We start from the raw sequence: 46,044 nt of genomic DNA, 5'->3' as shown, positions 1-46,044 counted from the left end.
GACTTCGGCGAGGCGAACGTACGGACCCGCGTGCGTGGAGTGCTGAGCGGGGAATGGGGGTTCCTTCTGCCTCGCACGCGGACCCGGCGAAGCCAACTGGAATGGCCAGGCGGCAGCCCCCGGGACCATCACACTGCTGCCTCCCGGCGAGGAACTGGACGGGCGCACCAGCTCGGATTTCGTATGGCTCACGGCCGCCATTCCGCCCGCGGTCTGGGAACACTGCGTGAGCTTGGCTGGAGCGAAGGACCGAGGCCCCCGAGGCCTGACAGTCTGCCAACTCCGGCCTGACGTGTTGGCCCATTTGGAAAGCCGCCTGCGGGAGATCCAGCGCGGTCTGCAGGAAGAGGCATCGGCCATGCCTCCCACCGGGAAGCGCTTCTTCAACGCTGCGGAGGAAACCGCGAGCTTCGTCGCCGGTGCTTTCACCACGGCCTGCGAACTCGCCGTCGGCACCCAAGCGCCCAAGGACTCCCTGCGCAACCGCGCCCGCTTGACTCGCCGGGCCCAGGCATGGCTGCAGGAGCACATGGGTGATGCGGTGCAGGTGCCTGACCTGTGCGAAGCCCTGCACGTCAGCCGCCGCGAGCTGGAGTATGCCTTCCGCTCCGTTCTCGACCAAAGCCCGCGTGATTACCTAGAAGCGCTGCGACTGAATGCGATCCGCCGCGCCCTACTGCGGGCCAATGCGAATAATGCCACGGTCATCGACATCGCCTATGCCCACGGCGTGAATCACCTCAGCCGCTTCGCGGCGAACTACCGGAAGCTCTTCGGGGAGAAGCCCGCTGAGTCCCTGAAAGGCCGATAGGTTATCCGGCGGCAATGACCTCGACCAAGGCGAAGATCCGTGGCGTGACCGCAGGGTCATAGGTTTGCTCGATTACCACTAGATCCCATTCCGCATCGATCACCTTCACGCTCGGCTCCGCTTACGCTTAAAAACCGTGTCAGTACTCAAGCCGGTAGAAGCCACGCCGCAAACCCGGGGCTGGATTGTCGGACGGTGTGTGTTGAAAGTCGCCCATTCCCAAGGCGTCGGCCGTCACGTCGCCCACCCCAACCCACGCCTCGCCCAGACCGGGTGCAAATTTGAGGGGATAGACTGTGAAGGGCGCACCGAGAACGGCGAGCCAGACCGAGCCACCTTCCAGGCGTGAGATTTGCAACTCCGGAGAAATCCCGATGCTGCCATATTCAAAGGCGCCAATGTCCGCGCCATCGCCGCCAGGGGCGTTGGCTCCTGGCAGGTCAAGCGGCTGCATCAAGCCGCGTTGATCGACAAAGGAGGCATTCGAATGGCCTTTGTCGACGGCCACACTGTTAGAGAGCAACGCGTGGGTCTTCGTCGGGCCGCCGTTGTCCAGCAGTGGACCCAGATTCAATGCCGCGGGGGTGACGCCGATTTGATCGGACGACAGCGCCGGGGCGGCAACCGCGCCGGCGGCATTGCCGATGAGGTTGAAGCCGTCCGAGGTGAGCGGCCCGTTCACATCCGGCCCGCTCGGGGAGGTGTTCAGGGCGATGAGCGTGCTCTTGGCCCGGACGATGCCGCCGTTGACGCCGCGAATGCCGCCGCCGATGTCTCCGGAGTTTCCAGTGACGGTGCTATTGGTGAGAGTGACCGAACCCACGTTGGTGATGATGCCGCCGGCGCTGTCGCTATTGCCGCCGGGACCGATGGCCGAGTTCCCGGAGATCGTACTGTGGTCGATCATGACCACTCCGCCGGAATTGAACATAGCGCCGCCGCTGCCGGCGAAAACCGCGTTGCTCACGGAGTTTCCCGAGAGGGTGCTGTGGCTGATCGTCACAATGCCGAAGTCGTTGTGAATGCCACCGCCGTTCTGGGCGGTGTTTCCGGACAAGGTGACGCCGCCGAGCACCAAGCTTGCCACGTTGGCGATTCCACCGCCGTTGCCGTTGGGGACTTTGCCATCAGCGATCGTGAGGCCGGTGATCGTAACGGTGATGCTGGCCGGCGAGATGTTGAAGATGCGGAAATTCCCGGCCGCCGCGCCGCGCTGCACACTCAAGAGATTGGCACCGGGACCGTTGATGGTCAGATTTTTGGTGATCGGCAACTCGCCACTGGTGAGCGTGATCGCACCCCGGACATTCGGTGCAAAGGTGATGATGCTATTCGGGCAGGCATTGGCGATCACGGTGCGCAGCGAGCCCGGACCGCTGTCATTGGTATTGAGGACGAGCGGGGGCGGGTCAACCGAGGTGACCAGCAACACGATCCCGGCCTGACTCGCGACCGACTGCACGGTGAAACCGCAACTGATGATGCTGGAGAAATTCCCGGACTCCGAGTTGCTGGTGATGATGGCAAAAGTATCCCCCACGGTCGGCCTGAACTTGTTGATCAAGGTCACCTTCAAGATGCCGCCGATGGTCGCCTGCCCGGTCACCGCCAATTGGTCATAGCCGCTGCCCGGCGTATAGCCGCCCAACTCGATTTCCAACACGCCGCCGCTCACCTGGGTGTAGTCGCCATTAAAGCTGAGCTTTCCCGCGCTGCTTCCTGGCACCACGGTCCCGCCGCTGTTGACCGTCACCGTGCCGACGGTGCCGGTCCCGGTGAGCCTGCCGCCGCTGTTGACGCTGGTCGCACTGGTGATACTGCCATTGACCAGGAGGGTGCCAGCGTTGATCGCAGTCGCTCCTGAGTAGGTGTTGTTTCCGGTGAGCTTGAGAGTGCCGCTGCCTCCGGTGCTGGATTTGCTGATCCCTCCGGTGCCTGAGATGTTGCCGCTGAGCGTCAAATCAAAGCCCGAGCTTTGCACCACAAGGCCGCCGCTGCCGAGTGAGAAGCCTTTGGTGAAAGTGGTGTTGGCGACGGGCTGAATGGATCCGCCGAGGAAGGTGAGCGGGCCGTTGAGCGTGGGATTCACACCGAGCCGGAGAACGCCGGTGTTGTAAACCGTGATGGCCGCGGCACCCACCACGCCGCCATTCTCGATTTGAAGCGTGCCCGGCCCGCCCGGAGCCGCGCCATTTCCGCCGACGTAGAGATTGATCGCCGTGGTCCAACTCGAGCCGGCACCGCTGACCACCGCGCTGCCCGAGCTGTTCGTCGAGAATCCGAGGTAGCCGTTTCCCGCACTGGCCACCACACCGCCTGCAGTGATTTCGAGCGAGCCGATACCCGAGTTCCCCGACCATACCGAGCCCTCACAATCCCACCGCGAATTTGCGCCGGTCACGGTGACCGATCCGGTAACGCCCGCATTCTGACCGATGAATCCCCGGCGCGTCAGCGCCAGGCCGCCGCCCTCAATGAGCATCCGCCCCGCGGTCGTGTCGCCGATGGAGATGTCACCAAGGGTGCCGCCGGCCAACGGTGCCTGATCGGCGAAGGCAATCTTGAGGCCTGCGGTGGTGGACGAGCCGTTGTTTACCGTGACCAAGCCGCCGCTGAAAACCTTCAGCGAATCGGCATACACGTGGGCGCCAGCGGTGATATTCAGGTAGGCGGACCCGCCGTTGAGGAAGCTCTGCCCGCCGACATCGAATTCGCCGCTATTTTCCCAACCGCTTCCACTTCCGGTCACGGTCACGGTTCCGGACCCACCCGGCGAAGTGCCGATAGCCGCGTAAGCCGACAGGATCCCGGCACCATTGGAAATCGTGAGCGAGGCGGTCCCGGCATCGCCGATCAGGATGTTCGTCATGAGGACCAATGAACCTGCGCCGTTCACGTTCACGGTGCCGTGAGTCAGGGAATTGGACCCGGCGATGAGATACGAATCCACCCCGCCCCAGAAGTCGGCGCTATTCTCAAGGGTCAAGGTGCCTGTCTGCCCCGCGGCGTCGCCGACGTAGGTCTCGATCACCTTGCTCAATCTTCCCCCGTTGGTGATCAACAGAGTGGAATTCCCCGCGGCACCTCCGATGTGGAGTTCCTTCGTTTCGGCATAATACGTCGTCACCAAGGCGGTGACTCCGTTCCCGATGTAGGCGAACGATGTTGCGTCCGGCACGCCGTTGTTCCAATTGCCGGCGATGGACCATTCCCCCAGCCCGCCGTTGGTCCAAGTGGTCGCGCCCGCGGCTGCGCTCGGTTCGGGTTTCAAAAGCGCAAGCAGCGCCACGAGAAGGGCTCCCGAAATTCGCCAGCGTCTAGCCGGGCTCGACTCCATCAGGGGTCCACCACACACCCCGGCGACGAGCCGGGCTCGGGGCCTGCTGAGAATTTCGCAAAGCCGATGGGGTCTGGCCATGGCGGCAAGGGAGGCGACGCTTCATCAAGATGAGGCAAATGGGAAGCCGAACATCCGATCCAAGTAGTGACTTGTATCAGAGCATGCGGCGCTGTCGCCTTGTTTTCTCCCCAATCTTCCTTAAGGGGGGCGGCAGTATCAGAGCCGATTAAAGAGTTCCCGGATAAATTGCGCGGGGTTACCCAAGGGTAAGCGCGCTCACCCTAGGCCATCAACCTGCCGCCCCTTTGGGACTGTAGAGGAAGACGCGGGCGCTATGAAGGCGAGCGTCGATGAGGCACGTGGGCCCTATCAGAACTTCCAATCGCCCTTGTCCAACTCGCAGACACAAGCGACAAGCAGATCGATCGACGCCTGCAGGTCCTTCTTGTGCACGGTCTCGATGGTCTGGTGGATGTGGCGCGTGGGCACGGAGACGGCACCGGCGATCGAGCCGCCGGGGACCATGCGCTGCAGGCCCGCGGTATCGGTGCCGCCGGCGGCGAGGATCTCCGGCTGCCACTTGATCTTGTGCGCATCCGCCGTCTTCTTCATGAAGGCGACCATGCGGTAGTCGCAGATCACGGAGCTATCCATGATCTTGATGCCCGCGCCTTCGCCCAAGGCGGTGCAACGCTCCTGTGGCGTGGAGCCGGGAACGTCATAGGCAATCGTGGTATCGAGGCCGAAGCCGAAGTCCGGCTTGATATCGAGAGCCGAAACATTCGCACCACGCAGGCCGACTTCTTCCTGCACGGTGAAGACGGCGTAAAAGTCGTAGGCGGGCTTCTTCTTGCTCTTCTGCAAGGCACGCAGGGCCTCGATGAGCAGGAAGACGCAGACCCTGTTGTCGAGCGACTTCACGTTCACGCATTCGCCCAGCTCTAACAGCGGGCTCCAGCGCGTGACCGGATTGCCGACTTCGATGAACTTCTCGACCTCCTTCTTGGGCAGGCCGGTATCGATGAAGTAGTCGGTGATCTTGGCCGGCTTGTTGCGATCTTCCGGCTGCATGATGTGGGTGGGCTTCGAGCCCATCACACCGAGGAGGTCTTTCTTGCCGTGGACGATGACGCGCTGGGAAGTCAGCGTCTTGGGATCAAAGCCACCGAGCGGGTTGAAGCGGATGAAACCCTTGTCATCGATGTAGGTGACGATGAAGCCAATCTCGTCCATGTGCGCCGCAGCCATCGCGCGCTTGGCGGAGGACTTGCCCTTCTTGAAGGCGATGACGTTGCCCATGTTGTCGACGCGGATCTCGTCGGCCAGGCCTTGGATTTCCTTGAGGACAAGTTCGCGGATGATCTTTTCGAATCCCGGGGCGCCGGGGGCTTCACAGACACGAGAGAGGAGAGCAACGTCGATAGCCATGGTCCGGACGCTAGGAGGACGGCCCGCGGGCTGGAAACCGGAAAACGCAGGATCAGTGCGATTTTGCCGCTTCCGCCGCAGCTGCCGCCAGCTCCGGGAAAGCGAAGGTAGTCCGCACAGTCCTGTGGGCGGATTTCACCGGGGGCACTCGGAGATGTCGGCAGCCGGGGTAGCTTCGTCCGCTCAGAGGACTGAGCGGACTACTTCGCCAACTTTGGGAAGGCGGCGGCCAGATCAAGCGGATCACCGGTTTCCTTCTGAATCTCCAGCAGGCGCTGGAAAAGCGGCCCGGCGAGGGCATCGCCCTCCGGGGTTCCGGCCAGATCGTGCATCTCGTCGGGATCGGCCTTCAGATCGAAAATCCGGACCACGTCGGCCTTCGGATAGAGAAGGAGCTTCTTGCCATCCTTGCTGACCATCCGCTGCAGGTCGCGGTAAGCGCCGATCACCGCGTCCCGGCGGATCCCCTTCCCTTCCCAGTGCGGCCGCAGGTCCTGGAAGCCGACTTCCGCCGACACCGTGGCACCGGCGAGCTTCAGCGCCGTGGGCATCGCATCCTGGAGGTAGATCGGAGCATCCGTGCGCATGCCCGCAGGCACCCCGGGACCGGCGACGATGAAGGGCACGCGGACGCTGGAGTCGTAGAGATTCTGCTTCCCCATCAGGCCGTGCTCACCGCAGGAGAGCCCGTGGTCCGCGGTGAAGAAAATGTAGGTGTTCTTGGCCGCCGGGCTCTGGTCGAGGGCATCGAGGATCCGGCCGATCTGGGCGTCGAGGTAGGTGATCGCGGCGTAGTATTCGCGGCGATGCGTCTGCACCGCGAAGGGAGTGCGCGGAAAGGGGGCCAGATTCTCGTCCCGCAGCCCCTTGTCCGCTCCCATGGCGGCCCGGTAGGGATAGAGCGGCAGGAAATTCGCCGGCACTTTGATCCGCGAGAGCGGGTATTTGGCCAAGGTCTCCAAGGGCGACTGCCGCGGGTCGTGGGGCGCATTGAAGGCCAGATACATGAACCAAGGGCGCGGGTCAGCATCGCCGAGGAAGGTCGAAAAATCATCCGCGACCACCGAGCTCCAGTGCTCGCCGCCGGTCCACATGCCGCCTTCCTCCGGATCGCTGGCGTTCCAGGTGTCCGGCTTGCCCTCCACCGGACGGAAGTAGGCATTCTGCCGGTCCGGGGCCATGCCGCCGGGCCGGAAGTGGCGGACCTGCTGGAAGACGCCCTCGTGGCTGACCTCGAGGTGCCACTTGCCGGAGAAGCAGGTGCGGTAGCCCTGCGCCGCCATGAGCTGCGGCCAGAGGCGGCCCTGGGCCACAAAATCCTCCTTCAGCTTGGCCTCGGCTTCCTTCGCCTTCCACAGCGGGCGGCCGGTCATGAGCATGGTCCGGCTGGCCACGCAGATGGCACCGTGCCAGCCGCCGGGATTGTAGGCGTGGGTAAAGCTGCAGCCGCGGGCCGCGAGGCGATCGAGATTCGGGGTATCGATGTCCTCCCCGGAGAGGGCATGGACGGCCTTCCAGGTCATGTCATCCGCAAAGAGGTAGAGCACGTTGGGCTTCTCCGCCGCCGGGAGGACGGCCGGGGAGAGAAGGAAGGCGAGCAGGCAGAAAAGGCGGATCACGAGCCCGGATACTTCCCCGCCCGAGGCGAGTTGTCAGTCCCCTGTCCCCGAAAAAGGCGACTATCGGGTCTCCAGAAGCCTTTTTCTGCCAAAAGCATGACAGCATTTGCACGCAAATGACTACCCACAGGTTTTTGAAACGCGGTTGACTCTTGGCCCCGTAAGAGCAGCCCGTTACACCCTGAATCATGCCTGCTGAGCACCTGCCTTTCCGCCTTGATGGACGCGTCGCCTGGATCACCGGATCCAGCCGCGGCCTCGGCCGGATCATCGCCGAGACCCTGGCCGCCGCCGGGGCCAAGACGGTGGTCAATAGCTTCGCGAACAAAGCCGCTGGCGAAGCGGTCGTCGCGGGCATCCTGGCAGCAGGTGGCGAGGCGATGCTGGTCTCCGGCGACGCGATGGACGAAGCCGAGGTGAACCGGATGGCCGGGGAGATCGAGGCGCGCTTCGGGCCAGTCGATATCGTGGTGGCCAATGCCACGCCGCACCAGCCGATGAAGAAGCTGGAGGACTACACCTGGGAAGAGCACGAATCCATGCTCCAAGCCTTCGTGAAGAGCCCCTTCCTGCTGGCCAAGCGGCTGGTGCCCTCCATGAAGGAGCGCTCCCGTGGCCGGATCATCAATATCACCAGCGAGGTCTACCACCTGGGCATGCCGGAATTCAGCGCCTACGTGGCGGCGAAGGGCGGGCAGATCGGCTGGAGCCGCTCGATGGCCAATGAGCTGGCTCCCTTCGGCATCACCGTGAATACCGTGGCCCCCGGCTGGATCCCGGTGGAACGCCACGACGAGGTCGCAGAGGAGCACAAGGCCAGCTACCTGGCCACCGTGCCGCTGGGCCGCTGGGGAACCCCGGCCGATATCGCCCACGCGGTGAACTATTTCGCCTCCTGCGAGGCCTCTTTCCTCACCGGCCAGACCCTGATCGTGAACGGCGGCCGCACCGTCTGGTAAATCTCTAACAAGTGCGGATTTTCCCTTGCCAAATTCGGAGGCTCCCCCTAGTTCTCCGTCCCGCCGAAACAAAGGGCAGGTTCCGGAGCGGTCAAACGGGGCAGACTGTAAATCTGCTGGCTTACGCCTTCAAAGGTTCGAATCCTTTCCTGCCCACCATCTCTCCCCGGGAGAGATGAGTGCGACGAAGAAAAAGCGTCCCCGCCAAGGGACGCTTTTTTCGTGTCTGCTTCTTGCTTCCCGAGTGAGCCACGGCTCGCGCGGGCCGGGTCGATCACTCCTCGAAGGCGCTGGAGACAGGGCGGCCCCAGAATCCCTCCGGAAGTGGCACTCCCAGCAGCCAGAGCGCGGTGGCAGCGGTATCGTACTGGACCACGGGAGCGGTGATGGTCTTGCCGGGCTTCACGCCCTTGCCCCAAGCGATCCAAGGAATGGTGACGTCTTCCGGGGATGAGCTGCCATGGGTGCCACGGGTGATGCCGTTAGAATCCTTGATGTCGTGGCAGCCGTGGTCGGCGGTGAGGATGAAGACGCTGCTGTCCGCGATGCCGGCATTGGCCACGGCGTCGCGGAGAACCTTGAGGGCCTTGTCGGTATCGGCGTAGGCCTGCATTTTCTGCGGGGAATCGATGCCAAATTCGTGGCCTTTCACATCAGGGTCGCCGAAGTGGATAAAGCAGAGGCCCGGCTTGAGAGTGCCGACCTGCTCCGCAAAGTGGCGGGCGACGCTGCCGCAGGTTTCATCGTCCTTCGGATAGACGAAAAGGTCGACGGTCCCCGGAAGATTGAGGTGCTGGAACTTCTCCTTCGCCACAAACATCGCGGTGGAGATGCCCTTTTCCTTGGCCAGGCTGAAGATGGTGGGGACTTTCACTTGGCCGCGCTCGGGCATGTAGCTGTTCCAGTCGATCTGGTGCTTCTGGATGCCCACACCGGTGAGCATGGAGGTATGCGAGGGCAGGGTCAGGCTCGGCACGATGGTGTAAGCCTCCCACGTATGGGCACCTTGGGCGGCCATTTCCTTGTAAACTGGCATGTCGGCCTTGGCGATTCCCGCGGGCGAGGCCTGGTCGAAGCTGACGATGAAGACGTGGTCCGCACGGCTGCCAGCCTGGGCAAGCTGGGCACAGCCGAGGGCAAAGATGGCAAAAGCGGACCGAAAGAGTGAGCGGCTCATGCGGGAATGCTAAGAGAAACAAGGTGGAGGCCGTCAACGGTGCCAACGTGTGTGATTGAACTGTCACGCGCCGTTTGGAGAATCACCACAATGAACCCTAGCCCAGGACCCAAGGCGGCGTTTGACCGCTTGCAGCAGCTGATGACGCCCTCCCCGGTGCCGTCGATTTCGACCGAGCTCCTCACCAGCGCCGACGGCGAGCTCAACTGCGAACTGCGGGATTTCCTCTTCGATCCACCGTCCGATCCCACCCTGCTGGCGGGCAAGCGCATCGCCATCTGCTGCACCAATGGGGTGGAGGAAGTGGAGATCGTGGGGGCGCAGCGCTGGCTGGCCGAGCACGGCGCGACGGTGCATGTCGTATCGCCCCGCATCGGCGAGTTTCATCCCACCCTGGGGCTACGCTTCCCGCCGATGGCTGCGACGCATGTGCTGGCGATCCGGCTGATGGAGAATGCCGGCTGGATCCAAATCGACCGCTACACGGATGAAGTCCAGGCGACCGACTACGATGCCGTGATCCTGCCGGGCGGCTGCTGGAATCCCGATGCTCTGCGAATGGACGAACCTGCACGCGCCTTGGTTCGTGCCATGCACGAATCCGGCAAGCCGACCTGCGCCATCTGCCACGGACAGTGGGTGATGGTGAGCGCTGGCATTCTCAAAGGCAAACGTGCGACCGCGGTGTGGAATATCCACGTGGACCTCGCGAACGCCGGCGCAACGGTGCTCGACGAGCCCTGCGTGGTGGACGGCAACTTGATCACCGCACGCTTCCCCTACGATCTCCCGCGCATGGTCCAAGCGCTGGTGAGGCAGTTGCTGCCCACCACCTGAAATACGGCGGCAGAGAAAGAGGACTCCGCCCCTAAACACGTGTTCCGCAGCGCCTCAAGGACGATGCGGAACCGGTGATCAGCCACGATCTTTTTTTAAGATCCGGTCGCAGCTTCACCCGAGAAGCCGCGACCGGATTTTCTTATCCCGAATTCACAAGCGGCGGGGTTTCCCGACCTCGCCGGCGGTGATGTCTTCAGGATTATTCGGTGGTCGTAACCGAAGCATTCATCTGGATCGTCCGGTCAAGGACGAACGAAACATAGTTCAGGCGCTCAAGGCCGAAGGGAGTCTTGGTCAAGATCTCCATCGTCCAGGTGCCATCGTCGGTGAAAGCCGCATCGTAGTCGACCAGGGTCAGGACCCGGCTCTGAGGCACGGTGTCGTTGATCACGATCGAGGAGCCCGGAACGATGGTTCCCGACTTACCAAGCTGGGGCGAACCCTTGTAAACTTGGGCGTACGTGTGGCTATCCGGATAGAGGTCGTTGAAGGTGAGGGTCACCGAAGGCAGCTTGAAGCGAACCAATTGACCCGGCGTCATGCCGGCAATCGTGGCGTCCGCCACCGGCCAGATCTGGATGAACTGTGAGCTCAACTGCAACTCAGGCGCCTGGTAGTCCTCCAGCGAGAACACCGAGAAGCGCTCTTCACCGCGGACCTTTGCGCGGTTGGTGCCCGGCACGGAATTGATCGCGAAGCTGTAGGTGTGGCCACCATTGGTCGTGATCGGATCGTTCATCAGGAGGGTGGCCTGGGTACGATTTAAGCCGAGCCCGGTACCCGTCGCCCCGTACGATTGCACGTGGCGCAGGAAGTTCACCATCGTCGCCGCTGCCGGAGCATTCGGATCGTTGGTCTTGAGGCCATCCACGGCGACCGAAACGGTATAGGGCCGGTCTGCCCGCGTCCGCGGGATCACCGCATACGGATCTTCCGAGGTGATGGTCACGTTCGCCATCGGCACGTAAGCTCCAACGTAGCGGGATTCCAACAGGTAGCTCGCCGCCGTGACATTGTTCACAGTCCACAGCTCGAATTGCGCGCCGCCCGGGTTAATGGCCAGCGGCGACAAGCCCTCGCCGACCGTGTTCACCGGCATGTCCCAGACCACACCTGTCGGCAGCTGCTTCTGGCGGATGAAGTTTGCGTAGTTCGTGGACTGCGCGTGCAGGAGTGGGCAGGCTGCCAGAGCGATGCCAATGAAGAGAGGGAAGGTTTTCATGGTTTCTTCTGGGAGGCGGTTGCGGTGTTGGAGGCGGTCTTGGAGTCGGCAGCGGCTTTGGGGTCGGCCTTCGGATCGGCAGGCGGAGGAGTCTTGAGCGGCAGCACCGAGATCGGGCCGGTTTTGTAGGTGGCGACCACGAGGCTGGTGCTCTTGGTCACTTGTTTTTCGACTTCTTCCGCCAAGGCTTGGTTACCCTCGGCCTGAATCCGGCTGACTTCCACAGTGGTGATCCAAGCGCGATTGACGGCGAAGAAGTCACCCCAAGTCATCAGGGTTGCACCCGGGGTGAACTTGAGCCGATCCGCCAGGTTGGCGGGGATATGCAGGATCGCCCGCTTCGGGACCAAGGTGGAGCGCCCGTTGAAGGACAAGAAATCAGACGTGGCGGTGATGTCCTCGGAAGGGGCCTCCTTCGAAGGATCGGGAGCTTCCTTTGCCCGGACCACGGCGGTAGGATACTGCTTTGCAGCTTGGGCATGCATCTCGGCGATCTGGTCGCCGGTCAGGCTATCCCGCATCTCCGTTTGTTCGGCGCGGACTTGGCCGGCAATCGAACCCGCGGCCAAGCAGGCCAGGGAGAGTAAGTGGCAAGTTCTCATGGCGGGCCTGATTAGCGGATTTCGTCGTCAACGCCGCCCGAAGGATCGACTGCGCCGTTCGGACCACCCTTGCCTTGGCCGGGGTTGGAAGAGTCCACGCCGTCGAGGTTATTGCCGTGGCCATTGTTCGGATGGTTGCGGCTGAAGGTTAGCAACACCGCCTGGTCCTGATAGTCGAAGCAGGGCTGGCTGTGATTGGTCTGGCCCAGTTCAAAGAGAACCAGAACGCTCAAGGGCCCGATCTTCGCGCGGTTCGTGGTGTCGAAGTATGGCTTGAGATAGCTGGCCATGTTGGAGGCCGAGAAACTCGATCCCACCGGAAGAAGGTCACCGTTGACCAGGGAGACCACCTGCAGGTTGGCGCTCTTCGTGGTGTAGAAGTTGCTCCAGCCGCTGCCTTGGACAAAGCGACCACCCAGATCCAGCCGCTGCCCCGCGCGAAGCTTCTTGATGTAGAGCTTTTGCGAGGAATTGACCGCCGCCTGGGTGCCGTAGAAGAGCTGGACGAAGGTGCTTCCATCCACGCTCAGGCGCAGATCGGTAGCAGGCGGCGTGTAATTGGGCGTGTTCGAGCAGGTCGTGGGGCCGGTGCCGATGATCTGCACGGTGACATAGACATCCTGCGACGGGATGATGGTGCCCGGCGGATTGACCACTGCCGCAGTATCGGTGCCGGTCGTGTTGTTGCCGTTCCCGTTGCCGTTTCCGCCCAGACTGCCGATCACCTTCGAGGGGTGCATCATGCTCCAGGTGAGCGTCGGGTGGGTGCCGGTCTGGACCAGGGTTGGGAAGGCGGTCAGGGTTCCCACGGGAATCAGCGGGTCACTGACTTGTCCGTGAGCGAGCCCCGCCATCGATAGCGGGGCTACTATGGCCGCAGCGATGGCGGCGAGTCGGGTGGTTTTCATGGCTGGTGTGTTTGGGTGTGAGTGGGACTTGAAGCGGCCCGGGCTCCTTAGCGGTGCTTTCGCCCGAAGGGACGGGCGGAGCGGGCGAAGCCCTGGGTCAGGGCGGAGGAGAGCGGGACAATGCTCTCCTTGAGGACAGGTGCAGAAACACCTCCACAACCTGCCGCATCACCGCGCTGGCCAAGATCGGCACCATCGGGGGACGTGCCCCGCAAGATGGACGGGGGCACGAATGGGCCGAAGCGCGCGCAGGGCGCGGACAGACCGGTAGCGACGGCTGCCGGACAGGCAGCCAGACGGCTGGTTTTCATGGCTGGTTGTGGGTGAACACCAAGCCCGTACGCTTTTCCTGATCCCGCGACCGTGGGACAAGCCGCGAGGTAGGATCCATTGAGCTGGCTACCGGAGGTGGGACTCCTGTGGCTCCTCTCGAGAACCAGTCACATGACCGGGTCTCAGGACAGCATCAGAACTTTTGTGCAGGGGTGACGATTTCTCGTCCGGGTGCGCAAAACTGCTAGAGAAGAGCCAAGCAACTTGCGAGGGCGCGCAGCGCCCATCCCGCAAGCGCTTGAAGAAGGGCTCCAATTCTCCCTATCCTTTGAAAATCAACATATTACTGGCCGGTCTCCTCATCCTGGCCGCCGAAGCGGCACCGCCGCAAATGGCGACAGGGGTCCCGGCTTTCCTGGATACCAACGGCGACGGAAAGATTTCCGATGCCGAAAAACAGGCCTTCAACCAGTCCCGGGCCCAAGGCCGGGACAAGGACGCGAACCCCAATTCGGCCAACAGCGCCGTCAACTGGGACACCAATGGCGACGGCACGGTGGATGATACCGAGCGCTTGGCGGCGGTAGCGACCCTCAAGAGCCGCATGAAAGTCAGGCTGGCCTACCTGTTTCTGGATCTGGCTGGCGACGACGAGCGGCTCAATTTGGAGGAGTTCTCGTCCCTGCCGCAATTCAAGGCCGCCTCGCCCCAGCCGGCGGCAAACCTCTTCAAGCGTCTGGACGAAAACAACGACGGCTACGTCACGATTGAAGAGTTCTTCAAGCAAACCGGAAGAGGCGGCCCCCCGTCCCATGCGCAGGGAGGCAAGTGAGCTTCCTGATTTGAACCCATGAGGAGACGCCCTACCGACTCGTGACCGTTTGCCGTGCCATTAGCGTTGTTTTGCTGCTTTTGACCTGCCTGTCAAAAGCCGGAACCCTGTACTCGACGCAGTTCGAGGAGTTCACTGCGGGCGACAACCGCTGGTCGGGAACCGGCGGCTGGGTAGCGACGGCCACCAGCGGTGGAGTGCAAGGCATCTCACAAGATCCGGTGGCTGATCTGCCGCTGGGGAAGGCAGCGTTCTTGGGTTACGCCAGACCCAGCTCGGCGTCCATCGCGGTCTACCGGCCGATCAACCACAACCCCGCGACCAGTGGAGCCTCCCGGATCGAGTTCGATTCGCTGCTCGGGGTCCAAGATTCGACCGGCACTCACCGCGATCGCTTCTACATTTCCTTTTACAACATGACCGGGGATTTCCTCGGAGCGGTGATTTTCGACAACACCACCGGGAAAGTCCTTTCGGACGACGGGGTCACGGTCCGCGATACGGGAGTGGAGTTTCTGCGGGGCGACCAGATTTTCGGGATCGCCGCCTTGCAGATCTTGAAGGTGGGCATCGATCTGGACCTCAACCAGTGGGAGGCGAGCTTGGATTCAGTTCCCCTCTTCAAGCAGAAGTTCAACTCTGCGCAGAAGGCCCTGACTCTCGGGTCGGTCGCCGTGGAGTGGGACATCGCCGCCGGAGCTCCCGGACAAGCGGGCGACAACTGGATGCTGGTCGCGGATTGGCTGGTGGCCTCGATTCCACCGGGTCCCTTCAAGGTGAATTCCTTCGCCCGCAGCGGCGAGGGCCAAGGATTGCTGAGTTGGCCGAGCGACACGGGCTTCGACTACCAGGTCCAGTACTCCGAGGATCTCAAGACCTGGAAGAGCGATCTGCTCGGCTCGCGATTCGCAGCAATCAAGACCCAAGGCACGCTTTCATTCAACGATCCGTCTCCCACCCAAGCCACGGGAAGATACTACCGCGTGCTGCGCTTGCCCACTCCCTGAACGGATGATCCACGCCTTCCAGCCCCAGCCATTTCCGGACTCGCCGCTATCGGCGCGGGAGCTGCTGGGTTCGCTGGCGGATGGCCTGATCGAGCCAGCGCCGTGCGAAGCCGATGACGCACCGGCCGCTAAAAAGCCCGAGGCCGCATCGCTTGGCATCAGCGATCCGGCGAGGGAAATCTCCGGTGAACTCTTGCACCGGGCCAGCAAGGGTGACGCCCAAGCCGGGAAAGAGATCGTCGAATCGCTGCACCCGATGGTCAGCCGCCTGGTGAAGGGCCAGATCCGGCGCCATGCCGACCTCGAGGATGTGGTCCAAGAGGTGTTCCTGAAGGTCTTCGCAAAGCTGCACCAATTCCGCGGCCCCCAGCCCTTCAGCCACTGGGTCAGCCGCCTGAGCGTGACCACCTGCTACGATTGGCTGCGGCGCCAGAAGGCGCGTCCGGCGGTGATGGCCAGCGATCTCTCGGAACCCGAGAGGCATGCACTGGAGCAAACCCTGGCCAACGAAAGTGGCGAGGCTTCCGCGACCCGTTCGGATCTGATGATCGGCTTGCTCGACCGCCTGATTGCTTCGCTGAAGCCGCAGGAGCAGATCGTGATTCGTTTGTTAGATCTTGAAGAACGCGCGGTGGCAGAAGTCTCCGAGCTCACCGGCTGGGGTCATTCCAAGATCAAGGTCACCGCCTTCAGGGCCCGCAAGAAACTCAGCTCGCTGCTGCAATCCCTCGATCCTCCATGAACGACGGCACCCATTCCTGGAAACGTTTCGCGACGGCGGTCCGGCAACTCGATGCCGACACCGCGAACACCGGCGATCAAGCGGCCCCACCGATCCCGTGGCTGCCTCATCTTTCCGAGCAGGTCCATGCGTTTCTGATCCGCCTGATCTGGAAGCGATGGGCTCTGGTCGGGATCCTCATCTCGCTCGCCGTTCTGGGAGGATTCTTCCTCGCTTCACACCCTGCGGCCCCCGCCGCGCCATTACCCGCAATCCCTGTCCCCTCCGTCCCGTGAAACCAAGTCTCAGCGATCATCTCACCATTCTCTGCGCGCTCCTCACGGTCTTCGCCTGCGGCTTTGGCGCAGGCCACCTTTCGGGCAAGAAGGAGATCAAGGCCAAGCCTGAAGCGAACGCGTACTGGGAAGTGGAGACGCTGTCCCTCCTGAAGTCCTCCCTGGACCTGGACCCACGGGAAAAGGAAGTCGTCGAAACGGAGATCAAGCGGACCGCCACGGACATCCGGCTCAAGCGCGAGGAGACCATACTCGTTTACCACGAAAAAATCTCGGAGCTGTATGAGCGGCTGATCGCGCAGCTCGGTGACTCGAACGCTTCGCGACTCAAGGAAGAGAAGCGCACACTCGACGAGAAGATCCAGAAGCTCCGCCCTACAACCTGAGCAGCCCCCGCATGTTGCACCGTCTCAATTTCATTACCGGAATCGTGATGCTCATCGTCGCGGGTACGCTGGTATTCGTGGTGACCAAGGGTGATGACGCATCTCCTGCTGCGACCACGGACAGTCGTGATCCCGAAATGGCAACGCTGGACCCGGGCGCAAGATACAAGGTGTCGCGCGCAGAACCCCGCACTCCCCAGCCAAAAGCAGCTTCCGGCCGGCGTGAAGCCTTTCGAGCCGCGACCAAGGCGGACCCGCGGATGCCCAAGCCCGGTCAACTCCGCTCAGACCTGAGAATTCAGATCGACCCGCCAAACTCCCAGCACGAGGACTTGGAGCAGCGCGCCCAGCGCGTGGAGGCCTTCGCCTTGCGACGACTCGGAGCATTGACCGCGCAACTCGACCTGACTGCCGAGCAACAGGCGCGGATCTTCCCGATCCTCGCGCGGGGCTCCCAATCCTACGATCCGCGGATGCAGATTGTGACCGGCAGCCAAGCTCGCCCGATCACAACGGGTGAAGACGCCGTAGCCAGCGTGCCGATCGATAAATCCCAGGAGCAAGCGCTGGTGGACAAAGAGCTGAACAGCACTCAATCCGCCGAGCTGGTGAATCAATCGATCCAAGACCTGCTGGTCTGGGAAGAGATCATCGACGGTCTGTCGAATCAATTGGACCAGGCCACCCCTGGCCAAGTCGACGAAGCATCTGGCGGTACTTCGACCGAAGTGCCGGCAGTCGAGGCACCTGCGGCAGCCACCCCGGTTCCAGCAGCTGATCCAGTCGCAGCGCCGGAATCGCACGGCGGCAGGAACCTCTTCGACCAGTCGACACCGGCAAACTAGGGCATTGTTAGACAAGCCGCAGCCCCTTTCCCTCCGCCTCGAGATGGCGTCAGTTCAGGGGAGTCCGGAGACCGGAGACCGGGACAACCTCGTTGAGGTTGAATGGTTTTGCGGCCACCCTCGGGCTATCGATTGCCGTTCCTGGAATTCAAGTGGTCTGGCCAAGAACCAGCGTAGGGCGATAAGCCACGGAGGGCAGTGCCATCTCAGAACCGCCCTTGGAAAGCGCTAGGGCCATCTCCCCGGCCTTTCTGCCCATCTCATACGATGGAATCTGCATGGTGGTCAGCCGCTGCCAGGCGCAGAGCGAGGCATAGTCACCATTGAAGCTGGCGATTGCGAGCTCATGTGGCACCCGCACCCCACGATCGTAAGCGGTGCGTCCGACGAGATTGGACAAGTCATCGTCGTAGGCTATCACCGCATCGTGCTGGCGGATCTTCTGCCAATCTTCATCGCTGAGTTCGACATCAGGACCGGCCACGACGCTGGTGCTTACGACATGCAGCGAGGGCTTGAGCTTGGCCGCGCGCATCTCCTGGCGGTAGCCGGATTCACGGTCGGCGGCGCTATGGTGCATCTTCTTCACTGGTGCCCCGCCCTCGAGGCGATGCAGGAAGCCGATCTTCCGGTAGCCCTTGCCGATGAGATGCTTCGTTAGTTCCGCGGCCGCCCATTCATCGTCCACGTAGACGGAATTCGTCTCGTGACGGTCATTGAGGAAGATCACCGGCAGGCGTGCCGCTGCCACCCGTTCGTAGATTTGGCGGGCGAGCTTGTTGTAGCTTTCGATCACCAGCGCATCGAGGTTGCGCTCGGTGAAGACCGTTGGCATCGCCTTGGAAATATCGTCGATGCTGACGGGCAGCCGGATCAGGGTGATCCGCGAGCCATGCGCCTCCGCAATGTCGTGAACGCCGGCCAGGTAGCCAGTCGGCGAGCTCGTGAAGAGACCGGTCTTGGCGGTAAAGTAGCCGATGGTGTCGAAGCTATTCGAGCGGATCGAGCGCGCGCCGGCATGAGGCTGGTAGTTCAGCTCGACGGCGATGCGCTTGATCTTGTCGATCGTTTCCTGCTGGAGCTTGATATTCGACTTCGGGTGCGGCCGGAGCGCCTGCGAGACCGCGGCAGTGCTCAGGCCCGCGGCCTTGGCAATGTCCTTGATTGTGGCTCGTCGGGGCAGGCTCATCAGTCGGATTCCCGCATACCCGGCAGCAATAGCGGCCTGCCCGGCGCGGTGCAGCGGAAACTAGGGCAGGAGGCCAGGCAGGTCGAGCACTCGCCGCGACAGGCAGCTTCCTTGACAAACATTTCGTTCCGCCCTCCGTATCAAGTGCTTCCGGAAAACATTCGCGCGCCAGCCATCCACCCCGACAACCCATGAAACCCAAGGCCACCCGCATCCTGACGACTCTTCTTCTGGCATTCGCCCTCGCCGGCTGCAAAGGCGGTGGCGGATCTTCGGGGAAAAAGCTGAAGCTCGCCTTCGTTCCTAACAACTCGGCCACCTTCTGGGTCATCGCCCGTGCGGGCTGCGAGCAAGCCGCCAAGGAACTTCCGAATGTGGAGGTCGATTTCCGGATGCCCTCCACCGGCGGTGCCGGCGAGCAGCAGCAGATCATGGACGATCTGGTCGCCAAGGGCATCGATGGCATCGCCGTGAGCCCGATCGATCCGGCCAACCAGACCGCCTTCCTCGACAAGATCGCCGGGCAGACCTTGTTGGTCTGCCACGACAGCGATGCGCCGAAGAGCAAGCGCGTCTGCTACATCGGCACCGACAACTTCGCTTCCGGCGTCGAGGCCGGCAAGCTGCTCAAGGAAGCGCTGCCAAACGGCGGCAAGATCATGGCCTTCGTCGGCAATGCCGATGCTGACAACGCGCAGGAGCGCTACAAGGGCATCAAGAAGGAACTCGAAGGCAGCAAGATCGAGGTGATCGACCTGCGCAGCGATGACATCGACATCGTCCGCGCGCAGAAGAACGCGGAAGACACCCTGGTCAAGTATCCGGACATCGCGGGAATGGTCGGCCTGTATGCCTACAATGGTCCCGCGATTCTCAATGCCGTGCGCTCCGCGAACATGGTGGGCAAGGTGAAGATCGTCTGCTTCGACGAAGACGATGCGACGCTCAGCGGCGTGGCCGCCGGTGAGATCCACGGCACGGTGGTGCAACAACCCTTCGAATTCGGCAAGCAGGCGATCACCCGGATGGCGAAGCATCTTGCCGGCGACAAGGAAGCTCTCGCTGGCGGCAGGCAGATCGTGCCGACCCGCAGCTTGCGGAAGGACGACATCGCCGGATTCAAGGCCGAGCTTTCCAAGATCACCGGCAAGTGAGCTCCGGCGCTTCCATGGCCCCGCTGCTGGAGATGCGGGGCATTTCCAAGCGTTTCCCCGGCGTTATCGCGCTCGACCAGGTTTCGCTGGCGGTGGGCCGGGGAGAGGTCCTCGCGCTCTGCGGCGAGAACGGCGCGGGGAAGTCCACGCTGATGAAGATCCTCGGCGGCGTCTATCAGCCGGAGGAAGGCGAACTCTTTGTCGATGGCAAGCCGGTGAAGATCTCCGGCGTCACCGACTCGATGGCCTTGGGGATCGCCTTCATCCATCAGGAGCTCAACAACCTCGATAACCTCGACATCGCGGCGAACATCTTCCTCGGGCGCGAGCCGCGGAATCGCCTGGGTCTCATCGATCGCCGGAAGATCCATGCCGATGCGGAGCCGCTGCTAAGACGCCTGGGACTCGACATGCCGAGCACCACGCCGCTCGGCGAGCTGTCACTCGCTCGACAGCAATTGGTGGAAGTCGCCAAGGCGCTCTCGCTCGACGCCAAGGTGATCATCATGGATGAGCCAACCTCGAGCCTGACCTTGGCCGAGACCGAGCGCTTGCTGGAAGTGATCGCGGAGCTGAAGGGCCAGGGGGTGAGCATCATCTACATCTCGCACCGACTCGCGGAAGTCACGCACTGCGCGGATCGCGTGGAGGTGCTGCGCGATGGCAAGAATGCCGGCGGCCTTGCCAAGAACGAGATCGATCACGACAGCATCGTCGCGAAGATGGTCGGCCGTGAAATCAACTATGCCCGCAGTAGTCCTCCGGCCGCGGAGGCAAAGGGACACCTGGAAGTCCGCAGCGCCCGCTCTGGCCGCTTCCCGGCCCAGTGCTTGTCCTTCGATGCCGGACGCGGCGAGATCCTCGGCTTCGCCGGCCTCGTTGGGGCAGGTCGCTCGGAGATCATGAAGGCGATGGTGGGTCTGGATCCCGATGGCTCGGCGGAAGTCAGCCTCGGCGGCGAGAGATTGAAGATCCGTCACTCCAGGGACGCCATCAGTCATGGCATCTTCCTAGTCCCGGAAGACCGCAGGAAAGAGGGCCTGATCACGGACATGAGCGTGCGGGAAAACATCACGCTGCCCGACCTCCGTAGCTACGCCAGCCAAGGCCTGCTCTCCAGGACCCGCGAAACCCGAGCGGCCCAAGAGCAGATTGGGAAGCTGGCGATCAAGACACCCGGCCCCGAAGCGATGGTGCGAAATCTCAGCGGCGGCAACCAGCAGAAGGTCGCCATCGGCAAATGGCTCGCGATGAGCCCGAAGGTCCTGATCCTTGATGAGCCGACCCGGGGCATCGATATCGGCGCCAAGGCCGAGATCTATGCGCTCATGCGCGCGCTCGCCGCGGATGGCGCGGTGGTAATCGTCGTCAGCAGTGACATGGAGGAACTCCTGCACATCAGCCACCGCATCGCCGTGATGCACGAAGGCCGGATCACCGGCTTCCTCGATCACTCCGCCTGCACCGAGCAGAACGTCATGCAGCTCGCCGTGGGCCGCAGCGTCTCCGCTGCCATACCTCCCCTATCGTAACGCTCTCTCGCATGAAGAAAGAACTCGGCATCTTCATCCTGCTGGTCGTGCTGTGCACGGTCACCGCCACTATCAACCCGCGCTTCCTGTCCGCGGCGAACCTCACCAACATGGCCAACGTGATCGGCCTGTTCGGGGTGTTCAGCCTGGGGCTGGGCCTGGTGATCATCACCAGTGGCATTGATCTATCGGTGGGCTCGATGTGCGCCTTGACCGGTGTGGTTCTGGCGATGGCCCTCACGGAGTGGCACTGGGCATGGCCACTCGCCGCCCTTGCGGTCCTGGCCATCCCCATGCTGTTAGGTTGGGCCCATGGTGCCTTGATCACGCGGATGAAGATGCAGCCCTTCATCGTCACTCTCTGCGGTCTGCTGCTCTATCGCGGCGTGGCGCGCTTCATCGCCGGGGATAGCACCAAGGGCTTCGGCGAGGGTGCCAGCTTCGATACGCTGCGGCAGATCGCCAGCGGCAAGCTCATGGGCCTGCCGATGCCATTCGTGATCCTGCTCGTAACCGGCTCCATTCTCTGGGTCGTGCTCCACCGCTCGGTCTACGGGCGTTATCTTTTCGCCGTGGGCAGGAATGAAGAAGCCGCCCGCTTCTCCGGCATCAATACCAACCTCGTGATCACGGTGGCTTACGTCGTCGCCGGGCTCTTGACCGGCGTCTCGGGCATCATGATTGCGTTTTATACAAACTCGGTCGCGCCTTCAAACCACGGGAACTTCTACGAGCTTTATGGCATCGCGGCAGCGGTCCTCGGAGGCTGCAGTCTGCGCGGAGGGGAAGGCTCGATCATCGGCATCATCATCGGGACCGCACTGCTGCAAGTGCTCCAGAATCTCGTCAACCTGCTCGGGATTCCGAGTTCGCTCAACTTCGCGGTGATGGGTGCCGTGGTGCTGATCGGCGCGCTGGCCGACCAGTGGGTCCGGATGAAGGCCAGCCGCAGGGTCACGAGTTAGGGGGACCCCGGATTGCCACCTTGATCTCCGGAGCCATGCGGCGACGATAGGCGCATGTCTGGAAGCCGGTTTCGCCCCGCCATCCGCGCGTTCGCAGCCTTGGCTGTGTCAGTTGCCGTGGCGGCGGGGGCTGAACCGCCGCGGGTGCAAATTCCAGAAGGTCCCGAGCTTCAAACCGAAACGCCCGGCCTCTGGGCGGAACATCCTGCGGCCGCTCTGGTCACCGTGGCAGTGGTCGGCTTGCAGGCCTTCATGATCAGCGGCCTGATCCTGGCCCGCATCCGGCAAAAGCGTGCCGAAAAGGAACTGCGGCTTTCCGAGGCACGCTTCGCCGGCATCTTCCGCAGCAGCCCCGCCGCCATGGGCATCGTCCGCCAGACCGATGGCCGGATCGTGGATGTGAATCCGGAGTGGGAAAGCGTAACCGGCATCTCGCGCAACGATGCGATCGGCAGAACTCCGGTGGAAGCAGGCCTGCTGATCGACGGGGACGCCGAGGGCCGGCTCCGCCGCTTTCTGGAAGCCGGCAAGCCCTTGGAAAATTACGAGCATGTGCTGCGTGCGGCCGACGGGGGCAATCGCTGGCTCAGTCTTTCCACCGAGCTGCTCACACTGCACGACGAGGCCTGCTTCATCGTGGTGGCGAAGGATGTGACCGAGTTCCGCGAATCTGAAAAGGCCCGCCAGCAACTCGCCCACACTTCGCGGCTGGCCATGCTTGGCGAGATGACCGCCTCGATCGCCCACGAGATCAACCAGCCGCTGGGAGCCATCCTGAGCAACACGGATGCCGCCGAGATGCTGCTGGCGCGGCCCGACCCGCCGCTCGATGAAGTGAAGCAAATCCTGACGGACATCCGCCGTGACGACCGCCGCGCGAGCGAGGTGATCAAAAAAGTGCGAAGCTTGGTAGGACTGCGGGAGATCCAGCAGCGGCCCCTCGATTTGAACGAGGTGATCCGCGAGGCCGTGAAGCTGATCACCCACGAGGTCCAACGCCGCGGAGTGACAATCATTCACGACCTCGATGACAATCTACCGCTAATCCAAGGTGACCCGGTGCAGGTGGAGCAAGTGCTCATCAATTTGATGCTCAATGCCATGGATGCGATGAAGGGGGTTCCCATGATCCGTCGCACGCTCACCCTGCGGTCATGGCAAAAGGACGCTAATTCGGTCGCGACCAGTGTGGAGGATCACGGCCACGGCATTCCGTCTGACGATCTTGGCAGGATTTTCGACTCCTTCTTTACCACCAAGCAAAATGGGATGGGTCTGGGTCTCGCACTCGCCCGCTCGATCGTGGAGTTACACAGCGGATCTCTTTTCGCAGAAAACAACGCTTCCACTGGGGCGACTTTTTATCTCATTCTTCCGATTAACGTCTCTTCTCCTCATGAAGGCAACGGTCTCGGAAATACCCGTCGTTCATCTGATCGATGATGATGAATCCCTGAGGACGGCTCTGCGCCGGGTCATCAGCACCGCTGGTCACGCGGTGAAGACCTACGGCTCCGCCGCCGAGTTCCTGCTCGCACGCGAAGGATCCTTGCGCGGCTGCCTGGTGCTGGATGTGCGGATGCCCGGCGGGGCGAGCGGACTCGAACTGCACAAGGCGCTGGTCCGCCAGGGTGAGACACTGCCGGTGATCTTCATCACCGGGCACGGCGACATCCCGATGGGCGTGCAGGCCATCAAGGATGGAGCCTTCGATTTCCTGACCAAACCGGTGGAGAGCGATTGCCTGCTGACGACGATCCGTGACGCGCTCGCCACCGAGGAGGCAACTTGCGAGGCCTCGGACCGGCTGCGGGAGATCGCCGCGCGTGCCAGCCGGCTGACGCCCGCCGAGCGGGAAGTCTTCCGCCACGTGGTGGAGGGCTTGGCGAACAAGCAAATCGCCGCCGAACTCCATTGCTCCGAGCGCACGGTCAAGGCGCACCGCTCCCAGGTGATGTCCAAAATGGGGGCCAGCTCGCTGGCGGATTTGGTTCATCTTTCCGAGATGCTTGCCCTGCCGGCCGCCTGAGCGCTTGGAGAGTTGTGATGTGCAATGTTCATACGATCATTGCACCATCGGGCAAAATAATTTCCCCCTAAGCCAATATCGGCTTTTAGCATAACTCTTCACGCTCTTCGCCATGACCACGGGGGAAGGCGTGATCATCGTGGTGGACGACGACACGAGCATGAGCCAAGCCATCGAACGTCTGCTAGCCGCCGCGGGCCTGCGGTCGCGTTGCTTTGGCTCGGCAGAAGAACTGCTGGAATCCGGCGCAAGCTCCGGGGCTGCGGTCCTGATCCTGGACATCCAGCTTCCGGGCATGTCCGGCTTGGATCTTTTCCGCCAACTCAGCAGCACCGGACACGTATTACCAGCCATCTTCATCACCGGGCAAGACCGCCCCAACATCCGTGAACAGGCCCAGAAGTCCGGAGCCGTCGCCTACTTCACCAAACCCTTCGAAGGCCGCGAGCTGATCGAAGTAATCCACCGCCATCTTCCGGCGGCCTGAATCCCACTTTTCCCATGACACAACGCACTCTATCCGCCCCGCTCTCGTCCCAAACCGCGGCCGGCGGGGTCAACCGCATTCACTTCTGGATCGCGGGCGGCGGCTTGGCGCTGGCTGCCACCGGAGCCTTCGTGCTGGCGCACTCGATGAAGAATCGCTCCGCCGACACTCCCGCCAAGGCGGGGGAAGCCGCTGCGAGCGCCCCCATTAACCCTGGCTTCGCCCCGACGATCCCCAACACAAGGCCTGCACCCGGCAGCGCGCCGGCGGGGATGGTCTGGATTCCCGGAGGCGAGTTTTCCATGGGGAGCAATGAGTCCGGCGAATCGCTCTGCGGGGAGCCCGGCGTGACCCGCGACGCGCAGCCGATCCACCGTGTGTATGTGGACGCCTTCTGGATGGATGCGACTGAGGTGACCAACGAGCAGTTCGAGAAGTTTGTGGCCGCCACCGGCTACGTGACCGTGGCGGAGACCAGGCCGACCAAAAAGGAATTTCCCACCGCGCCGCCGGAGAATCTCGTCGCCGGCTCCACGGTTTTCGCGCCGACCCCGCAGCCGGTGAAGCTGAGCAATTACTTCCAGTGGTGGGCTTACATCCATGGGGCCGATTGGCGGCACCCCACCGGTCCGGACAGCGATTTGAAGGGCCGGGAAAAATACCCCGTGGTGCAGATCGCCTACGAGGATGCCGCAGCCTATGCAAAGTGGGCGGGCAAGCGCCTGCCGACCGAGTCCGAGTGGGAATTCGCGGCCCGCGGCGGCAAGGCGGGTGAACTCTATGCCTGGGGAGATGACTTGAAGCCCGGCGGGAAATTCCAGGCTAACATCTATGAGGGCAGGTTCCCGGTAGTGAATGGCGACAGTGGCGAGGACGGCTTCAAGGGCATTGCGCCGGTCGCACAATTCAAGCCGAACCCCTACGGCCTCTATGACGTGGCGGGCAACGTGTGGGAGTGGTGCAGCGATTGGTATCGCTTGGACACCTACGACCGCTTGAAGGTGGCCGGTGGCGTGGCCCGCAATCCCCAGGGCCCATCCACTCCCTATGATCCCGCCGAGCCGACCGAGAAGAAGCGGGTGCACCGCGGCGGCTCCTTCCTCTGCACGGACCAGTACTGCTCGCGCTACATGGTCGGCACCCGCGGTAAGGGCGAGGTGCGCACCGCGAGCAATCATGTGGGCTTCCGCTGCGTGATGGTTCCAACGGCGAAACCATAGCCACCCTCTTTCCTGCCTGCGGTTCACCCCGCCAATCACCCGCAATCCTAAACCAGCCAACCAAACAAAACCATGGGCATCCTATCCTGGATCCTACTCGGCCTCGTGGCCGGCGCACTCGCGAAGTTCATCATGCCTGGCAAAGACCCGGGCGGCTTCATCGTGACCATCCTCATCGGCGTCGCCGGCGCGGTGCTCGGCGGCTTCCTCAGCAGGTTTCTTGGAGGTAGCGGCAGCATCGAGTCCTTCGACCTCGGTAGCATTTTCATCGCCACCATCGGAGCCTTCCTGCTGCTGCTCATCTACAAACTGGTGATGAAGAACAAGAACAAGGCCTGAAGAACCCCACCGATTCCTCCCCATCCTTTCCGCTCACCCCCACCACCGATGAACCAACTGCTGCACCCTTATGAATCCACCCTGTCTGGGGGGCCTTGCGACCGCCCTCTCCTTCGCGGCCGCTTGCCCGGCCGCTACCATTTCCCAGACCTTCGAGGCTGGCGAAGACACTTCCAATTGGGGTTCCTCTTGGAGCAATGGGAGCACCGTCCCGACATTCCTTAGCACCACCCTGGGAGGGCAGAGCGCCGGCGGCGGTGCCAGCCTGACGCAAAGCTTCTCCCGTTCCTTCAAGAACAATACCGCGGGGCTCGATCTCGCCACCGCCTACACGCTCAGCATGTATGTCCAGCTCGATACCTTTGACGGCCCTGCAGGGGGATTGTTCGAAATTGTCGATGGCGACTTCGGATCGGGCAATGCTGCCAACTTGCGGATCTCCACCGAGGAGACCAGCCCCGGGATCTTCGCCTATCACTGGCAAGCCCGCGCCAACAACAGTGGCTGGCTCGACCTCGGCATCACCATGGACCTCGCGAGCCCCTATCACGTCGAACTCGCGGTTGACCCGGTGACTTTCACCTATTCCGCCGTGGTCCAGGCGATCGATCCGGACGGCAATGTGCTTGGCAGCGGCAGCTTGAACAACCTCGCCTTCGATCCCAACGTCATCAACAATCACCAGAACGGCACCCTCCTGCTCTACATCCAAGCCTCGTCCGGTGGCACCGATGCACGGATCGACAACATCAACATCCAATCGGTCCCGGAACCTTCTGCCGTTTTGATGGCTTCAGCCGCGGCGGCCACACTCGCCTTTGCCAGACGCAGAAGAGCGGCGTGAATGGACGATGCCATCGCCCCCCCATGTCTCAAGACATCCCGTTGCTGACTTCCTTCGCCATCGCGATGACGCTGGTGGTGATCATGCCGCGACTGGCGGAACGTCTGCGGCTGCCTGCCATCCTCGGCTACATCCTCACGGGTTTCCTCCTGGGTCCAGCCGTGCTGGGAGTCATCAAGCCGGATGGGCCGGTCATGCAGTTGTTCTCGGAGCTGGGGAAACTGCTGTTCATGTTCTTCGTCGGCTTCGAGATCGATCTGGACGAATTCAAGAAGTCCCGCAATCGGGCCGCGATCTTCGGCGCGCTGACCTTCGCCTTGCCCTGCTCTCTGGGATTATCGGTCGGCCGGCTGGCGGGATTGGGGTGGAACGCTTCCTTGCTGGTAGGGTCGATCATCGCCTCCCACACTTTGCTCGCATTCCCCATTCTTCAGCGCTTCGGCTTGGTGCAGCATCCACTGATTCCGATGGTCGCGGGCGGCACCATCCTCACCGACATCGCCTCGATGCTCATCCTTGCGATCACGGTGAGCGTCCACTCGACCGGATTTTCGTGGTCCTTCCTCGGCACGGAGCTTCTGGAACTTGCCATCTTCGTGCCCTTGATCCTCTTCGGAGCCGGCACCTTGGCGCGCAAGGCGATCATCCGCTACGGCCAGACTGCCGAAGTCCGGGTCACAATCATGCTGGCAGTAATCGCCGCCTGTGCGGAAGGAGCTCAACTCATCCACTTGGAAGGCATCGTCGGAGCCTTCCTCGCCGGGATTGCGGTGAAGCGTGCGGTGCGCGGCAAGTTCGCCGTAGAGCAGCTCGAGGTAGTGGCCCGCGCGCTCTTCATTCCTGCCTTCTTCCTCGCCACCGGCTTCCTCATCGACCTCGCCGTGTTGAAACGCTCGCTTTTCGAGAACCCCACGGAGTCCATCGGCCTGCTGGTGGCGATCCTGGCGGGGAAATTTCTCGCCGCATGGTGGACCGGTTCGATCTTGGGTCAGAGCTCCACGGAGCGAGGCATGGTCGCCAGCCTCTCGATCCCCCAGATGGCCGCCACCCTGGCCTCGGCCGTGGTCGGCTACCAATGTGTCAATGGGTCCGGCGAGCGCCTGCTGGATGCTGGTTTCGTCAATTCGGTGGTGCTAGTGGTGATCGTCACCTGCGTCTTCGGCCCCATGCTCACCGAACGTATCGCCAAACGCTTGACCTCGGAATCCGCGCCACCTGCCACCGCGCCCGATGCCTTGCAGCAAGAATCCTGAATCAATCATCCAACCAAACCCCTTGAACCGCCTCTGATGAAATCGTGGTCCATCCTCACCGTCGCCGCCTTGCTCGCGGCAAATGCTTCTGCCCAAGCGCCCGCCGCTTACGAGCAGGGCGTCATGCTCCACGCCGGAGATCTGCTGCCTGGCGCATCCCTCAAGGGCCCCTCGCACCGTGTTCGCGAGCAAGTGCCCACCGATGGCTACATGGCCTACTTCACCATCGATACCGATTTCGGCACCTTCGAGGCGACCGGCGTGCCGCAGGCGAAGGCCCGCATCAAGGAAGCGGAGGCCATCCGCAAGCTGGTGGAGACCAGCAAGAGCGACCTTTTCGCGGAGGGCATGAAGCGCTCCATCGAGCAACCGGTGGAGGCGGTGAAGAATATCGTCACCAATCCGGTGGAGTCCGTGAAGCAGGCACCGAAGACCGTCGGCCACTTTTTTGGCAAGGTCGGCTCCGCGGTCGGCCGCGGCGTCGTGAAGACCGTGGATCGCGTTGAAGGAGCCGTAACTGGTGAGGCCCCGCCCAGCTCCGGCCAAGCGGCCAAAGGCATCGGCAATGCCGCGAAAGGTGCCGCCGGTTTCGACAAGGCGAAGCTGGATACCGCCAAGCAGCTGGGCGTCGATCCCTATGCCGACAATCCGCGTCTCCAGGAGGAGTTGGACAAAGTCACCTGGGCCTTCTTCGCCGGCGGGCTGCCCCTGCGCATCGGGGCGGCAGCTGCCTCCGCCGGCGTCGCCGTGGCCGCCACCGAGATGGTCGGCATCCCGGAGGACACCTACGCGCTTACCGCCAGCGAACTGGCCTTACGAGATGAACGCGCGCTCGCGGCCATGGGGGTGATCCCGGAAGACATCAAGGACTTCCAAATCCAGCGGGCGCTCAGCACCACGCGTCGCCATCGCATCGTCAACTATCTGGAAGCGCTGTCGGATGCCAAGGGGCGCGGCAACGTGATCCGGCTGGCCAATGCATTCGAGTCCGCGGAGCAAGCGGACTTCCTGATCAATGGCCTGGCCATTCTCGCCGCTCAGCAGCGCTCCGGTGCCGCGAACTATGTGAGCCTGCCGGTGCTCGGCCGCCTGCCCGGTGGCACCACGGCCAGTGGCGAGCTGCAGGTGCCCGCGCCAGTCGACCATGTGACATGGACGGAGGAGGTCGCCGGCTTCGCCCAGCGCGATGATCTCGGCACGGCACCCAAGGTTCTGGTCCACACCGGCAGCCTGTCTCCGGCCGCGGAGGCCGGCATCAAGGCCGCGGGCTGGAAGATCACCGCCGTGCCTTATCCTAACAAGTAACAAGGCCGCCCGCCCATGGACTCCGCCACGCCATCCCCTCCTGAAAAGAAGAGCGGCACCGGCGCCGCGGAGTTCGACTTGGTGCGCGGTGACCCTTGGTTCCGCTTGGAACAGCGGCTGCACATCCTGCCCTCCAATGGCAGGGACGGAGTGCTCCGCCGGATTGTCATCTTCACCACCCTGGCCTGGGTGCCGCTGGTGCTCTGGGCATGGGCTACCAATCACCTTTTCTACAGCGCGACCGGTGAGCCCTTGAGAAGCACTTCGGGATCCACTCCCGCTTTCTCTTCGCCCTGCCGGTCCTGATCTTCGCCGAGCGCCTGTGCCGCTCGGCGCTGAAGCGGCTCTTGCCGCGCTTCGTGGACATGGGGCTGGTGCCCGAGGAGAAGATTCCCGCGCTGGGTGAAGTGATCGCCGGGATCATCCGCCTGCGGAGCTCGATCCTGCCATGGATCGCGATCGCCACGATGATTCTCGTCTGGGTCCTGGTCCCGCAGACTGGACATCGGCTGGAGGAGCTGGACTGGGCGATCGATCACGATGAGCTCGGCTTCGGCGGCTGGTGGTATCTCTGTGTCTCGCGGCCGATCTTCCAGGTCTTCCTCTTCGGCTGGCTGTGGCGGATCGTCATCCTGGCCGCACTACTCAAGCGGATCCTGAGGCTCGGCCTCAAGATCGTGGCGCCCCACCCCGATCGCCTTGGCGGGCTCGGCTTCATCGAAGGTTTTCCCACGATCTTCGCTCCGCTGGCCTTCGCCTGCTCCTGCGTGCTCGCCTCAAAGTGGGCCCACGAAGTCACTTGGCACGGAGTCCATGTCCAGTCCTTCAGGATGCAGGCCGTGATCTACATCGCCTTGAGCCTCGTGCTCTGCATTTCCCCGCTGCTGGTCTTCATCCCCTTCCTGCGCAAACAGAAGCGCAAGGCCGTGGCCGAATACAGCCAGCTCATCGCGCGCCATGGCCGCTTGGTCCACCAACAATGGATGGAAGGGCGCCCCGTCTCCGACCGCACGATCCTGGAAGCGCCCGAACTCGGCCCCACCTGCGACATCGGTGCCATCTTCGAGGCGGTCAAATCCATGCGCATCATTCCCTTCACCCGAAAATCCCTGCTCGCGATCGCCATCCCCGCCGGGCTCCCTCTGCTGGCGGTGTTCCTGATGGAGATTCCCATCGGCGAGTTGATCGGGAAGATCCTCAAGGCGCTGCTCTAGGGCGGATCAGCGAGGGGCGATCCGCCAAGGCCCATGAAGCAATGGTGACAGAACGGCGCGCCATGTTAGACTTCAGCTCATGGGCATGCTTCGCGACGCCGCTCGCAGCAAGATCATCCGGGGAGCCCTTGGGGTTTTCGCGCTCTTCCTGCTGGCGATGGGAATATTCAAAATCCCTGTCAGTTCCGACACGACCCAGCGAACCGTCCAAGCCAAGATCAACGCCACAGGGCTGCTTCAAGCCATCGAAGGATTCTACGCCACCTACGGCAGCCTCCCGCAGCCAGCCCCCGCCGGCAAAGAGCTGCTGACCGAAGGCGAGGAAGGCGCGAAGCTTCTCACCGTGCTCCTCGGCAAGGAAGACCTCGGCGACTCGATGCAGAACAAGAGGCAGATCCGCTTCCTTACGGTCGAAGAAACCAGGGTGAAGACCAAGGGCGGCCTGTTTTACAGCAAAGGAGGCTCAGGCCAAAGACCTGAGGGCCTTTACGATTCGTGGGGCCACCCCTTCCACGTCATCTTCGACAGCGGCCACAACCTGGAGATCCCTGATCCCCTCAAGCCGGGCAATGTGGTCCGCAACAAGGTCGCGATCGTCTACAGCTACGGCAAGGACGGCAAACCAGGCGGCGAGGACGACATCAAGACTTGGTGAGGTCTTGGGCTGGGGACAGGCCTATAGGTGCTAGTGCCGGGATTCCCCCGGGACTCCCGAAGCGCTGACCCCGGCGGAGCCAGAATTGCAATTTCCGGCACAAACCTAACTGCTAGAGGCGAAGCCCACTGATTGTTAGGGACTTTCATTCTGTTCGTAAATGCCCGGATTGTCCCGGGCGTCCCGGAGCAGCTTAAGCTCCGCTAAATTCCCTCACCGTCGGATTTTCGACATTTCTTTCACCAGAGGTGCCGAAAAACCAACGATCTACGGGAATACCAATCTAACATGGAATTTAAATCTTTCTATCTATTCTTGAAAAATTTACCTTTCCTAATGCTCTATTCTGGAAGATCGAGAATTTTTCCTTGGTGGGTCATGCAGTCTGCATTGGTCCTTCTAGCTCTCGCTCTTCCCGCCATGGGAGCGGGAACGGGGGCGATCACGGTGGGTTGGGACCGCAATCCAGAGACCAACATTGCCGGATATAAAATTTATTGGGGCGAGCTGCGCGGCCAGTACACGAATGTAGTGGATGTCGGCAATAATATCGTAGGGTCCGTCAGCGGACTTGCCAGCGGCCGGACTTATTATTGCTCGGTGAAAGCCTACAATACTTCCCTCCAGGAGAGTCCCTTCTCCGCGGAGATTCCGCTCACCTACACCTCCCAGGAACCCACCGAGCCGGATCCCAGCTCGCGGCTGGTGCTGCTGGAGGCGGAGAACGGCCAGCTGAACGCGCCGGCCACGATCATGGGCACGGGAACCGATGTCTACGTGGACACGAACAACTACGCGACGGCGACCAACGGCTACACCCGTATGAGCTTCGATATCGCCACGGCGGGCGACTATCAGGTGTGGTGCCGGGTGAAGGCCTCCGCGGCGAGCATGGACTCCTTCTTCGTGACCATGGACAACGGGACCGAGGACATCTTCCACGTCTACGTCATTCCCGATACCACCGAGCCGCGCGCCGCCGATTGGATCTGGAAGCGCATCCATATTCCCGCTGGCGCCCCGCGCAGCTATACCCTGACGGCCGGTGCCCATACCTTCAAAGTCCGCACACGTGAGCAGGGCACCTGTCTCGACCGCGTGGTGCTGAGCAATGATCCCAACTTTGTGCCGAGCGACGCGCTGCCCCGGACCACCGACGCAGTGATCGTGACCAGCAATCCGGCGAGCCTGACCCGCACTGAAGGCGAATCCGCAGTGCTCGAGGTCGCAGCTGCCGCCACCGGTCCGGTGAGCTACCAGTGGAAGCGGAACAACGTGGCCATCACCGGTGCCACATCCGCCCAGTTGCTGATCAGCAGCGTGGCGGAGGCCCATGAAGGCAACTACACCGTCGACCTCTACCGCGGCACCGCCAGCGCCAGCGGCGGACCGGCGGTCCTCACCGTGAATCCAGCAGCCGGTGCCGCGCCAACCCTGAAGGTCGCGCAGATGACCATGAACCTGGATCGCAGCCTGAGCTTCCAATTGAGCGGCGGACTGCTGAGCAGCGTGCAGATCTACGCCTCCAACGACCTGAGCAATTGGACGCTCATCTCCACCCAAGTGAATACCAGCGGCAGCATCACCATCATCGACCCTGCGGCCGTCACTGGGAACAAGCGCTTCTACAAGCTGGTGACGGAGTAGTCCGTTCCGGCGTGGCTCAAGCTTCTTAACAACGGCCCGCCCTCACCCGGCGGGCCGTTTTGTTTTCGCGTTCACTCCTTTGCGGCGTGAGATCAGGACATTTCCCCGACCGGTATCCCCCGGGCGCTCGTCCCACAACAAAAACGGCCCGCCGGTAAAGGCGGGCCGTGGTTCGAATAAACGGGACCGATCTGCCGCGAAGCGGAGGATTACCAGCGGCTCTTGTTCACGTACACCGTGTCGAAGGGGCGCAGGTAGAAGGCTTGGCCACCGGCACGCAGGGTATCGTCGAAGTTCAGGGAGTAGCGCTGTTGCTTGCCGCTCTGATTGCGGACGACGGTCACCTGCTTCGGATTGGCGAACTTCGAGAAACCACCGGCTTCCATGACGGCCTCGAAGGCGGTCATCGGGCGATCCAAGGGGATCTTGCCCGGGCGGGTCACCTCACCAGCGACGTAGACACCGGCAGCGGCGGTTTCGACGGCCACCAGCACAGTTGGATTCGTCAGATGGGCGGTGTACATCCCGGAGAGCTGCGATTGCAGCGAGGCCACGCTTTTGCCGGCGGCGCTCACGTCACCCACCTTCGGCAGGCTGACGCGGCCATTGGCGGCGATGCGCTGGGTGGTGTTCAGCTCGGGCGCGCCGGGATAGCTGACGACGATCACGTCACCCGGGGACAGTGTACCGCTGGAGCGGTCACGCATCGCGGCCTCGGGGATCGGCTGGTAGGGCTCGGCAGTCTCACAGGAGGAGAAGAAGCCGCTGAGGGCGACGGCCATCATGGCCATCAGGATCGAGGCAAAGCCGCGGGGGAGGCGACGCCATGAGGAATTGGGTTTGCTTAGGGCTGTCGTAGTCATCGGATTGTCGTTTAGGTGGAGATGAACAGATGGGGTTTAACAGATTCTGCTAGGCTTGTCACGATGGGTGATGTCGCGACGGTAGGTTAGATGGGATTCGATCGATTCAGGCGGGGCCGGGACTGGCCAGATAGCGGTCCCAATCGGCGGGCAGGGGGCATTTCTCCACATCGCTGGCGATGCGGCCTTCCCACTCGGGATTGAAGACCGTGCTGGTCCCATAGACCATGATCAGGTCCTCATTGCCGACATTCCGGAGGGCGTGGGCCACCCCGGAAGGGATGATCACTGCGGCATTGTCGGGACCGGGGCGACTGTCGCCCGGGATCACAAAGCGCATCACACGGCGCGGCATGCCCGCGCGCTCATCCACCAGCAGCATCTCGCAGATGCCGGTGAGGAAGAACATCACGTCCCACTGCTCGCGGTCGTAGGGCCGCAGGGCGTAGTTTTCCGGTTCGTCGATATAGAGCTTCTTGAACCAAACCGCGGGGTCCTCCCCGGCCGGAATGTACGGCGGATGGATGTGGAAGCCCTTCGCACTGTCCCGGTGCATCAGCGCGGATGCCCACTGCCGCGGCGCGATCCCGAGCCGCTCCAGCGTTCCCTCGTTGAGGCGGGTCAGCTCGCCGAAATATCCCCTGCCCTTCTGTTGGAATACCCGACGGGAGAACATCTCCACACCCGGGATCCAAGCACCGGCTTCCACGAGCGCAGCCTTGCCGTTGATTGCCTCGGAGGCATTCACCCCCGTGCTGCCGAGCCGCAGGGCGAGATCCCCGCTGGAGTAGTCGCGCGTTTCGAGCCGGGCACGGGCATCGGCATTCAGGCCGGCCCAAGTTTCTGAAATACGGGAAGACATGGCCGGGTCAGAGAGTGGCGAGATATTCGCCATACGGGGTCTTGGCGTACTTCTGGATCGACTCGTTGAGCTTGGCCCGGTCAATGCGGCCTTGCAGGAAGGCCACTTCCTCCGGACAGGCGATCTTCAGGCCCTGGCGTTGCTGGATCACCTGCACGAACTGTGTCGCATCCGCAAGCGAGTCAGGCGTGCCGGTATCCAGCCAAGTGGTGCCGCGGCCGAGCAGCTCGACGCGCAAGTTGCCATTCTCCAGATAGACCCGGTTGAGATCGGTAATCTCCAGCTCCCCGCGCGGCGATGGCTTGAGCGCCTTGGCGAATTCCACGACCTTGTTGTCGTAGAAGTAGATGCCGGGGACCGCGTAGTTCGACTTCGGCTTCGCCGGCTTCTCCTCCAAGGAGACCACGTTGCCATTGGCGTCGAACTCCACCACGCCGTATTGCTCCGGCTCTTTGGTGTGATACCCGAAGACCGTGGCGCCGTCCTTCCGGCGGGAGGCCGCCATCAGCGACTTCGCCAGGTCGTGGCCATAGAAGAGGTTATCGCCCAGCACCAGGCAGGCAGGTTCCCCGGCGAGGAACTCCTCGCCAATGAGGAATGCCTGCGCGAGGCCTTCCGGCTTCGGCTGCGGTGCATAGGAAATCTCCAAGCCCCACTGCGAGCCATCGCCTAACAGGTGCTCGAAAGCCGGCAGATCGCGCGGCGTGGAAATCAGGAGGATCTCCTTCACCCCGGCCAGCATCAGCACGGTCAGGGGGTAGTAGATCATCGGCTTGTCATAGACCGGGATGAGCTGCTTGCTGACCGAGTGGGTCATGGGGAACAAGCGGCTGCCGGTGCCGCCGGCGAGGATGATCCCCTTGCGCAGCGCAAGGTCTTCGGGCGAAGGGGCGAGGTAATTGGCTTCTGGAACAACCATGAGGAGAGGAGGTCGAAGGGTTCAGGCAAGGGTGCCGAGGCGTTCGCCACGATAGCTGCCATTCTCAATGGCGCTGATCCACTCCTGATTGTCGAGGTACCATTGCACCGTCTTGCGCAGGCCGGACTCGAAGTTCTCGCGTGGATACCAGCCCAGCTCGTTCTCGATGCGGGCGGGATCGATCGCATAGCGCTGGTCGTGGCCCGGGCGGTCCTTGACGTAGGTGATCAGCTCGTCGGCGCTCTTGGTCGCGCTTTCCGGGGCCAGTTCGTGCACCGTCTTGATCAGGGCACGGACCACATCGATGTTGCGGATCTCGTTCTTGCCGCCGATCACGTAGGTCTCACCCATGGTGCCGCGGACCAAGGCCGTGGCGAGGCCGCGGCAGTGGTCTTCCACGTAGAGCCAGTCGCGGATGTTCGTGCCATCGCCATAGACCGGCAGGGATTCGCCGCGCAGGGTCTTCTGGATCATCAGCGGCAGCAGCTTCTCCGGGAACTGGAAGGGGCCATAGTTGTTCGAGCAATTGGTGGTGATCACCGGCATCCCGTAGGTGTGGTGGTAGGCGCGCGCGAGGTGATCGCTGCCCGCCTTCGAGGCGCTGTAAGGGCTGTTAGGCGAATACGGGGTGGTCTCGCAGAACATCGGATCCTCAGCACCCAGCGAGCCGAACACTTCGTCCGTGGAGACGTGGAGGAAGGCAGACTCACCGCCATCGGCAATCGACTTGCCGTAGTTCGGCAGCTTGGTGCGGCCGCTTTCAGCCAGGTACTTCCGGAAGGCATCCAGCAGCTTGAAGGTGCCCACCACATTGGTCATGATGAAGGCCTCAGGGCCATCGATCGAGCGGTCCACGTGGGACTCGGCCGCAAGGTGCATCACGGCATCGATTTTGTGCTCGCGGAGCAGACCGCCGACGAACTTCTCGTCGCAGATGTCGCCCTGGACGAAGATGTGCCGCGGATCTGAATCCAGGTCATCGAGGCTCGAGCGGTTGCCCGCGTAGGTCAGCTTGTCGAGATTGACTACCTTGTCGATCGACACGCCGAGCTCGGCCGAGGCATCGCGCAGGAGGTAGTGGACGAGATTCGATCCGATAAAGCCGGCACCGCCGGTAATAAGCAGGTTCATGGGGTGGGAAGGGAAAGGGTGAAGTTTTGCAGGAATGATAACCGGGACGTCAACCGCAGGACGCCGCCTGATACTTGCGGAGCGTTTCGGAGCTGGCGAAGTGCTCGCGCAGCGCCTCCAGCCAGTGCCGGGGCGTTGTGCCGGTGAAGTCCGTGTACTTTGCGGTGCTCATCACGCTGTTGGGCGGACGCCTGGCGACAAAGGCCTTGATGTCCGCCAGGGTGTTCGCGCCGATGGTGCGGGTTTGCAACGGAGCGCCCATTTCGGCAGCCAGATCGAGACAGGCTTGGCCCCACTCCTGATGAGTGCAGGAGCCGGAATTGCAGAGATGGTAGATGCCGCTGGCCGGTTCACCGGCGGAGCCGAAGAGCAAGGGATCCAACAGATCAGCAATGTCGGTGGACGAGATTGGCGAGCCGGTCTTGTCAGCGGGTAGCTGGAGCTCCGGCTTGCTGCAGGCCTGGTCCACAATCCACTCGGGGAAGGCAGCCTTGCCCGGGCCGTAGAGCCAGGAAACCCGAACCACCAAGTGGTGGGGGCTGGCCTCAAGCACCGCCTGCTCGCCCTTCAACTTCGAGTCGCCATAAACGCCGAGCGGATGCGGGGCATCGTCCTCGGCATAGGCGCCCTCCTTTTTGCCATCGAAAACGTAGTCGGTGCTGAAGTGGGTCATGTGCGCCTTCTTGGCGGCACAGATTTTCGCGATCACTCCCGGTGCCACCGCATTGACCGCATAGGCCTGATCCTGGCTCGACTCACAGGCGTCCACCGCCGTCATCGCGGCGGGCAGGATCAGATGGTCGAATTTCAGGGGCTCCAGCGCGTGCTTGATCGATTGCGGCGAAGACAGATCGATTTCCGGACGGGCGAGTCCGATGACCGTGGCATCCCGCGAGAAGCGGGCCTCAAGTGCCTGGCCGAGACGGCCTGCGGCACCAACAATGACGATACGGGGGGGACGTTTCATCCAGCGGGGTGGGGTGTGAACAGCGGACCGGCTGCAAGCAGCATGGGGTGATGACTTGCGGGCGGTTTCCCAAGCGGCAGCGCCGCCGGGCTATGGAGAGGGAGAGGAAAAGAGACGCCCCGGAAGGAAGGGCAAACCCTCCGGGGCGCTGGCAATCATTCAAGGAACCGGCTCGAAGATCAGGCGGTAGAAGGCGCTCTTGCCTGGAGCTCCGCTTGCCGGAACCGTGTAGTTGTCGCGCTGGGCCTGGGTCATCGCTTGGATCTGCGCCTTGGTAATGGTCAGTATCCGGTTGCTCACCTGGTTCAGCGTGGCGGGATTGTCGCTACGATGCAGGTAGTAGTTCCCGATCGGCTTCAGCTTGGGCAGGGCGAGAGTCCCGTCGGTCTCCAGGTTCGGCTTGTTCAGCTTCAGCACCCACTCGAAGTCGTCGCTCCGGTCGTTCGGGTTCATCTGCAGTTCGTACTCCGCCAGGTTACTGAGGCCGCCGCCGTCCGAGTCCGCATTCGTCTGCCCGGCCAGCCCGTTCGCGGCCAGCCACTGCTCGAAGGTCTGCGGATTGGTCGCCGGCTGGATCGCGTTGATCTCGATGCCGCAAACCTTCGGGTTCTGAATGTTCAGGTGGATGAAGTCCAGATCGAGCACCCCGTCCGTCACCGTGACCGGGAAGCTCACGACTAGGGCTGTGTTCGAACCGACCCGGGCCCAGATGTCCAAGTCATCGATGGCGATGTTGCCTTCCGCCCGCACGTCGAACACGCGCTGCCCCGGACCCGTGACACCCACGTAGGTTTCCGCCAGGTAAAGGCGCACCTCGTATTCGCCGGAGGGCAGCGGGAAGTCGTAGGCCAAGTTGGCACCGCTGGAGGCCCCGTCGTACCGCTCGGTCTGGAAGATCGTATCGTCCACCGTCCCTGCAATCGCGTTGGGCGAGGTACTGACGCTGCCGAAGGCCGCGTAGGACACGTCGGAGACCCAGGTCTTGCCGGTGCTGTCCTGGTAGGGCGAGCCGGTGTAGCCGGCATCCACGCGGTAGAAGTTCGCGCCCAAGGCCCGTGGCTTGGCCGAGTCGGTGACGAAGGCCGAGACATTGCCCGCCAGGTCGACCGCCCGCACCTGGTAGGTGTAGAGCACGGCGTTGGTCAGGCCGCTGTCCGTGTAGCTCGGGACCGCGACGTTGGCGATCACCGTGTTGTTACGACGGATCTCGTAGCCCGCGAGTCCCACGTTGTCCGTGGAAGGCGCCCAAGTCAGGGCCACGCTCTGGTCGCCCGGCGTCGCATCGAAGCCCAACGGGGTGCTTGGTGCCTGGTTGTCCGCCACGGTGGTAGTGTCCAGCGTGACCGGCGCGGAGGCATTGCCAGCTCCATCGATCGCACGCACCTCGTAATGATAGAGCGTGCCCGGGATCAGGTCCTGGTCGGAGTAATTGAGCGTGGCCACGGTATTCACCAGCAGGGCTCCGCGATAGATGCGGTAACCGGTCACTCCCACGTTGTCCGTGGCAGCGCCCCAAGTCAGGGCCACCGTGGTGAAGGCCGGCGTGCCGCCCAGAGTGCCGGGTGCCGAGGGCACCACGGTATCCGTCAGCGTGGTCGCACCGATCGCGGCGGGCGTGGAGGCATTCCCGATGGCATCCACCGCGATCACCTCGTAGTTGTAGTGCGTGCCGCTGGTCAGTCCGGTATCATTGAAGGACAGCGTGCCCGCAGCCACCGTGGTCAGGAAGCTGCCACCTCGATAGACCTTGTAGCCGGTCACTCCCACATTGTCTGTGGAGGCGGCCCAAGTCAGGCCGATCTCGCTCAGTGCCGGCGTGGCGGCCAAGCTGCCCGGAGTCGAAGGAGGCTGACTGTCCGGAGCCGTGGTCGTCACATCCAGCGTCGCCGGGGTCGAGGCATTCGCCGCTTGGTCGATCGCCCGCACTTCATAGTGGTAGAGCGTGCCCGGGGTCAGGCCGGTGTCGTTGAAGGTCAGCGTAGTGACCGTGTCGATCAGCACCGAGTTCCGGTAGACGCGATAGCCGGTCACGCCGGTGTTATCGGTGGAGGCCGGCCAGCCCAGCGTCAGGCTGTTAGCCGCCAGGTTGGAGACTTGGAGGTTGCCCGGCTGGGTCGGTGCCTGGCTATCACCGGAAGCACTGGAGAGAACCGGGAAGATCTCAATGCCGGAGACGAAGGGATTCTGGATCGCCGTCGGGGTCGCGTTCTGGAAGTCCAGCGTGACCTTTCCGTCCGTAACCACGGCGGGCAGGACCTTCACGAGCGCCTTGTATTGGCCACCCGCCTCGGCAAACACGTCAAGATTCTGGAGCGCCACCGCCCCTTCGACCAGGACGTTGAACTGGCGGTAGCCAGCCGAGGTCCCGGAACTGGAGGTCTCGGCAAAGTACAGGCGCACTTCATAGGTGCCGTTCGTCACCGGGAACTCGTACTTCAGCGGCGTGGAGGAGGTCCGTGTCTTCGAGTGGAAGGTCTTGTAGATCTCCGGATTGGTCGTGCCCGTGATGGTGCTGGTCACCGTGGTCACGTTCGTGTTCGAGGCGTTGTAGTAATCGTCCTTCGCCCAAACGTTCCCGGACGGGTCGGTAAAGGAATACCCGGCGCCAATCTGGCCGCAATCGATCCGGTAGGCCACCGGGCCCAGCGCACGCGGCGTCACGGTGCCCTGCGCCGCTGCCGACTCGTTGAGGAAACCGTCGATCGCCCGGACCTTGAAGGCGTAAGTCGTCTCATTGGTCAAGCCGGTGGCTGTGTAGCTCAGGCTCGCCACCGTCTCGAGCAGGACGTTGTCCTTGTAGATCCGGTAGCCCGTCACGCCCACGTCGTCGGTGGAGGCCTGCCAGCTCAGGGCGGCAGTGCCGTTGCCCGAGGTAATCACCAGCAAACCCGGGGTCGTTGGCGCAGTCACGTCCGGCCCGGTGGTTCCTTGCGTCGTCGCTGCCGTAGAGGCATTCGCCGCGGCGTCCACCGCCACGATCGAGTAGTTGTAGAGCGTGCCCGGAGCCAGGCCGGTATCATTGTAGCTCAGGCCGGTCACGGTCACCGGGGCACCGCCGTTGCGGCTGATCCGGTAGCCGGTCACTCCCACGTTGTCGGAGGAAGAGGTCCAAGCCAGCGAAACAGTGCCCGCGGTGGTGCCGGTCACGGTGAAGCTTCCCGGCTGCGTCGGTGCCAGGACATCCGCCGGCGGCGGCTCAAGTTGGTAGAGCTCGATGCCGGAGATCGTCGGGTTGTTCAGGCCGGCGTTGTGGATGAACTCCACGGTCGCGCTGCCATTAGTCACCGTCACCGGGAGCGGAATCATCAGCGCGGTGCCGTAGCCCGCCGTAGCGACGATATCGAGGTTATCGATCGCCAGTTGGTCCTGGACCTTCACGTCGAAGACGCGCTGGCCGACCGGGCTGGCGAAGGCCGAGGTGGTTTCCGCAAAATGCAGGCGCAGCTCGTAGTCACCATTGGCGACCGGGAGCGTATACTTCAGCTCGGCACCGGTAGGACCGTCATAGCGGCGGCTGCGATACATCACATCATCGGTGGTGCCGGCGATCTGAATGCTGCTGTTGTCAGTGAGGCCCACGCCGTTGTTGAAGCCGTCTGCGCTCCAGACGTTGCCCAAGGTATCCGTGGTCGTGCCGGTGGCGAGACCGCAGTCGATGCGGTAAACCGCGCCAACGATGGCACGTGGCCGGACGATGGTGGTGGCTGCCGCGGAGGTTTTGCCGCTCGCGTCGAAGGCGATCACCTGGTAGCTATAGTTGCTGCCGTTCGTCAGCCCGCCTTCGCTGAAGCCCAGGGTGGCGGTGGTGTTCACCAGGATGCTATCCCGGTAGACCCGGTAGCCCGTCACCGCGGTGTCGTCCGTGGAAGCGAGCCACGAGAGCGTGGCGGTCTGGTTGCCGGCCATGCCCTTGAAGTTGCCCGGCGTCGTCGGGGCCTCGGTATCCGCCGGCGTGGTCACCGGCAGGGAAGCGCGCTCGGAGAGGTTGCCCGCAGCATCGAAGGCCTGCACCTCATAGGTGTAGCCCGTTTGCGGCGTCAGCCCGGTCTGCGGGAAGCTCAGCGAGGTGGTGGTGCCCAAGTCCACGCTGTTGCGGAAGACCCGGTAGCCCGTCACGGCCTTGTCGTCGATGGAAGCCGCCCAAGTCAGGGTCAGGCTGCCAGACTTCAGGTTGCTGGCCGCCAGCGTGCCCGGCGTGGTCGGCGGGTCCGTGTCCGGACCCGAACCGCCGCCGAGGTAGTAGACCTCGATCGCGCTGATGAAGGGGTTCTGGGTGATCTTGCGCAGGCCGATCGTCAGGTTGCCATCGGTCACCGGCGTCTGGAAGGTCTCCACCCGCGCGGTGTTCGCACCGGCCACGGCGAAGACGTCGTAGTTGTGCAGCACCGTCTGGCCTTCCAGCAGGACGTCGAAGACGCGCTGCCCGGCGGCTGTGATGCCCGACCAGGTCTCGGCGAAGTGCAGCTTCACCATGTAATTCCCGTTCTGCACCTGGAAGGAGTAGTCGAGCGGGGTCGACGGGGAGTCATCGTAGCGGAAGCTCTGGTAGAGCACGTCATCCTCCGTGCCCGCGATCGCATTCGCATAGCTCTGCGTGCTGCCGGAGGTGAACCCATTGTCAGCATCCCAAGTGTGGCCCACGGTGTCGGTGAAGGCCGGGCCGCCGGCATTCACGCGCTTCAGCGCGACATCCGTCGCATTCGGATCGTAGTCGATCGTCAGGATATTCGAGCAGGAGGAACGCTTGCCATTCGCATCCAGCGCCACCGCGTAGAGGTAGTTGATGCCGCCAGTCGTGGAAGTCAGCGTGACCTGGTTGGCATCCTTAAAGTCGACATAACCGGCAGTGCCGATCACGTCGGTCTTGAGGTCGAAGGAAGTGACGTTGTTCGCCTCGAAGGGATCGATATCGTACGGCGGGATCACCGCATCCTGATCCAGCGAGGTGTGCAGGATCCACAGCTTCACGGTCGAACCCGGCGTGCCGGCCACGCGCACGATCGGCTGAGTGTTCGCCACGTAGGGAGAGGACTTGCCTGGAACGCTGACCGCCGGGGTCGCCGGCTTGCCATCTTCCAGCACGGCATAGGAAGTCTTGTTGCTCTGCGTGAAGCCGGCCACCGAATGACCGCCGGTGCGGATCTTGCGCACGGTGCCGTCATCAAAGGTCACAGTGACAGTCGTGCCGGACAGTTCGAGGCCGTTGACGCTCGACGACTGGTTCGGGCCGGGGCCGGTCGTGCCCTTGATGCTGGTCGGGTCCACGTCAGCGGAGAATGCCAGCGTCGTACCCGGACCGAAGTTCGAGGCCGGGTCGGAGGTGATGCGCAGCGAGGTGTAGCCCTCGATGGAGTTCACGCCGTTATGGAAGGCTTCGAAGGTGCCGACCGGGGTCACGCCCGCCGAGTAGGGCTCGGGCGTGTAGCCGTTGCCATCATTGTCACCCGCGGTGTGGTTCGGGTCGAAGACCACGTCCGGCAGCATCGCAGTGCTGAGGTCGATCACGGCGGAGACGATTTTCTGGCCGCCGGTGGAATTGTTGGTCAGCTGGAAGGAGCCGCCGGAATTCGTGCTCGAGCTGAGGATGCTGCCCGTGTTGCTGTTGATCATCAGGCTCGCGGAGGCGGTGCTGGTGATCGGCTGCAGGTAGAAGTAGTCCCAGGTCGCGTTGAAGCTCGGGGTGGCGGCACCATTGGTGCTGGCGAGCAGGCCCACGGCCATGCCGCTGGAACCGTGCAACACGTCGCGGATCTTGCCGCCCACGATGAGCGCCGGGCCCACGTTGATGAAGGCACCGGAATCGACCGCGTAGCCAGGCTGCACCGTGCCCGCGATCGGGTTCACCACGAAGCTCAGCTTCACCGTGCCGGAGAAGAGGCCAGCCTGCGGATACAGGTTGTTGGCCAGCACCACACCGTTCTCCTCGTGCACGACTTCGATCGCGCCGGGGCCGCCGTTGGCGTTCACCGCCACCTTCACGTAGTTGTCCTGGTCACCGTTGCCGATGAAGATGCCCTGCGATTGTTGGCCCGTGGGAGTGCCGTTGAAGAGCAGGCCGCCGAGTCCGCCAATCACGCGGAAGGGACCCGTGCTCTCATCCACATTCACGCCGAATTGGAAGGCGTTCATCTGGCTGTTCGCCTCGCCCAGCGGGGTGCCCGCGCCGATCGAAGGATCGGTGTAGAGACCCGCGGTGCCACCCGCGATCAGCTCGTCCACGTCCATCCGCTGGGTGTAGTCGACACCGGGATTCAGCATCACGCCGGTCAGGCCGATCGCGAAGAAGCCGTTCGTCGTGTTGAAGAAGTCATAGGTTGCCGGGATGCCGACGTTCGCACCGTTCAGGCGGTCGATCGGGAAGACATCCTGCGAGTCGGCGATGCCGTCGTTGTCGTCGTCGGTATCGAGCAGGTCGGAGAGGAAGTCACCGTCGGCATCCGGAGGACGCACGGCCGGCGAGCACGGATCGGAGGCATTGAGAATCTCGTCCGCATTCGAGTAGCCGTCGTTGTCCTCGTCCAGTGTGTAGCTGTTGTCACCGGTGCAGGGTGCGCTGCCGCTTTCGAAGTCGGTCGGCTCCAGCACGGTGATGCCCGGGTCGCTGCTCAGGTAATGCGCCACGAAGATGGTGCCCGTGAGCGCTGGAGCCGCGCCGGTGCCTGGAATGGCAATGTCCAGCGGGCTGCCGAAGCCGCTGGCGGAAAGGATGATGGTGCTGCTCAGCGCCTGCGTGCCATCCGCGTTCATCACGATCCGCTGCACGGCACCGGAGGAGAACTGCGCGGCGATGATGTTGCCTACCATCGCGCCGCCGAAGTTCGAAGCAGTGTACTCGGCGATGCCGCAAGTGGAGGCGGTGTTCGTCCACAGAGCGCCGTTGGCAGCGCCCGGCAGCCTGAAGTCGGATTGGCGGATATCCGCCATGCTTGCCGGCACCGGCGGCCAGTCCGTCGTCGGGCTCGCGGAATACACCAGGCCGGCACCGCTGTCATCGAAGTGCAGCCAGCCGGCCCCGGTCGGATTCGCACGGATCGGGTTCGGGTGGCCACCGTAGTAGCCTTGGCTGATAAGCTGCAGGCTGTCGTGGTTGTTTACCGTGCCCGGCTCGCCGGAGACCCACTCGTTGGTCACCGTCGCCAATCCCTCGTTCTTCGGGTAGCCGCCCCAACCGTTGTTGGCGGCGTTGTCGAAGGTGTAGATCTTGCCCACACGTCCCGGCGTTTTCGCGACCATCACGTCGTAGGGATTGCGGAAGCCGGCGGCAAAGACCTGCACCGGTCCACCTTCCACGAGCTTCGCCTGGTTCAGGCCGTCATTGCCACCGAAGGGGTCGTTCAGGTCCGTGAAGCCAGCGGGACCGCCCGAGTCGGCACGGGTCGGAGTGGGGTCGTTGACCGTCGGCAGATTGTAGATGTACTTCTGCCCCTGACCGTCGGTCAGGATCGGCATCGCGTCGAGCGCAGCAAGGTCGACCGAGAGCACGCAGGCGGCCAGCGCCTGCTCGCAGGCGAAGGCGAAGTTGTTCGAGGGCGAGCCCGCGTTCGTGCTGCCGCCCTGCGCCACCAGCAACTTCGTGCCGGTAGGGTCCAAATTGATACCATTGGTGGCGTGGTTCTCTTCCGAGCGCGGCAGGCCGCGCACCAGGTCCACCTTCTCCCACACCCCGCTGCCATTCTTAGTCAGGCGGGAAACCACGCCGGAATTGGTGTCCAGGTTCAGGTCCGTCGCCCCGGAACCGGCACCTTCGCGCGGGTCGCTCGAAGTCACGTAGATCACCGGGTTCGCCGCCGTGCCCGTCACCAACAGGCCAGTGGCCTGGCGGTAGTTCTGATTGTTCGGCATCGGTGCCGGATTGTACACACCGTTGTCGTCGTAGTTCGGCATGTTCTTCACCAAGTCGATATTGGTGAGACCGGTCGCCTCGTAGTTGTCCTTGGCGATGCGATTGACGGTGCAGAACCACACCGTGCCGTTCGACTGCAGATAGTAGAGCTTGTTGTCCGGACCGAACTGCAAGGAGGTGACCTTGCTGGCCTTGTTGGTGTTGCCAACCTTCAAGCCGTTGACCCGGCTGTAGGAAAAGCCGACTTGGGCTTGGGCAAGGGGTGCCAGCACGGCAACCGCAAGCAAAGCGGCTAAGGTATGGCGACTGCTCGGTCGGCGAAACACCGATAGCTTGCGACGGTACCCGCTAGGGGCAAGA

At 62.8% G+C, this 46,044-nt stretch carries 39 protein-coding genes and 1 tRNA gene; 25 read left to right on the top strand and 15 right to left on the bottom strand.

Going from position 1 to position 46,044, the window contains the following annotated elements:
• Nucleotides 1–292: 292 nt before the first annotated feature.
• A complete protein-coding gene (locus tag BV071_RS20675) occupies nt 293–811 on the top strand; it encodes a helix-turn-helix domain-containing protein (protein WP_265594699.1) in 519 nt (172 codons plus the stop codon).
• A gap of 139 nt (nt 812–950) precedes the next feature.
• On the opposite strand, the gene BV071_RS20670 is transcribed toward BV071_RS20675, so the two are convergent.
• The 3 genes from BV071_RS20670 to BV071_RS20660 form a co-directional block, all read right to left on the bottom strand.
• Complete coding sequence (locus BV071_RS20670; protein WP_265594698.1) at nt 951–4,082, bottom strand: choice-of-anchor Q domain-containing protein; 3,132 nt, start codon at nt 4,080–4,082, stop codon at nt 951–953.
• A gap of 438 nt (nt 4,083–4,520) precedes the next feature.
• The gene (locus tag BV071_RS20665; protein WP_035611385.1) at nt 4,521–5,579 is read right to left on the bottom strand and encodes a M42 family metallopeptidase; all 1,059 of its coding nucleotides are present in this window, start codon (nt 5,577–5,579) and stop codon (nt 4,521–4,523) included.
• A 200-nt stretch (nt 5,580–5,779) separates the two neighbouring features.
• Nucleotides 5,780–7,198, bottom strand: coding sequence for a sulfatase-like hydrolase/transferase (locus BV071_RS20660; protein WP_035611383.1), 1,419 nt, complete (start codon nt 7,196–7,198; stop codon nt 5,780–5,782).
• Nucleotides 7,199–7,386: 188 nt separating this feature from the next.
• Between BV071_RS20660 and BV071_RS20655 the strand changes: the two genes are divergently transcribed.
• Nucleotides 7,387–8,157, top strand: coding sequence for an SDR family oxidoreductase (locus BV071_RS20655; RefSeq protein WP_265594697.1), 771 nt, complete (start codon nt 7,387–7,389; stop codon nt 8,155–8,157).
• Nucleotides 8,158–8,230: 73 nt separating this feature from the next.
• Nucleotides 8,231–8,316: transfer RNA gene (locus BV071_RS20650), tRNA-Tyr, on the top strand.
• A gap of 115 nt (nt 8,317–8,431) precedes the next feature.
• Here the strand turns inward: BV071_RS20650 and BV071_RS20645 are convergent.
• Nucleotides 8,432–9,334, bottom strand: coding sequence for an alkaline phosphatase family protein (locus BV071_RS20645; protein ID WP_052573677.1), 903 nt, complete (start codon nt 9,332–9,334; stop codon nt 8,432–8,434).
• Between the two features lie 141 nt (nt 9,335–9,475).
• Here BV071_RS20645 and BV071_RS20640 point away from each other — a divergent pair, with 141 nt between their 5' ends.
• The gene (locus BV071_RS20640) at nt 9,476–10,171 is read left to right on the top strand and encodes a DJ-1/PfpI family protein (protein WP_052573676.1); all 696 of its coding nucleotides are present in this window, start codon (nt 9,476–9,478) and stop codon (nt 10,169–10,171) included.
• A gap of 202 nt (nt 10,172–10,373) precedes the next feature.
• Here BV071_RS20640 and BV071_RS20635 read toward each other — a convergent pair whose 3' ends face one another.
• From BV071_RS20635 to BV071_RS35610, 4 genes are read right to left on the bottom strand one after another with little or no spacing between them, the layout of a single operon-like run.
• Nucleotides 10,374–11,396, bottom strand: coding sequence for a hypothetical protein (locus BV071_RS20635; protein WP_035611381.1), 1,023 nt, complete (start codon nt 11,394–11,396; stop codon nt 10,374–10,376).
• Nucleotides 11,393–11,998, bottom strand: coding sequence for a hypothetical protein (locus BV071_RS20630; RefSeq protein WP_035611379.1), 606 nt, complete (start codon nt 11,996–11,998; stop codon nt 11,393–11,395). Before BV071_RS20630 ends, BV071_RS20635 begins: the two co-directional genes overlap by 4 nt.
• 11 nt (nt 11,999–12,009) lie before the next feature.
• Nucleotides 12,010–12,906: a hypothetical protein gene (locus BV071_RS20625; protein ID WP_265594696.1), complete on the bottom strand. Its 897-nt coding sequence runs from the start codon at nt 12,904–12,906 to the stop codon at nt 12,010–12,012.
• 47 nt (nt 12,907–12,953) lie between these two features.
• Nucleotides 12,954–13,217, bottom strand: a complete 264-nt coding sequence (locus BV071_RS35610; RefSeq protein ID WP_265594695.1) for a hypothetical protein — start codon at nt 13,215–13,217, stop codon at nt 12,954–12,956.
• A 260-nt stretch (nt 13,218–13,477) separates the two neighbouring features.
• Between BV071_RS35610 and BV071_RS20620 the strand changes: the two genes are divergently transcribed.
• The 6 genes from BV071_RS20620 (at nt 13,478) to BV071_RS20595 (ending at nt 17,266) form a co-directional block, all read left to right on the top strand.
• Complete coding sequence (locus BV071_RS20620) at nt 13,478–14,011, top strand: EF-hand domain-containing protein (RefSeq protein WP_035611375.1); 534 nt, start codon at nt 13,478–13,480, stop codon at nt 14,009–14,011.
• 80 nt (nt 14,012–14,091) lie between these two features.
• Entirely contained in the window at nt 14,092–15,018 is a 927-nt protein-coding gene (locus BV071_RS20615) for a hypothetical protein (protein WP_265594694.1), read from the top strand.
• Nucleotides 15,019–15,022: 4 nt separating this feature from the next.
• The gene (locus BV071_RS20610) at nt 15,023–15,760 is read left to right on the top strand and encodes an RNA polymerase sigma factor (protein ID WP_052573675.1); all 738 of its coding nucleotides are present in this window, start codon (nt 15,023–15,025) and stop codon (nt 15,758–15,760) included.
• Nucleotides 15,757–16,035 carry a hypothetical protein gene (locus tag BV071_RS20605; protein ID WP_035611372.1) on the top strand — a complete coding sequence of 93 codons (279 nt, stop codon included), beginning with the start codon at nt 15,757–15,759 and terminating at the stop codon, nt 16,033–16,035. Before BV071_RS20610 ends, BV071_RS20605 begins: the two co-directional genes overlap by 4 nt.
• Complete coding sequence (locus BV071_RS20600; RefSeq protein WP_035611369.1) at nt 16,032–16,421, top strand: hypothetical protein; 390 nt, start codon at nt 16,032–16,034, stop codon at nt 16,419–16,421. Before BV071_RS20605 ends, BV071_RS20600 begins: the two co-directional genes overlap by 4 nt.
• Nucleotides 16,422–16,432: 11 nt before the next feature.
• Nucleotides 16,433–17,266, top strand: coding sequence for a hypothetical protein (locus BV071_RS20595; RefSeq protein ID WP_035611367.1), 834 nt, complete (start codon nt 16,433–16,435; stop codon nt 17,264–17,266).
• 148 nt (nt 17,267–17,414) lie between these two features.
• Here the strand turns inward: BV071_RS20595 and BV071_RS20590 are convergent, their stop codons facing one another.
• On the bottom strand, nt 17,415–18,455 hold the full coding sequence (locus BV071_RS20590) for a LacI family DNA-binding transcriptional regulator (RefSeq protein WP_035611365.1): 1,041 nt from the start codon (nt 18,453–18,455) through the stop codon (nt 17,415–17,417).
• 191 nt (nt 18,456–18,646) lie between these two features.
• Between BV071_RS20590 and BV071_RS20585 the strand changes: the two genes are divergently transcribed.
• From BV071_RS20585 to BV071_RS20515, 15 genes are all read left to right on the top strand, one after another.
• Nucleotides 18,647–19,609, top strand: a complete 963-nt coding sequence (locus BV071_RS20585; protein WP_035611363.1) for a sugar-binding protein — start codon at nt 18,647–18,649, stop codon at nt 19,607–19,609.
• On the top strand, nt 19,606–21,141 hold the full coding sequence (locus BV071_RS20580) for a sugar ABC transporter ATP-binding protein (RefSeq protein WP_265594693.1): 1,536 nt from the start codon (nt 19,606–19,608) through the stop codon (nt 21,139–21,141). Before BV071_RS20585 ends, BV071_RS20580 begins: the two co-directional genes overlap by 4 nt.
• 11 nt (nt 21,142–21,152) lie before the next feature.
• A complete protein-coding gene (locus tag BV071_RS20575) occupies nt 21,153–22,106 on the top strand; it encodes an ABC transporter permease (protein WP_035611362.1) in 954 nt (317 codons plus the stop codon).
• A 144-nt stretch (nt 22,107–22,250) separates the two neighbouring features.
• Nucleotides 22,251–23,549 (top strand): ATP-binding protein, encoded by a 1,299-nt coding sequence (locus BV071_RS33380; protein ID WP_265594692.1) that lies wholly within the window; start codon nt 22,251–22,253, stop codon nt 23,547–23,549.
• Complete coding sequence (locus BV071_RS20565) at nt 23,503–24,135, top strand: response regulator (protein WP_035611359.1); 633 nt, start codon at nt 23,503–23,505, stop codon at nt 24,133–24,135. The genes BV071_RS33380 and BV071_RS20565 overlap by 47 nt, the downstream gene beginning before the upstream one ends.
• A gap of 112 nt (nt 24,136–24,247) precedes the next feature.
• A complete protein-coding gene (locus BV071_RS20560) occupies nt 24,248–24,622 on the top strand; it encodes a response regulator (RefSeq protein ID WP_035611358.1) in 375 nt (124 codons plus the stop codon).
• Between the two features lie 14 nt (nt 24,623–24,636).
• Nucleotides 24,637–25,842, top strand: a complete 1,206-nt coding sequence (locus BV071_RS20555) for a formylglycine-generating enzyme family protein (RefSeq protein ID WP_265594691.1) — start codon at nt 24,637–24,639, stop codon at nt 25,840–25,842.
• A gap of 72 nt (nt 25,843–25,914) precedes the next feature.
• On the top strand, nt 25,915–26,181 hold the full coding sequence (locus BV071_RS20550; protein ID WP_035611356.1) for a GlsB/YeaQ/YmgE family stress response membrane protein: 267 nt from the start codon (nt 25,915–25,917) through the stop codon (nt 26,179–26,181).
• Between the two features lie 70 nt (nt 26,182–26,251).
• The gene (locus BV071_RS20545; protein WP_035611354.1) at nt 26,252–27,025 is read left to right on the top strand and encodes a PEP-CTERM domain protein; all 774 of its coding nucleotides are present in this window, start codon (nt 26,252–26,254) and stop codon (nt 27,023–27,025) included.
• Between the two features lie 23 nt (nt 27,026–27,048).
• Nucleotides 27,049–28,278: a cation:proton antiporter gene (locus tag BV071_RS20540; RefSeq protein ID WP_052573673.1), complete on the top strand. Its 1,230-nt coding sequence runs from the start codon at nt 27,049–27,051 to the stop codon at nt 28,276–28,278.
• 36 nt (nt 28,279–28,314) lie between these two features.
• Nucleotides 28,315–29,583 (top strand): hypothetical protein, encoded by a 1,269-nt coding sequence (locus BV071_RS20535; RefSeq protein WP_035611352.1) that lies wholly within the window; start codon nt 28,315–28,317, stop codon nt 29,581–29,583.
• A gap of 15 nt (nt 29,584–29,598) precedes the next feature.
• Nucleotides 29,599–29,889 (top strand): hypothetical protein, encoded by a 291-nt coding sequence (locus BV071_RS20530; protein ID WP_035611351.1) that lies wholly within the window; start codon nt 29,599–29,601, stop codon nt 29,887–29,889.
• Between the two features lie 41 nt (nt 29,890–29,930).
• Nucleotides 29,931–30,797: a hypothetical protein gene (locus BV071_RS20525; RefSeq protein WP_265594690.1), complete on the top strand. Its 867-nt coding sequence runs from the start codon at nt 29,931–29,933 to the stop codon at nt 30,795–30,797.
• Nucleotides 30,798–30,876: 79 nt separating this feature from the next.
• Nucleotides 30,877–31,452, top strand: a complete 576-nt coding sequence (locus tag BV071_RS20520) for a hypothetical protein (RefSeq protein WP_035611347.1) — start codon at nt 30,877–30,879, stop codon at nt 31,450–31,452.
• Nucleotides 31,453–31,830: 378 nt separating this feature from the next.
• On the top strand, nt 31,831–33,099 hold the full coding sequence (locus BV071_RS20515; protein WP_265594689.1) for a fibronectin type III domain-containing protein: 1,269 nt from the start codon (nt 31,831–31,833) through the stop codon (nt 33,097–33,099).
• 209 nt (nt 33,100–33,308) lie between these two features.
• Here the strand turns inward: BV071_RS20515 and BV071_RS33375 are convergent, their stop codons facing one another.
• From BV071_RS33375 to BV071_RS20485, 6 genes are all read right to left on the bottom strand, one after another.
• Nucleotides 33,309–33,962 carry a polysaccharide biosynthesis/export family protein gene (locus BV071_RS33375; RefSeq protein ID WP_081886130.1) on the bottom strand — a complete coding sequence of 218 codons (654 nt, stop codon included), beginning with the start codon at nt 33,960–33,962 and terminating at the stop codon, nt 33,309–33,311.
• A 106-nt stretch (nt 33,963–34,068) separates the two neighbouring features.
• Nucleotides 34,069–34,824 carry a hypothetical protein gene (locus BV071_RS20505; RefSeq protein WP_035611343.1) on the bottom strand — a complete coding sequence of 252 codons (756 nt, stop codon included), beginning with the start codon at nt 34,822–34,824 and terminating at the stop codon, nt 34,069–34,071.
• Nucleotides 34,825–34,831: 7 nt separating this feature from the next.
• Nucleotides 34,832–35,743: a glucose-1-phosphate thymidylyltransferase RfbA gene (gene rfbA / locus BV071_RS20500; RefSeq protein ID WP_052573671.1), complete on the bottom strand. Its 912-nt coding sequence runs from the start codon at nt 35,741–35,743 to the stop codon at nt 34,832–34,834.
• A 21-nt stretch (nt 35,744–35,764) separates the two neighbouring features.
• Complete coding sequence (gene rfbB, locus BV071_RS20495; RefSeq protein ID WP_035611342.1) at nt 35,765–36,874, bottom strand: dTDP-glucose 4,6-dehydratase; 1,110 nt, start codon at nt 36,872–36,874, stop codon at nt 35,765–35,767.
• A 49-nt stretch (nt 36,875–36,923) separates the two neighbouring features.
• Complete coding sequence (gene rfbD / locus BV071_RS20490) at nt 36,924–37,841, bottom strand: dTDP-4-dehydrorhamnose reductase (RefSeq protein WP_035611340.1); 918 nt, start codon at nt 37,839–37,841, stop codon at nt 36,924–36,926.
• Between the two features lie 159 nt (nt 37,842–38,000).
• Nucleotides 38,001–45,956, bottom strand: coding sequence for a malectin domain-containing carbohydrate-binding protein (locus BV071_RS20485; protein WP_265594688.1), 7,956 nt, complete (start codon nt 45,954–45,956; stop codon nt 38,001–38,003).
• Between the last annotated feature and the right edge of the window lie 88 nt (nt 45,957–46,044).

This window comes from Haloferula sp. BvORR071 (assembly GCF_000739615.1).
Taxonomy (GTDB): domain Bacteria; phylum Verrucomicrobiota; class Verrucomicrobiia; order Verrucomicrobiales; family Akkermansiaceae; genus Haloferula.
The sequence above is the reverse complement of the archived record's forward strand: the minus strand, read 5'-3'. Positions and strand labels throughout refer to the sequence as shown.

Coding starts and splice junctions, on each gene's coding strand:
- BV071_RS20665 (WP_035611385.1), bottom strand. CDS start 5,579: ATGGCTATCGACGTTGCTCTCCTCTCTCGTGTCTGTGAAGCCCCCGGC.
- BV071_RS20655 (WP_265594697.1), top strand. CDS start 7,387: ATGCCTGCTGAGCACCTGCCTTTCCGCCTTGATGGACGCGTCGCCTGG.
- BV071_RS20645 (WP_052573677.1), bottom strand. CDS start 9,334: ATGAGCCGCTCACTCTTTCGGTCCGCTTTTGCCATCTTTGCCCTCGGC.
- BV071_RS20640 (WP_052573676.1), top strand. CDS start 9,476: ATGACGCCCTCCCCGGTGCCGTCGATTTCGACCGAGCTCCTCACCAGC.
- BV071_RS20635 (WP_035611381.1), bottom strand. CDS start 11,396: ATGAAAACCTTCCCTCTCTTCATTGGCATCGCTCTGGCAGCCTGCCCA.
- BV071_RS20630 (WP_035611379.1), bottom strand. CDS start 11,998: ATGAGAACTTGCCACTTACTCTCCCTGGCCTGCTTGGCCGCGGGTTCG.
- BV071_RS20625 (WP_265594696.1), bottom strand. CDS start 12,906: ATGAAAACCACCCGACTCGCCGCCATCGCTGCGGCCATAGTAGCCCCG.
- BV071_RS35610 (WP_265594695.1), bottom strand. CDS start 13,217: ATGAAAACCAGCCGTCTGGCTGCCTGTCCGGCAGCCGTCGCTACCGGT.
- BV071_RS20610 (WP_052573675.1), top strand. CDS start 15,023: ATGATCCACGCCTTCCAGCCCCAGCCATTTCCGGACTCGCCGCTATCG.
- BV071_RS20605 (WP_035611372.1), top strand. CDS start 15,757: ATGAACGACGGCACCCATTCCTGGAAACGTTTCGCGACGGCGGTCCGG.
- BV071_RS20595 (WP_035611367.1), top strand. CDS start 16,433: ATGTTGCACCGTCTCAATTTCATTACCGGAATCGTGATGCTCATCGTC.
- BV071_RS20590 (WP_035611365.1), bottom strand. CDS start 18,455: ATGAGCCTGCCCCGACGAGCCACAATCAAGGACATTGCCAAGGCCGCG.
- BV071_RS20585 (WP_035611363.1), top strand. CDS start 18,647: ATGAAACCCAAGGCCACCCGCATCCTGACGACTCTTCTTCTGGCATTC.
- BV071_RS20575 (WP_035611362.1), top strand. CDS start 21,153: ATGAAGAAAGAACTCGGCATCTTCATCCTGCTGGTCGTGCTGTGCACG.
- BV071_RS20565 (WP_035611359.1), top strand. CDS start 23,503: ATGAAGGCAACGGTCTCGGAAATACCCGTCGTTCATCTGATCGATGAT.
- BV071_RS20560 (WP_035611358.1), top strand. CDS start 24,248: ATGACCACGGGGGAAGGCGTGATCATCGTGGTGGACGACGACACGAGC.
- BV071_RS20555 (WP_265594691.1), top strand. CDS start 24,637: ATGACACAACGCACTCTATCCGCCCCGCTCTCGTCCCAAACCGCGGCC.
- BV071_RS20550 (WP_035611356.1), top strand. CDS start 25,915: ATGGGCATCCTATCCTGGATCCTACTCGGCCTCGTGGCCGGCGCACTC.
- BV071_RS20545 (WP_035611354.1), top strand. CDS start 26,252: ATGAATCCACCCTGTCTGGGGGGCCTTGCGACCGCCCTCTCCTTCGCG.
- BV071_RS20540 (WP_052573673.1), top strand. CDS start 27,049: ATGTCTCAAGACATCCCGTTGCTGACTTCCTTCGCCATCGCGATGACG.
- BV071_RS20535 (WP_035611352.1), top strand. CDS start 28,315: ATGAAATCGTGGTCCATCCTCACCGTCGCCGCCTTGCTCGCGGCAAAT.
- BV071_RS20530 (WP_035611351.1), top strand. CDS start 29,599: ATGGACTCCGCCACGCCATCCCCTCCTGAAAAGAAGAGCGGCACCGGC.
- BV071_RS20520 (WP_035611347.1), top strand. CDS start 30,877: ATGGGCATGCTTCGCGACGCCGCTCGCAGCAAGATCATCCGGGGAGCC.
- BV071_RS20515 (WP_265594689.1), top strand. CDS start 31,831: ATGCAGTCTGCATTGGTCCTTCTAGCTCTCGCTCTTCCCGCCATGGGA.
- BV071_RS33375 (WP_081886130.1), bottom strand. CDS start 33,962: ATGACTACGACAGCCCTAAGCAAACCCAATTCCTCATGGCGTCGCCTC.
- BV071_RS20505 (WP_035611343.1), bottom strand. CDS start 34,824: ATGTCTTCCCGTATTTCAGAAACTTGGGCCGGCCTGAATGCCGATGCC.
- rfbA (WP_052573671.1), bottom strand. CDS start 35,743: ATGGTTGTTCCAGAAGCCAATTACCTCGCCCCTTCGCCCGAAGACCTT.
- rfbB (WP_035611342.1), bottom strand. CDS start 36,874: ATGAACCTGCTTATTACCGGCGGTGCCGGCTTTATCGGATCGAATCTC.
- rfbD (WP_035611340.1), bottom strand. CDS start 37,841: ATGAAACGTCCCCCCCGTATCGTCATTGTTGGTGCCGCAGGCCGTCTC.